Consider the following 55,491-nt stretch of genomic DNA (forward strand, 5'->3'; position numbering starts at 1 on the left):
CAGGCCGGAAGAGACCCTGCTGGAGCGAGACGAAGGCGACCAGGGTGCCGATGGAGACGACGGCTCCGCCGCCCTGGAGGGCGAGCCCGGCGGCCCAGTAGATGACCGCGGGCATGGCGGCCATGACGATGCCGATCGTGGACATCCGCCACCGCCCGGCCATGCTGGAACGCACTTCGAGGTCGACGAGCTTCTCGGACTCCTCGGCGAAACCCCTGGTGAGGGAGTCCGCGCGGCCCATCGTCCGGCCGAGCAGGATGCCGCTGACGGAGAGCGACTCGGTGACCGTGGCCGCCATGGCGGCCATCTGCTTCTGGCGCCGGGTGGTGATCTTCTTGCGCTCGCGGCCGACCCGGCGGCTGATCCAGACGAAGACCGGCAGCAGCAGGAGCGAGACCAGGGTGAGCCGCCAGTCGAGCGCCACCATGGCGACGACCGTGGCGACCACGGCGGTGAGGTTGGAGACCAGGGAGGTCGCGGTGGAGGTGACGGTCGACTGCATGCCGCCGATGTCGTTGGCGATGCGGGACTGCACCTCGCCGGTGCGCGTCCGGGTGAAGAAGGCGAGCGGCATCCGCTGGAGCTGGGCGTAGACCGCCGTGCGCAGGTCGTGCATGACGCGCTGGCCGACCGTCGTGGAGATCAGCGTCTGCAGGACGCCGAAGACACTGGTGGTCACGGCGGTGAGGATCATGCCGAGGGCGAGCAGCGACAGCAGCCCCGTGCGCCCCTGGGGGATGGCGGTGTCCAGGGTCTCGCGGAGCAGGAAGGGCGAGGCGACCGACACCAGCGAGGAGGCGCCGACCAGCAGGCCTACCAGGGCGAGACGGCCCCGGTAGGGATGGAAGAGGCGCAGGATGCGGCGCACCTCGGCGGGCGGACGGTCGGCGTCCTTCGGCGGAGGTGTCCAGTCGATCCGATCGGGTTTCATGAGCTCCTTCGTGGGGTGCGACCGCGGCGGCCCGGGACCGGGCGCACGCGGGGCCGGGCAGGGCCTGCCGGTGGTTTTGGAGAGCCTAGCTCATTGTTACCTATACTCACAATGAACAAGGTCCTGATATTGTTCCCTCCATGGAATCCTCCGACGCCGACGGCGTGCTCGCCGAGCAGCTGCTGCGGGTGACCCGCAGACTTCAGCGCATCCAGGGCCGCCAGCTGGAGCCGATGGGCATCACGCCCGCGCAGTTCCGGCTGCTGCGCACCGTCGCCCATTACGACGGCCCGCCCCGGATGGCCGATCTCGCGCAGCGCCTGGATGTCGTCCCCCGTGCCGTGACCACTCTGGTCGACGGGCTGGAGGCGAGCGGCCGGGTACGGCGTGCCCGCGATCCGGACAACCGCCGGGTGGTCCGGATCGAGATCACCGAGGAGGGAATCGCCACCCTCCGGTCGCTGCGCGACGCGCGCCGGGCCGCCGCGGAGGAGATCCTGGCCCCACTGACCGTCGCTCAGCGCGAGGTGCTCGGCGATCTTCTGACCGCCCTGGTCAACGGGATGCCGGAGCGTCGCTGCTAGCGTCCGCCCGGGTGGCACGTGTCCGCCCGTACGCCTGACCGAACAGCCGAGGAGACCTCGCCATGCCCCTGCTGGAGCCGAAGCCGGAAGCCCTCCGCCCCGGAGCGGCGCGTACCCCCTCCGTGGACCGGGTGTCCGCCCGGCAGGCTCCGGGTACGCCGGAGCCGCTGCGCGGCGACCTCGTCGCCCTGCTCGGGCCGGAGAAGGTGCTGTGGAAGGTCTCCGACCTGGTGAAGTACGCCTCGGACGCCAGCCCGTACCGCTTCGTCCCCCAGGTCGTCGTGGTCCCGGAGGACATCGACGACATCTCGGCGATCCTCTCGTACGCGCACGGAAAGGGCCGGGAGGTCGTCTTCCGGGCGGCGGGCACCAGCCTGAACGGCCAGGCCCAGGGCGAGGACATCCTGGTCGACGTCCGCCACCACTGGGCGGGCATCGAGGTCCTGGACGACGGCGCGCGGGCCCGCATCAAGCCGGGTACGACGGTCGTGCGGGCCAACGCCGCCCTCGCCCGGCACGGCCGGCTGCTGGGTCCCGACCCGGCCAGCGCCATCGCCTGCACGATCGGCGGGGTCGTCGCCAACAACGCCTCGGGGATGACGGCGGGCACCACGCGCAACTCGTACCGCACGGTCTCCTCCCTCACCTTCGTCCTGCCGAGCGGCACCGTCGTCGACACCGCCGCTCCGAACGCGGACGAGGAACTGGCGCACGCCGAGCCGCGGCTGTGCGAAGCGCTGATGGCGCTCAAGGCGGAGATCGAGGCGGACGCCGGGCTGACCGCCCGGATCCGCGCCAAGTACGAGATCAAGAACACCAACGGCTACCGCCTCGACGCCTTCCTGGACGGCTCGACGCCGGTGCAGATCCTGCGCGGTCTGATGGTGGGCTCCGAGGGCACGTTCGGCTTCATCTCCGAGGTCGTCTTCGACACCCTGCCGCTGGACCGCCGGGTCTCCACCGCCCTGCTCTTCTTCCCCTCGCTGACCGCAGCGGCCGCGGCGGTGCCCCTTTTCAACGAGGCGGGGGCGATCGCCGTCGAGCTGATGGACGGCAACACGCTGCGCGCCTCGGTGAGCGTCCAGGGCGTCCCGGCGGACTGGGCGGAGCTGCCCAAGGAGACGACGGCGCTGCTGGTGGAGTTCCGGGCCCCCGACGAGTCCGGCCAGGAGACGTACGAGGAGGCGGCGGCCGCCGTCGTCGAGGGGCTCGACCTGGTCGCGCCCGTCGCCTCCGTGACCAACGCGTTCACCCGCGACGCCAAGGTGATCTCCGGCTACTGGAAGGCCCGCAAGGCGTTCGTCACGGCGGTCGGCGGCTCCCGCCCCTCGGGGACGACGCTGATCACGGAGGACTTCGCGGTACCGCCCTCCCGGCTGGCCGAGGCGTGCGAGGCCCTGCTCGGGCTCCAGGCGCGGCACGGCTTCGACGCCGCCGTCGCCGGCCACGCGGCCCACGGAAACCTGCACTTCCTGCTCGCCTTCGACGCGGCGACGCCGTCCGACGTCGACCGCTACGCCGCGTTCATGGACGACTTCTGCCGGCTGACGGTGGAACGCTTCGACGGCTCCCTGAAGGCCGAGCACGCCACCGGCCGCAACATCGCTCCCTTCCTGGAGCTGGAATGGGGGCCCAGGGCTACCGAGCTGATGTGGCGCACCAAGCAGGCCATCGATCCGGACGGGGTGCTGGCCCCCCGGATCGTCCTGGACCGCGACCCGAAGGCCCATCTGCGCGGGCTGAAGACGATCCCCGAGGTCGAGGCGGTCGCCGATCCCTGCATCGAGTGCGGGTTCTGCGAACCCACCTGCCCCAGCCACGACCTGACGACGTCCCCGCGCCAGCGCATCGTGCTGCGCCGCGAGATGATGCGCCAGCCGGACGGCTCACCGGTGGAGACGCAGCTGCTCGACGCGTACGGGTACGACGCCGTGGACACCTGCGCGGGCGACTCGACGTGCAAGCTCGCCTGCCCGGTGGGGATCGACACCGGGGCGCTGATGAAGGACTTCCGCCACCGGCGGCACTCGCCGCGCGAGGAGCGGATCGCGGCGCTCACCGCGAAGAACTTCAAGGCGGTGGAGGCGGCGGCCCGGCTGGCGGTGGCCGCCGCCGGCCGGATCGGCGCGCGGATCGGCGACGGTCCGCTGGAGGCCGTGACCGGGCTCGCCCGCAAGGCGGTCCGGCCCGACCTGGTGCCCGAGTGGCTGCCGGAGATCCCCGGTGCAGCCGCCCGGAAGCTCCCCCGTACCTCCCGCGTCGGGGCGAGCGCCGTCTACTACCCGGCGTGTGTGAACCGCATCTTCGGCGGCCCCGAGGGCCACCGGGGCCCCTCGCTGCCGCAGGCCGTGGTCGCCGTCTCCGCCCGGGCCGGAAAGCCGGTCTGGATCCCCGACGACGTCGCCGGGACCTGCTGCGCGACGATCTGGCACTCCAAGGGCTACGACGAGGGCAACAGGGTCATGGCCAACCGCATCGTGGAGGCGGCCTGGGGCTGGACGGCCGGCGGCAGGCTGCCGCTGGTCGTCGACGCCTCGTCGTGCACCCTGGGCATCGCCCACGAGGTGGTGCCGTATCTCACCGAGGACAACCTGGAGCTGCACCAGGAACTGACCATTGTCGACTCGCTGGTCTGGGCGGCCGACGAACTGCTGCCGGAGCTGACGGTGCTCCGGAAGACCGGCTCGGCGGTCCTGCACCCGACGTGCTCCATGGAGCATCTGGGCGACGTGGAGCACTTGCGTACGGTCGCGGAGGCCGTCGCCGAGGAGGTCGTCGTCCCCGACGACGCCGGGTGCTGCGCCTTCGCGGGCGACCGGGGCATGCTGCACAAGGAGCTGACCGCTTCGGCGACGGCCAAGGAGGCCGCCGAGGTGAACGAGCGCGCGTACGACGTGTACCTCTCGGCCAACCGCATGTGCGAGGTCGGTATGGACCGGGCCACGGGCCATTCGTACTACTCGGTGCTGATGGAGCTGGAGCGGGCGACCCGGCCGGGGGCCGCGCCGCGCTGACCGCCGGGGTCCTCGGCCCCGTACGCTCCCCCGCCCCGCATGGAAGCCGGGCGGGCCCGCAGTCCCCGGGCCCGCCCGGCTTCCGTATGCCCGCAGGCCGGCCGAGGTCACGAAAGTCCATGGTTTCGGCACGGGAGTCCAATCGCTCCCCTTGCGCAGCACCTGCACCAACTACCAAGGTCGTCAACGAAGTTCATGAGCAAGCCGCGCACGTCAGACCCCCCTTACGGAGGATCGATGAACGACGCAGCACATCGGAACGACGGCACGGAGCACGGCGGCGAGGGCGCGATGAGCCGCCGCTCGGTGCTCCGGACGACCGCCGGAGTGGCCGGTGCCGGCCTGGGGCTCGGCGCCGTCGGCAACCCCGCCGCGAACGCGGCCTCCCCCACGGACGCACCGGCCGCCGGGACACCTGAGCGCCGGGGCAGGACCATGGTGGGGGTGCCCTTCGAACCGCGCTCCACCGTCCGGGTCGGCATCGTCGGCCTCGGCAACCGCGGCGGCAGCATGATCGACCTCTTCCTCGCCGTCGGCGGCGTACGGGTCGTCGCCGTCTGCGACCCGGTGAAGGAGAAGGCGCAGCGGGCCGCCGCCAAGGTGACGGCCGCGGGCCGGCCCGCACCCGCCGTCTACACCAACGGCGAGGACGACTACGAGAAGCTCTGCGAGCGCGGGGACATCGACTTCGTCTATGTGGCGACGCCCTGGGACTTCCACTTCCGGATGGCGAAGACCGCGCTGCTGAACGGCAAGCACGTGGGTGTGGAGTGTCCGATCGCGCTCCAGCTCGACCAGCTCTGGGAGCTGGTCGACCTGTCCGAGCGCACCAGGCGTCACTGCATGCAGCTGGAGAACTGCTGCTACGGGCAGAACGAGATGCGGGTGCTGCGCATGGCGCACGCCGGTCTCTTCGGCGATCTGCTGCACGGGGCGGGCGCGTACAACCACGACCTGCGCGGCCTGATGTTCGATCCGGACTACTACGAAGGCCCCTGGCGCAGGCTCTGGCACACCCGGCTGCGCGGCGACCTCTACCCCAACCACGGCTTCGGCCCGGTCGCCAACTACATGGACATCAATCGCGGCGACCGCGCGGTGAGCATCACCAGTGTGGGGTCCCCGGCCCTCGGTCTCGCCGAGTACCGCGAGAAGCACATGCCGGCCGGTGACCCCAGCTGGAAGGAGACGTACATCGAGTCCGACCGGACGATCAGCCTGGTCCAGACGGCCAAGGGCCGGGTCATCCGGCTGGAGCACGACGTCTCCACCCCGCACCCCTATTCACGGATCAACAGCCTCGGCGGTACGAGGGGGGTCTTCGAGGACTACCCCGCGCGGATCTACATAGAGCCCGACCACACCGACGACAACTGGGGCGACTTCGCGAAGTACCGGGAGTGGGACCACTGGCTGTGGAAGGAGCACGCCAATCCGCCGGGCGGTCACGGCGGGATGGACTACATGCTGGTGTTCCGGCTGATGCAGTGCATGCGGCTGGGGCTGGTCCCGGACTTCGACGTGTACGACGCGGCGACCTGGACGGCGCCGGTGCCGCTGAGCCATCTGTCCATCAGGGCGAAGGGCGCCCCGCAGCAGATCCCGGACTTCACCCGGGGTGAGTGGAAGAAAGCCCGCCCCGGCATGGATTCGGAGAACCCGGAGCAGGCCTGACCGGCCGGTACACGCCGACGGGCGGGCCGGGGGTGCGTACCCCCGGCCCGCCCGTCGCGGACCTTCCCGGCCTTCAGAAGACGTTCAGCGCGGCCGCCCCGCCCACTCCCCCGAGCACCATGAACACCGGCATCAGCACCTTCAGCTCCACCCAGCTGCCGGCCTTGAACCGCATGGCCTTCGGCGGGCCGATCGGGTACCAGCGCTTGCGGCCGATCGGGATGGGCCACAGGATCGGGCAGCCGGAGACGGTCAGCGCGTCCCCGATGTCGTGGACCAGGGCGCCGAGCACGATGGGCAGCCCGAGCCACATGTACTCCTGGCCGGGGCCGGTGAACAGCCAGTCTGAGCCGTTGCCCGGCTCGTCCAGCACACCGGCCAGTATCCAGGCGCTGGTCGCGCCGAGCATCCACACCAGGACGTCGCTGGACATCCGGGCGGCCCGCCACAGCAGCCCTTCGACCGCGAGCACCAGATGGACGAAGAGGATCCCGAGGACCGCCCACCGGCCGCCGGTGATCGCCGCGGCGGAGGCTCCGGCTCCGATCAGGACGGCCCAGGCCCAGGTGTGTGTCAGGGTGCGGTGCCCGCCGTTGCGGTTGGAGTCGCCGCGCATCTTGGTCGCCTTGTAGACGGCGTGCGAGAGCTTGTCGACGATCTCGCAGAGCCCCCGGGACACCGGACCGAAGGCGCGCGAGATGGTCGCGGACTTGTGGTCGAGGTCCGGGGCGAGCGCCGCTCCGGCGGTGATGAGCGCGCCCACGACCAGGACGGGCCAGGGCATCGGATGGCCCGCGGCGGAAGCCGCGGCACCCACCCCCAGCCAGGCCGCCGCCCCGGACAGAGAGTGTGCCGGTCCCATCATGGTTCTTCCCGCCCCCAAGAGTCTTTTCGCTTCGCCGCCATGGCCGCCCGGGCATGGCCGAGTTGAGTGCGAAGCGTATCGCTCATGATCTTCATACGGTCGTCCGGTTCCCTCATCCGGGCGGAAGGAAGGCAAGATGGGGGCGTGACCCTTATCGATCAGCTGCCCCCGACCGACGACCCCGACGCCCTTTTCGAGGCTTTCTCGTCATGGACCGAGAGCCGGGGCATCACCCTCTATCCGGCCCAGGAGGAGGCGCTGATCGAGGTGGTCTCCGGCGCGAACGTGATCCTCTCCACCCCGACCGGCTCCGGGAAGAGCCTGGTCGCGGCGGGTGCGCACTTCACCGCGCTGGCCCAGGACAAGGTCACGTTCTACACCGCGCCGATCAAGGCACTGGTCTCGGAGAAGTTCTTCGACCTGTGCAAGCTGTTCGGTACGGAGAACGTCGGCATGCTCACCGGCGACGCCTCGGTCAACGCCGACGCCCCGGTGATCTGCTGCACCGCCGAGGTGCTGGCCTCCATCGCGCTCCGTGACGGCAAGTACGCCGACATCGGCCAGGTCGTGATGGACGAGTTCCACTTCTACGCGGAGCCGGACCGCGGCTGGGCCTGGCAGATCCCGCTGCTGGAGCTCCCGCAGGCCCAGTTCGTCCTGATGTCGGCCACGCTCGGCGACGTCCGGATGTTCGAGGAGGACCTGACGCGCCGCACCGGCCGCCCCACCTCCGTGGTGCGCTCGGCGACCCGGCCGGTGCCGCTCAGCTACGAGTACCGGCTGACCCCGATCACCGAGACGCTGACCGAGCTGCTGGACACCCGGCAGTCGCCGGTCTACATCGTGCACTTCACGCAGGCCGCGGCGGTCGAGCGGGCGCAGTCGCTGATGAGCATCAACATGTGCACCAAGGAGGAGAAGGAGAAGATCGCCGATCTGATCGGCAACTTCCGCTTCACCACCAAGTTCGGCAAGAACCTCTCCCGCTACGTCCGGCACGGCATCGGGGTGCACCACGCGGGCATGCTGCCGAAGTACCGGCGGCTGGTGGAGAAGCTGGCCCAGGCCGGTCTGCTGAAGGTGATCTGCGGTACGGACACCCTCGGTGTCGGGGTCAACGTCCCCATCCGCACCGTGCTCTTCACCGCGCTCACCAAGTACGACGGGACGCGGGTCCGTACGCTGCGGGCCCGGGAGTTCCACCAGATCGCCGGCCGGGCGGGCCGGGCCGGGTTCGACACGGCGGGCTTCGTGGTGGCCCAGGCGCCCGAGCACGTCATCGAGAACGAGAAGGCCGTCAAGAAGGCGGGCGACGACCCGAAGAAGAAGCGCAAGGTGGTCCGCAAGAAGGCCCCCGAGGGCTTCGTCGCCTGGTCCGAGACCACCTTCGACAAGCTGATCCAGTCCGATCCGGAGCCGCTGACCTCCCGTTTCCGGGTCACGCACACCATGCTGCTGTCCGTGATCGCCCGCCCCGGCAACGCCTTCGAGGCGATGCGGCGGCTGCTGGAGGACAACCACGAGCCGCGCCGGGCGCAGCTGCGGCACATCCGGCGGGCCATCGCGATCTACCGTTCGCTGCTGGACGGCGGTGTGGTGGAGCAGCTCGACAAGCCGGACGCGGAGGGCCGCATCGTCCGGCTCACGGTCGATCTCCAGCAGGACTTCGCGCTCAACCAGCCGCTGTCCACCTTCGCGCTGGCCGCGTTCGACCTGCTGGACCCGGACTCCCCCTCGTACGCGCTGGACATGGTCTCCGTGGTGGAGTCGACGCTGGACGACCCCCGGCAGATCCTGGCCGCGCAGCAGAACAAGGCGCGCGGCGAGGCCGTGGGGCGGATGAAGGCGGACGGGGTCGAGTACGAGGAGCGGATGGAGCTGCTCCAGGAGGTCACGTACCCGAAGCCGCTGAGCGAGCTGCTGTGGCACGCGTACGACGTGTACCGCAGGAGCCACCCGTGGGTGGGCGACCACCCGGTGTCGCCGAAGTCCGTCATCCGCGACATGTACGAACGCGCCATGACCTTCACCGAGTTCACCTCGCACTACGAGCTGGCGCGTACCGAGGGCATCGTGCTGCGGTATCTGGCGAGCGCGTACAAGGCGCTGGAGCACACCATTCCGGACGACCTCAAGTCCGAGGACCTGGAGGATCTGATCGCCTGGCTGGGCGAGATGGTCCGCCAGGTGGACTCCAGTCTGCTCGACGAGTGGGAGCAGCTGGCCAACCCGGAGGTCGAGACCGCGGAGGAGGCCCAGGAGAAGGCCGACGAGGTGAAGCCGGTGACGGCGAACGCCCGCGCCTTCCGGGTGCTGGTGCGCAACGCGATGTTCCGCCGGGTGGAGCTGGCCGCGCTGGACAAGGTGGACGAGCTGGGCGAGCTGGACGGCGAGGCGGGCTGGGACGCGGACGCCTGGGGCGAGGCGATGGACGCCTACTGGGACGAGTACGAGGATCTGGGCACCGGCCCGGACGCCCGGGGCCCGAAGCTGCTGCGGATCGAGGAGGACCCGGCGCACGGGCTGTGGCGGGTGCGGCAGAGCTTCGCCGACCCGAACGGCGACCACGACTGGGGCATCAGCGCGGAGATCGACCTGGCCGCCTCCGACGAGGAGGGCCGGGCCGTCGTCAGAGTCACCGCCGTGGGGCAGCTGTGATCCGTAGGGCAGCTGTGAGACGGGAGCGGAAGTGGAGGGGAACCGTATGACGAATCCCGCCGAGCGTCTGGTCGACCTGCTCGACCTGGAGCGCATCGAGGTGGACATCTTCCGGGGGCGCAGCCCCCACGAGTCGCTCCAGCGGGTCTTCGGTGGCCAGGTCGCCGGGCAGGCGCTGGTCGCGGCGGGCCGGACCACCGACGGGGACCGGCCGGTCCATTCGCTGCACGCGTACTTCCTGCGGCCGGGGCGGCCGGGGGTGCCGATCGTGTACCAGGTGGAGCGCGTCCGGGACGGCCGGTCGTTCACCACCCGCCGGGTCACGGCGATCCAGCAGGGCCGGACGATCTTCAACCTGACCGCGTCCTTCCACCGTCCGGAGGAGGCGGGCTTCGAGCACCAGCTGCCGCCGTCCCGCGAGGTCCCGGATCCCGAGGGGCTGCCGACCGTCGCCGAGGAGGTCCGGGAGCACCTGGGCGCGCTGCCGGAGGCGCTGGAGCGGATGGCCCGCCGCCAGCCCTTCGACATCCGGTACGTCGACCGGCTGCGGTGGACGAAGGAGGAGATCAAGGACGCCGACCCGCGCAGCGCGGTGTGGATGCGGGCGGTCGGCCCGCTGGGCGACGACCCGCTGGTGCACACCTGCGCGCTGACGTACGCGAGCGACATGACGCTGCTGGACGCCGTCCGCATCCCGGTGGAACCGCTGTGGGGTCCGCGCGGCTTCGACATGGCCTCCCTGGACCACGCCATGTGGTTCCACCGGCCGTTCCGGGCCGACGAGTGGTTCCTGTACGACCAGGAGTCGCCGGTCGCCACCGGTGGCCGGGGGCTGGCACGCGGGCGGATCTACGACCGCGACGGCAATCTGCTGGTGTCCGTGGTGCAGGAGGGGCTGTTCCGGCGGCTGGGGTCGTAGTCGGGTCCCCGGTCAGATGCCGGGCAGCGGGTCCTGTTCGACCTCGTGACGGCGGGTGCGGATGTCCGGGGGCGCCGGGTGGAGCTTGGCGTCGCAGGCGGGGCCGAGGCCGGTGCGGCGTGATGCCGTACCGGTGAGCGGGCGGCCGCACAGGCGGCAGCGCACCACCCTGCGCCGGGCGGCGGGTTCGTCCGGCGCGTCCCCGGTCGGAGCGCCGGGGCCGGGGAGGGGCTCGGGGAAGAGCTCGGCGGATTCCACGAATCGATCTTCTCAGGCCGTCCGTCTACTGTGCGACGTCGGAGCGGAGTGGACGGAGGAACGGCGAGTGAGCAGGGTGGTGACGCTGCGGCGGGCCAGGGCGGCGGAGGGGGAGGTCGGCCATGTCGTCGAGCTGGCCCACTCGGCCGGCGGCGGGCCCCGGGTCGTGGCCCATGTGGAGCGCGAGCTCCCGGAGGGCGGGATACCCGCGTACCTCGCGGCCCGCAGGACGGGGGCGCGGTCCTTCGTGCTCTGGGCCGACCCCGAACGCCGGACCCGGCTGGCCACCGTGGTCACCGCCTCCGCGGCCGACGGCGTCGCGACGTACCGGGTGCTGGACAATCGCGGCGGGCTCATCGGCACCGTGGTCCGCGAGAAGGCCCTCCACGGGAAGGGACTGCGGACGCGCTGGACGGTCGCGCAGACGGGCTGCCCGGAAGCGGTCGGCCACAAGGGCCGGGTCTTCTGGTGGTACGTGTGGTGGCTGCTGTTCGGCGTCCAGGTGACGATCACGGTGGCGAGCCGGCTGGGCGACTGGTGGGAGCCGGCGCGCGGGCCCCGGCGCATCATCTGGCGGGCCGGTGGCGAGGTGCCGCTGGAGTTCCGCTCGGACGACGACGAGATCCTGGTGCGCGCGCACTGGGTCGACCAGCGGCTCGCGGCGGCGCTGAGCGCGCTGGTCCGCTCCTTCGACAGCTGGCTGGGCTCGCCCTGGGACGACGAGAAGGAAGAGCGGAAGAGGACCGGGAGGACGAAGAAGTAGCCGGGTGCCGGTCAGGTGGCGAGGATGCGGGCCTTCTGGGCCTCGAACTCGCTCTGGGTCAGTACGCCCTGGCTCCTGAGGTCGCCGAGCTCCTTGAGCTGGGCGATCTTGTTGGTCATCTCGTCCTCCGGCGCGACGGTGGTGGGTGCCGGGGGCGGTGGTGGTGCCTGATAGCCCGCTTCCTGGCCGCGCAGGGCGTCCTGTTCGGCCCAGCGGCCCGCCTGGCGCCGGGAGACCCGGTTGGAGACGGAGGTGGCGGTTCCGGCGATCACCGCGGTGCGGGCGACGCCGCGAAGCAGTCCTGGCATGGTGCGTTCTCCTCTGGCTGGCTCTGCGGGGCGGTTCAGGACCTGGCCGCGGCCTCGGCGGCCTCCAGCGAGGCGAGGACCTCCTGGAGCGGGATGCGCCCGCCCGCCACGATGCGTCCGCCGGAGCGGCGCAGGGCGGCGGCGAACGGTCCGGCCCAGGTGTTCTCGTAGACGACGATCCCGGCGGCGCTGCCCGGTTCGAGGACGGCGCCCACCTCGTCGATGTCGTCCCGGCCCACCAGCCCTGAGGAGACCCCCTCGAAGACGGCCAGTTTGTCGTGGCCGTCCTCGGTCAGCTCGGCGAGCTCCACCCCCGTGACCGTGCCGTCCCGGTCCTTCCTGACGAAGACCAGGTCCAGGATGCGGATGATGCCCCGGTCGACCAGATCGACCAGGAGGGGCAGCCCCTCGCCCGTCATCCGGTTTCCCGGGAACTCGACCACCAGGTAGTCGACCGGCCCCGTCTCGTCGGTCTCGCTGCTCACACCGGCTCCTTGGCGTCTTGACCGCCCCGGGTCGGGCCCGGGGCCTGTGCCCTGGCCATTGGAACAGGGGGCGGGCCGGTGCGCATCCCGGCCGTGGCCGGGGCCCGGTGCGGGCCGGTTGCTCCGTCGGAGGGACGACGGGTCCTCCCGATGGCGGAGCGATGCGAGCCGCGTCCGGCGCCGGTGCCGGGGTGCGGCGATGATCGCGCCTGCGCTGCTGAGGAGGGACGGGCATGACGGCCGATCAGGTCATGGTGGGGGCGGGTCTGATCGTGGTACTCGCGGTCGGCTCGCAGGTGCTGGCCGGCCTGCTGCGGGTGCCACCGCTGCTGGTCCTGCTGCCGGTGGGGTTCGCCGCCGGTGCGCTGACGGACACCGTCCATCCGGACAAGCTGCTCGGCGGGGCCTTCTCCCCGCTGGTCTCGCTCGCGGTGGCGGTGATCCTCTACGAGGCGGGGCTCGGCCTGGAGCCGGCCCGGCTGCGGGGTGACACCCGGCGTGTGGTGGTGCGGCTGCTCTGGCTGGGGACGCTGGTCACCTGGGTCTCCGCCGCGCTGTTCGCGGCACCGGTGCTGGGCATGTCCAAGGGCGCGGCGGTGATGCTGGGGGCGATCCTGGTGGTGTCCGGGCCGACGGTCGTCGGGCCGCTGCTCAATTTCGTACGGCCCCGTGAGCGGGTGCGGCGGGTGCTCCTCTGGGAGGGTGCGCTGATCGATCCGGTCGGCGGCATCCTGGGGGCGCTGGTCTTCCACGCGGTGGCCGCCGACGAGGTCGGGGGTTTCGGGGGCCAGGTGGAGCAGTTCTCGGCCAGTGCGGCGGTCGGGGTGCTGGGCGGGGTGGTCGGGGCCGGTCTGCTGTGGCTGCTGCTGCGCCGTGTCCGGCTCACCGAGGAGCTGGCGGCGTCGGCGCAGATCGCCGCGGTGGTCGGGGTCGCGGCCGTGTGCGACGCGGTCCGGGAGGACACCGGGCTCATCTCCGCGATCGTGATGGGCGTGGCCATGGCCAATCTGCCGGGGCTGGACCTCCCGGCCCGGCGGCCGTTCCTCGACACCCTGGTCTCGCTGATCATCGGCCTGCTGTTCATCTCTATCTCGGCCACGGTCACCCCTGCCTCGCTGCGCCATGTGGTGCTGCCCTCGCTCGCGCTGGCCGCCTTCCTGGTGCTGGTCGTGCGTCCGCTGGTGGCGCTGCTGTCGACGGCCGGCACCGGGGTGCGGGGCGGGGAGCGGTGGTTCATCGGGTGGATGGCCCCGCGCGGCATCGTCGCCGCCGCGACCGCCGCCACGTTCTCGCAGACCCTGGTGGCGCGGGGCGTCGGCGGTGCCGAACGGATCCTGCCCGCGACGTTCGTGGTGATCGTCGCGACCGTCACGCTGTACGGGCTGACGGCGTTTCCGGTCGCCCGGTGGCTGGGGGTGCTGCGCCCCTCGCGCTCCCGGCCGCTGCTGGTCGGCGGTGAGCCGTGGGCGGTCGATCTGGGGCTGGCGCTGCGCTCGGCGGGGCTGGACGTGCTGATGTGGGCGGGTGCCGGGCGGCAGCGGGCGCGGATCGAGGCGGCCGGGCTGCGGCTGGCCCCGGGCGAGCTGCTCGCGGCGGCCTCCGGCGCGGGGGCGGAGCTGGAGGGGATCACGGGGGTGCTGCTGCTCACCGGGGAGGACGACTTCAACGCGCTCGCCGCGATGACGCTCCGGGAGAGCGTCGAGGGCCGGGTGCACCGGCTCGCCCCCGCCGCGGGCGACCAGGGCGTGGTGGCGCCGTACACCGGGGGCGAGCCGCTGTTCCGTCCCGGGCTGACCGGACCGGAGCTGGCCCGCCGGTACGAGGCCGGGGCCCGGGTGCTGGCGCGGCGGGCCGACGGGACCGTCCCGGCCGGCCACGAGGTGCTGTTCGTGGTCCGCGCGGACGGCGGCCTCGACCCGGTCACCCGGACCGGTGTCCCCGAACCCCGGCCGGGCGACACCGCCGTGCTCCTCGCTCCCCCGCCCATGCCGGGTGGTGCCGCGTGAGGGCCGGGGCGCGGCGATGATGGTTCCCGACGACGAACGCGACCACCGCGAAAGGACTCCGCGCATGACCGAGATCGCTCCGGTGAGCGGCCCCGAACTGATCACCTACGCCGACGAGTTGGCCGCGCTCCTGATGGACGCCGTGGCGGACGGGGCGTCGGTGGGCTTCCTCGCACCGCTGGACCGGACGGCGGCCGCCGCCTGGTGGCGGGAGCGGGCCGGGAGCGTCGAGGGCGGACCGCTGCGGATCTGGATCGCCCGGGACGGCGAACGGATCGCCGGGACCATCAGCCTGGCGCGGGCCACCCTGCCCAACGCCCGCCACCGCGCGGAGGTCGCCAAGCTGATGGTGCGCGGCTCGGCCCGCGGCCGGGGGCTGGGCCGCACGCTGCTGGACACCGTGGAGCGGTCGGCCGCCGACGCGGGCATCTCCCTGCTGGTCCTGGACACCGAGAGCGGAAGCCCGGCCGAGCGGCTCTACCGCGCCGCGGGCTGGACGGAGTCCGGCTCGATCCCGAACTACGCGGCGGACCCGGCCGGGGCGCTGCGCCCGACGACGCTCTACTACAAGGAGATCGATCCGGTTTCCCTCTGAGGCCCCGAACTCCAGTACGTGGAACGGTAGTTCGTTGCACCTGCCCGATCGCCCGCCGGGGGCGCCCCCGGGCCGGGAACGCGCAGGCAGGAGGCGTACCGGCACCCCGGCGGCCGGGTGACCGGCTTCCGACGGGTCGTCCGGGACGGGACAATGATCCCGGTAGCCATACCTATGAGGAGACCCACATGACGCTGCACGACATTCCCCTGCGCACCCTCACCGGCGAGCCCACTTCCCTGGCCGACTACCGCGACAAGGCGGTCCTCCTGGTGAACGTCGCGTCCCAGTGCGGGCTCACTCCGCAGTACGCGGGCCTGGAAAGGCTCCAGAAGACCTACGGCGGGCGCGGATTCACCGTGCTCGGCGTGCCCTGCAACCAGTTCGCGGGCCAGGAGCCGGGGACGGCGGAGGAGATCGGCACCTTCTGCTCGACGACGTACGGCGTCACCTTCCCGCTGCTGGAGAAGACCGAGGTGAACGGGGAGGACCGGCACCCGCTCTACGCGGAGCTGACGCAGCTGGCCGACGCGGACGGCGAGGCCGGCGACGTCCAGTGGAACTTCGAGAAGTTCCTCATCTCCCCGGCCGGGCTGCCGGTCGCACGGCTGCGCCCGGGTACGGACCCGGAGGCTCCGGAACTCGTCGCGGCCATCGAGGCGCAGCTGCCCTCCTGACCCGTCGCGCGCCCGGCCGCCGGGCGGGTGCGGAAGTCCGGTCCCGCCCGGCGGCCGGGTCGGTTCGCGCGGGGTGGCGTGCCGTCAGCGGATCGGCATGCCCGAGAGGGTGCGGGCGATGACCAGGCGCTGGATCTCGCTGGTGCCCTCGAAGATCGTGTAGATCGCCGCGTCCCGGTGCATCCGCTCCACCGGGTACTCGCGGGTGAAGCCGTTGCCGCCGAGGATCTGGATGGCCTGGGCGGTGACCTTCTTGGCCGTCTCGCTCGCGTACAGCTTGGACATGGAGCCCTCGGCCGAGGTGAACGGCTTGCCGGTGGTCGCCATCCAGGAGGCGCGCCAGACCAGCAGCCGGGCCGCGTCGATCTGCGTGCGCATGTCGGCGAGCTGGAAGGCGACGCCCTGGTTGTCGATGATCGGGCGGCCGAACTGGGTGCGGGTCTTCGCGTAGTCCAGCGCCACCTCGTACGCGGCGCGGGCGGTGCCGACCGCCATCGCGCCGACCGCCGGGCGGGACGCCTCGAAGGTGGCCATCGCGGCGTTCTTCACCCGCTCGCCGCCACCGGCCCTGGCGCGCTCGCGGGCCCGTGCCAGGCGCTCGTCGAGCTTCCCCTTGCCGCCGAGCAGGCAGTGGCCGGGCACCCGTACGTCCTCCAGGACGACCTCGGCGGTGTGCGAGGCGCGGATGCCGTGCTTCTTGAACTTCTGGCCCTGGGACAGGCCGGGGGTGTCCGGCGGCACGATGAAGGAGGCGTGGCCCTTGGAACCCAGCTCCGGGTCGACCACGGCGACGACCACGTGGACGTTGGCGATGCCGCCGTTGGTCGCCCAGGTCTTGGTGCCGTTCAGCACCCATTCGTCCTTGGCCTCGTCGTAGACCGCGCGGGTGCGCATCGAGGCGACGTCGGAGCCCGCGTCCGGCTCGGAGGAGCAGAAGGCGGCGACCTTCACGTCCTCGGCGTCGCCGTACATCTGCGGTATCCAGGTGCCGATCTGCTCCTCGGTGCCGTTGGCGAGGACGCCGACGGCCGCCAGGCCGGTACCGACGATGGAGAGGGCGATGCCCGCGTCCCCCCAGAAGAGCTCCTCCATCGCCATCGGGATGCCGAGTCCCGTCGGGTCGAAGAACTGCTGGGCGTAGAAGTCGAGGGAGTAGATGCCGACCTTGGCGGCCTCCTGGATGACCGGCCAGGGCGTTTCCTCGCGCTCGTCCCACTCCGAGGCCGCCGGACGGATCACGTCCGCGGCGAAGCCGTGAAGCCAGTCACGGACCTGCTTCTGGTCGTCGTTGAGTTCGAGCGTGAACTCCGCCATCTTCCCCTCCACGTACTGCGGTGAAAAACCACTCGTTACTTGCGGTAACCGCAGTCTGTTACCGACAAGTAGCCTCTGTCAACCGCCCTGGTCCGGATCCGCGCCGAGCTGGGCGGAGTGTTACGTTGCGCAGGCAGGACGCAGGCGCACGGCCAGGGGCGGGGAGAGACGACATGGAGAGCACACGACAGGCGGAGCGCCAGCGGACGGCGGCCGAGAACCGCCGCCGCGAGTTGCTCGAAGCCGCCGACCGCGTGGTGCTCAGGGACGGCCCCGGGGCCTCGATGAACGCCATCGCGGCGGAGGCGGGCATCACCAAGCCCATCCTCTACCGTCACTTCGGGGACAAGGGCGGGCTCTACCGCGCCCTCGCCAAGCGCCACACCGACGCCCTGCTGATCGCCCTGCGCGCCGCGCTCGACGCCCCCTCCGACCGCCGTCGGCGCGTCGAGTCGACGCTCGACACCTACCTCGCGGCCATCGAGGCCCGCCCGCAGGTCTACCGCTTCCTGATGCACCCGTCCGACGACGCGGCCCCCTCGGCGGAGCACGGTTTCGACGTCGGGCGGCACTCGGCCCCGCTGCTGCGCCGGCTCGGCGAGGAGCTCGCCCAGGTGATCGCCGAGCGGGTGGACCTGGGGCCGGACAGCGCGGCCATGGCACGCATCTGGGGCCATGGCATCGTCGGCATGATGCACGCCGCGGGCGACTGGTGGCTGGGGGAACGGCCGTGCTCCCGCGAGCAGTTGGTCCGCAGTCTGGCCGACCTGCTGTGGGGCGGGGTGGCCGCGGCTGCCGACCGGCCGGGCGGCCCCGGCTTCTGAGACCGCGGTGCGCCGGAGGCCGTCAGCCCTCGCGCGCCCAGGGCGCCCGGCCGGCGGCGCGCAGCGCCCTGCGACGGCGCAGTCCGGTCAACCGGTCGGTGTAGACGGTGCCTTCGAGGTGGTCGCACTCGTGCTGGAGGCAGCGCGCGAAGAAACCGGTGCCGGTGACCCGGACCGGCTCACCGGTCACCGTGACGCCCTCGACGACGGCCCGGTCGAAGCGCTCGGTGCCCGCCTCGATGCCCGGCAGCGAGAGGCAGCCCTCCGGGCCGCGCACGGCGATGCCGTCGGCCTCGACGAGCCTCGGGTTGACCAGGTGGCCGAGATGGCGCACCTCGTCGTCGTCCGGACAGTCGTAGACGAACACCCGCAGCGGGACACCGATCTGGTTGGCCGCGAGGCCCACGCCCTCGGCCGCGTACATGGTGGCGTACATGTCCTCGACGAGCCGGGCGAGCGGGGGGCCGAACTCCGTGACGGGTTCACAGGCCTGGTGGAGCACCGGATCGCCGAGCAGACTCATGGCACGAATCAGTCCGGAACTGCCGGGGATCGGGCGGTTTCGCATGCCCGCAATCGTACGTTCCGCAGGTCCCCGGCCCTCGCGGCGGTGCCAGGGTGCGGCCTTCGCTCCGGACATCGATAGGCTGGGCGGCGGACCGATGCAAGGAGGATCTAGGACGATGGCAGGCAACACGGAGCCGCTGTCGCCACGGGCCAAGCTGGCCGTGACGGCGGGCAAAGCCGCGGCGGCGGTCTCACGCGCCGCGGGGCGCGGCAGCGGATCGGTGATCGGCGGCCGGGTGGCGCTCAAGCTCGACCCCGACCTGCTGGGGCGGCTGGCGCAGCACCTGGACGTGATCCTCGTGTCGGCGACGAACGGCAAGACGACGACGACCCGGCTGATCGCCGAAGCCCTGCGGGCCGCCGGCCCGGTCGTGTCGAACGCTCTCGGGGCGAACATGCCCGCGGGCATCACCTCGGCGCTGGCGGGCGGCTCGGACGCGCAGTACGGCGTGATCGAGGTCGACGAGAAGTACCTCGCCGGGGTCGCCCGCGACACCACGCCCAAGGTGATCGCGCTGCTCAACCTCTCCCGCGACCAGCTGGACCGCGCGGCGGAGACCCGGATGCTGGCGGAGAAGTGGCGCGAGGGGCTGTCCGGCTCGAAGGCCGTGATCGTGGCCAACGCCGACGACCCGCTGATCGTCTGGGCCGCCTCCTCCTCCCCCAACGTGGTGTGGGTGGCGGCCGGCCAGGCGTGGAAGGACGACGCCTGGTCCTGCCCCTCCTGCGGCGGTGTGATGCAGCGCCCGGGCGACGACTGGTTCTGCGGCGAGTGCGGATTCCGCCGCCCCGCCCCGAGCTGGGTGCTGCACGGCGACTACGTCCTGGACCCGCACGGTTCGGCCTGGCCGATCCACCTCCAGCTCCCCGGCCGCGCCAACAAGGCCAACGCCACCAGCTCCGCCGCCGTGGCCGCCGTCTTCGGGGTGCCGCCGCAGGTCGCGCTGGAGCGCATGTACCAGGTGCAGGCGGTGGCCGGCCGGTACGACGTGGTGTCCTTCCTCGGCCGTGAGCTGCGGCTGCTGCTGGCGAAGAACCCGGCGGGCTGGCTGGAGACGTTCTCGCTGATCGACCCGCCGCCCACGCCGGTGATCCTCTCCGTCAACGCGCGCGGCGCCGACGGCACGGACACCTCCTGGCTGTGGGACGTGGACTACACCCAGCTGGCCGGGCACCCGATCTTCGTGCTCGGCGACCGCAAGCTGGACCTGGCGGTCCGCCTCGAAGTGGCCGGGCTCGACTTCCGGGTCTGCGAGACCCTGGACGAGGCCGTGCAGCAGGCCCCGCCCGGCCGTATCGAGGTCATCGCCAACTACACCGCTTTCCAGGATCTGCGCCGTCGTGTCGGCAACTGACCCCGGGCCCGGGCAACTCCGGAGAGGACGAAGCATGAGCAACAACGGTCTGCGCCTGGTCTGGGTCTACCCCGACCTGCTCAGCACCTACGGCGACCAGGGCAACGCCCTGGTGGTGGAGCGCCGGGCCCGGCAGCGCGGGCTCGACGTGCAGCGCGTCGACGTCCGCAGCGACCAGCCGGTTCCGACGTCCGGTGACATCTATCTGATCGGCGGTGGCGAGGACCGGCCGCAGCGGCTGGCCGCGGAGCGGCTGCGGCGGGACGGCGGGCTCAGCCGGGCCGCGTCCAACGGCGCGATCATCTTCTCGGTCTGCGCGGGCTACCAGATCCTCGGCCACGAGTTCATCAACGACCTCGGCGAGCGCGAGCCCGGCCTCGGCCTGCTCGACGTGGTCTCCACCCGCGGCGAGGGCTCCCGGTGCGTCGGCGACGTACTGGCCGACATCGACCCGCAGCTCGGGCTGCCGCCGCTGACCGGCTTCGAGAACCACCAGGGCGTCACCCACCTCGGCCCGACGGCCCGGCCGTTCGCCCGGGTGAAGCTCGGCCGGGGCAACGGCACAGGCGACGGCACCGAGGGCGCGTACAACGACACCGTCTTCGGTACGTACATGCACGGCCCCGTGATGGCGCGCAACCCGCAGATCGCGGACCTGCTGCTGAAGCTGGCCCTCGATGTCAACGCGCTGCCGCCGACGGACGACCGCTGGTACGAGGCGCTGCGCTCCGAGCGCATCGCGTCCGCGACCCAGCCCGCCTGATGAGGCCCAATTCGCTCTTCTGAGCGGATTCCAGCAGGTGGACGCCTGGTTCGGTCCCGCCACCCCACGCCGGTAGGGTGGCGGGGAACCAGCCGGACGACGGGGTCCGGTCGTCGGCCCACGTTGCAAAGGTTTCCCGGGCAATGCGAATTGGTGTGCTCACCTCCGGCGGCGACTGCCCCGGCCTGAACGCCGTCATCCGTTCCGTCGTGCACCGCGCGGTGGTCGACCACGGCGACGAGGTCATCGGCTTCCACGACGGGTGGAAGGGGCTGCTGGAGTGCGACTACCGCAAGCTGGATCTCGACGCGGTGGGCGGCATCCTCGCCCGCGGCGGCACGATCCTCGGCTCCTCCCGGGTCCAGCCCGCCCATCTGCGCGGCGGCGTCGAGCAGGCCCGGGGCCATGTCACCGACCTCGGTCTCGACGCGATCATCCCGATCGGCGGCGAGGGCACGCTGAAGGCGGCCAGTCTGCTCTCCGAAGCGGGCCTGCCCATCGTCGGCGTCCCGAAGACCATCGACAACGACATCGCCTCCACCGATGTGACCTTCGGTTTCGACACCGCCGTCGGGGTCGCGACGGAGGCGCTCGACCGGCTCAAGACGACCGCCGAATCGCACCAGCGGGTGCTGATCGTCGAGGTCATGGGCCGCCACACCGGCTGGATCGCGCTGCACTCGGGCATGGCGGCCGGTGCGCACGCCATCGTCGTGCCGGAGCGCCCCTTCGACATAGACGAGCTGACCGAGGTGGTCGGCAGGCGGTTCTCGGCCGGTAAGAAGTTCGCGATCGTGGTGGTCGCGGAGGGCGCCAAGCCGCGCCCGGGCTCGGCGATGGAGGTCGAGCAGGGCACCAAGGACATCTACGGGCACGAGCGGTTCGCCGGCATGGCGACCCGGCTCTCCTCCGAGCTGGAGCAGCGGCTCGGCAAGGAGGCCCGTCCGGTGATACTCGGCCACGTCCAGCGCGGCGGCACGCCGACCGCGTACGACCGGGTGCTCGCCACCCGCTTCGGCTGGCACGCCGTGGAGGCCGCGCACCGGGGCGAGTTCGGGATGATGACGGCGCTGCGCGGCACGGACATCGTGATGGCGCCGCTGAGCGGGGCCGTGGAGACGCTGAAGACCGTCCCGGCCGAGCGGTACGCCGAGGCGGAGTGCGTGCTCTGAGCGACACCCGCTTCCCTGGACTGCCCCCGGCCGCGAACGCGACCGGGGGCAGTTCTACTCTGGTCGGGACAACCGGCACGAAACGGGGAAGCCCCCGGCGGGAGTGAACAGATGGATCACAGCGGGCACGGCATGAACATGGACCTGCCGCCGTTCACGCTGGGACGAGGGCTCCAGTTCTCCGCGGACCCCTTCTTCCTCATCGGCTGCGTCCTCGCCATCGGCCTGTACGTGTACGCCGTACTGCGGCTGCGCGCACGCGGCGACGGCTGGCCGATCGGCCGGACGGTGTTCTTCGTCGTCGGCGTGCTGAGCATCGCCCTGGTGATGTGCACCAAGCTCAACGCCTACGGCATGGTCATGTTCAGCGTGCACATGGTGCAGCACATGGTGATCAGCATGCTGTCGCCGATCCTGCTGCTGCTGGGCGCTCCGGTGACCCTGGCGCTGCGCGCGCTGCCGGTCGCGGGCCGCGGCCGGACCGGTCCGCGCGAGCTGCTGCTGAAGCTGCTGCACAGCCGGTACATGCGGGTGATCACGCATCCGGCCTTCACGATCCCTATGTTCATCGCGAGCCTGTACGCGCTGTACTTCACCCCGCTCTTCGACTTCCTGATGGGGTCGACGACCGGGCACATCGCGATGATGGTGCACTTCCTCGCGGTCGGCCTGGTCTTCTTCTGGCCGATCATGGGCATCGACCCGGGACCGCACCGGCCCGGCTACGTGATGCGGATGCTGGAGCTGTTCGCCGGGATGCCGTTCCACGCCTTCTTCGGGATCGCGCTGATGATGGCGTCGACCCCGATGGTGGGGACGTACCAGCACCCGCCCGCCTCGCTGGGCATCGACGCACTGAGCGATCAGAGCTGGGCCGGCGGGATCGCCTGGGCCTTCAGCGAGATCCCGTCGGTGCTGGTGCTGATCGCGCTCGTCTACCAGTGGTACCACTCCGAGCAGCGGATGGCGAAGCGCTCCGACCGGGCGGCCGACCGGGACGGCGACCAGGAGCTGGAGGCGTACAACGCGTATCTCGCCTCTTTGCAGGCGCGCGGGCAGTAGCGCCGGGGACGCCTCAGGGGTGACGATGGCCTCCACGGCCACCCGGCCGACGAGGAGGGTGCGGGCATGTCCGGATCCACGAAGGCCATGGGAGCGATCACCCTGGCGGCCCTGGTCGTGGTCACCGCCTACACGGTGGCCCTGGGCAGCAGCGGCTGGCTCTGGTTCGGGTGGGTGGTGCTCGGCCTCATCACCCTGGGGATGGCGGCGACGCGCGAATCCTGAGGCCGCCCCCCTTCACTCGTAAAGCCCCCTTCATCCGTCGATGGAGGGGGCTTCGGGCATCCCGAGGGCCCCTGCCGCACGCCGGGTACCGAACGTTCTTCTCCGGTTCCGCGCCCACCTGCCGCGACCTGCGGTCCTTCCCCGCGCACCGGCCCCCGCCCGGTCCCCGGCGCGGAAGGCGTTGCGCTTCAACTCTTGACAGGTGCGTGACACCACGTCACCTTGGGAGCGCTCCCACAATCAAGACTCGCACACGGCGACGGCCGGACGACCGTCCCGGGAGCACTCCTGAACGCCGGGTTCCACCCTCCCCGGGACCCGGTGCGGGCGGCGCTCCCCGAGCCGCCGCCCCGGTACGGCACCATCCCCGAGGCCCGTGGGCCGACCTCCCGCGGGCACCCGAGAGACATACGGAGCCGCAATGAGAAGGACAGGTACCACCTCGCACCGCGCACGCCGAAGGTCCGCCGCGCTCTGCGCCCTCGCACTGGGCGCGGCGCTGACGGTCGCCCTCCCCGCACCGGCCTCGGCCGCGGCCCGGGTGGACAACCCCTACGTGGGCGCCACCCCGTACGTGAATCCCGACTGGTCGGCCAGGGCCGCCGCCGAACCGGGCGGCGGCGCCATCGCCGACGAGCCCTCGTTCGTCTGGATGGACCGCATCGCCGCCATCACCGGGACCAGTGGGGCGCGTGGGCTGCGCGCACACCTCGACACGGCACTGGCACAGGGCGCCGACCTCTTCCAGGTGGTCATCTACGACCTGCCGGGGCGGGACTGCGCCGCCCTGGCCTCCAACGGCGAGCTCGGCGCCACGGAGATCGACCGGTACAAGAACGAGTACATCGACCCCATCGCCGCCATCCTCGCCGACCCGGCCTACGCGGGCCTGCGCATCGTCGCCCTCATCGAGCCGGACTCGCTGCCGAACCTGGTGACCAACGCCGGCGGCTCGGACGGCTCCACCGAGGCCTGCGCGACCATGAAGGCGAACGGCAACTACGAGAAGGGGGTCGGCTACGCCCTGCACACCCTGGGCGCGATCCCCAACGTCTACAACTACGTCGACGCCGCCCACCACGGCTGGCTGGGCTGGGACTCCAACTTCACGCCGGCCGCGCAGGAGTTCAAGCGGGCCGCGACCACGGAGGGGGCATCGGTCTCCGACGTGCACGGCTTCATCGTCAACACGGCCAACTACTCGGCCCTGAAGGAGCCCTATTTCAAGATCACCGACTCGGTGAACGGGACGACGGTGCGCCAGTCGAAGTGGGTGGACTGGAACTACTACGTGGACGAGCTGTCGTTCGCCCAGGCATTCCGCTCCGAGCTGGTGAACCAGGGCTTCGCCCCGGGCATCGGGATGCTGATCGACACGGCCCGCAACGGCTGGGGCGGCTCCGCCCGGCCCACCGCGGCGGGGCCGCAGACCAGTGTGGACACCTATGTCAACGGCGGCCGGGTGGACCGGCGCATCCACGCCGGGAACTGGTGCAACCAGAGCGGCGCCGGCGTCGGCGAGCGGCCGACCGCCGCCCCCGAACCCGGCATCGACGCGTACGTCTGGGCGAAGCCGCCGGGCGAGTCGGACGGCAACAGCCAGCCCGTCGACAACGACGAGGGCAAGGGCTTCGACCGGATGTGCGACCCGACGTACACCGGGAACGGGCGCAACGGCTACAACCCGTCGGGGGCCCTGCCGGGCGCCCCGCTGGCGGGCCACTGGTTCTCCGCGCAGTTCCAGGAGCTGCTGCGCAACGCCTACCCGCCGCTGGCCTGACCACCGGCGCGTCCCGCGTCCGGGCAGTGGTGGGGGCCCGCCCGGACACGGCCGCCCCCTGTCGCTCCGGCGGCAGGGGGCGGCCGCGCTTCCTCAGGCCTGCTGGAGCCCCGGGTGGCCGGACTCGGTCACGTAGGAGGTCCGGGTCGAGACCGGGGCGCCGGGGGTGGTGACGTACGGGAGGACCCGGAAGTCGGCTCGGCACCGCTCCCGGGTCAGTGAGCAGCGTACGTAACCGCGCTGGAAGTTGGTGAACTCGATGTGCTCGTTGGCCGCGAGCAGCTTGACGCCGGAGGGGTCCAGGTCCATTCCGTCCTTGGTGGTGGAGATGGACGAGCCGACGAATTCGACACCGAGCGTGCGCGACCCCGGGTCGTCGAAGTCCTGCTTGAGGTTGGCGGCCAGATGGCGGTGCATGTCGCCGGTGAGGACGACGGGGTTGCTCACATCGCGGTCGACGAGCTCCTTGAAGAGGCGTCGGCGGGCGTCCACGTAACCGTCCCAGAAGTCCATCACGAAGGACTGGCCGGGGCCGGGGTCGGTGTCGACCTGGGTCACCGGGATCTGCTGCGAGATCATGTTCCACGTGGTGTCGGAGCGGCCGAGGCCTCGGTAGAGCCACTGCTCCTGCTCGGGGCCGAGGATGGTGCGGCCGGGGGTCAGCCGTTCGTCGCAGCCGCTCTTGGTGCCGTCGCCGCAGGGCTGGTCGTCGCGGAAGAGCCGGGTGTCGAGGATGTGGAAGGTGGCCATCCGGCCGTAGCGGAGCCGTCGGTACATCCGGGCCCGGAAGCCGTGCGGCTTGTTCGGGAGCCGCAGCGGCAGGTGTTCGTAGTACGCCTGGAAGGCGTCCGCGGCGCGGCGGCGGAAGACGGCCGGGTCCTGGTCGGGTTCGTCGTCGGCCTTGGACTTGTCGCCCGCCCAGTTGTCCTCGACCTCGTGGTCGTCCCAGACCAGGGCGAAGGGGTGGTTCTGGTGGGCGGCGATCAGGTCGGGGTCGAAGCGGTGCAGGGCGTGGCGGTTGCGGTACTGGACGAGGTTCATCGGCTCGGGGCGCAGTGCCGCGTCGACCGGGACCTTGCGGACGCCGCCCATGGCGTCGATGGGGTTCTCGTAGATGTAGTCGCCGAGGTGGAGGATGAGGTCGACGTCCTCCTCGGCGAGGTGCCGGTAGGCGGTGTAGAAACCCTCGAACCAGGCCTGGCAGGAGACGAAGGCGAAGTCGACCTTCCGGGGCAGGCTGTTGGGCGGGGGCGCGGTGCGGGTGCGGCCGACGGGGCTGAGCACGCCGCCCGCCCGGAAGCGGTAGTAGTAGTGCCGGTCCGGCTGGAGTCCGGAGACCTCCACATGGACGGAGTGGGCGAGTTCGGGCACCGCCCGGGTCCTGCCGTGGCGGACCACATGGCGGAAGCGGTCGTCCTGGGCGACCTCCCACTGCACGTCGACGGCGTACGGCGGCATGCCCCCGCTGCTGTCGGGGGTGAGGGGGTGGGGGGCCAGCCGGGTCCACAGCACGACGCCGTCCGGCCACGGGTCGCCGGACGCCACCCCCAGAGCGAACGGGTTCTCGCGGAAGCGGCTGTCGCCCCAGGCCCGGCTCGCCGACATTCCGGCGGCGGCGAGGGCCATTCCGACGGTTCCGCCGAGCATCAATCGTCTTCCGAACACTCCAGTACCACCTGACCCACTGTTCATTTGCATGAAACTCGTCCCTTCGTCGAACGGAATTCCGTCCGGTACGAGGTGGGATCGGCGCGTGATTTCACGCCCGTCCATGTGGTAATCACAGCGTGAATATCACAGGGGAATCATGCGCCACAAGACTACTCGCGCATGGTCATTTTGCCGTTCGCGGGCGGTTAGTTGGGGATACATCGACCATTTCCGGAGTGGTCGGCAACAGCGCGGCGACACTCTTGACACCCTTTGAGCGTGCTCCTAGTCTCCACGCCACAGAATTAACGTTAGATTTCACATCGGAAAATTCGGTACGACGAAAGGACGTGCTCGTGTCCGGTGTCCGGAGGCTGCGGCCGTACGCGCTGCGCTGCGAGCACCGCACCACCCCGCTGGGGATCGACGAGCCCGCCCCCCGCCTCTCCTGGCGGCTGGCCTCCGATCTCCGGGGCGACGACCCGGTGGCGTACCGGGTCCGGGTCGCCGGGTGCGCCGAGGATCTGGACAACGGCGGTCAACTCCTCTGGGACACCGGCCGGGTGGCCGATCCCGGTGCGGCGGCGGTCGACTACGCGGGACCGGTGCTGGCGGGCCTCACGCGCTTCCACTGGCGGGTGTCGGTATGGTCGGCCGGATCCGGCACGCCCGGCGAGGCCGACTCGTGGTTCGAGACCGGATTCACCCGGGCGGATCAGTGGCGCGCCGTGTGGATCGCCCAGGGGCCGCGCCCCGTCGACGTCATGGACGCGCCCACCGAGGGCGAGTTCGCGCTCGACGACCACGGGCTCGCCCCCTGCCCCCTGTTACGCCGGTCCTTCACCGCCCCGGCGGGCGCCCGCGGCCGCGTCCACGTCAGCGCGCGCGGCCTGTACGAGCTGCGGCTCAACGGGGAGCGGGTGGGCGACGCCGAGCTGGCCCCAGGCTGGACGGACTACCGCCACCGCGTCCAGTACCAGACGTACGACGTCACCGCGTTGCTCCGGGAGGGCGAGAACGTCCTCGCGGCCACCGTGGCCGACGGCTGGTGGAGCGGGTTCGTGGGGTTCGAGCCGCGCCGGTCCGGCGCCCACTACGGCTCGTTCCCGCAGTTCCTGGCCGAGCTCCGGCTGACCGGGCCGGACGGCGCGGAGGCCGTGGTCGCCACCGACGCGAGCTGGCGCACCGCCACAGGAACGATCCGCCACGCCGATCTGCTGATGGGCGAGTGCCACGATCTGCGCCACGCCGCCGAGGGCTGGGAGCTGCCCGGCTTCGACGACTCCGGCTGGCCGTCCGCCGTGGTCACCGACACCGGTCACGGATCCCTCGTGGCCTCCCCCGACGAGCCGGTCCGGGCGATGGCCGAGCTGCGCCCCCGTTCGGTGAAACGTCACTCCTCCGGCGTCCACGTCGTCGACTTCGGCCAGAATCTCGCCGGGCGCTTACGACTGACCGTCCGTCACCTCCCGTCCGGAGCACGGGTGGTGATCCGGCACGCCGAGGTGCTGGACGGAACGGGGCAGCTGTACACGGCCAACCTGCGCACCGCCGCCGCGACCGACGTGCTCGTCGGGGACGGCCGTGAGCACCTGGTGTTCGAGCCGCGTTTCACGTACCACGGGTTCCGGTACGCGGAGATCAGCGGCCTCGCCGAGCTGGCCGAGGCGGACGTGGTGGCCGTGGTCCTGCACAGCGACACCCCGTGGGCCGGGGAGTTCGACTGCTCGGACGCGGGGCTGCGGCGGCTGTACGACTGCGTGGCCTGGGGGCAGCGCTCGAACTTCGTCAGCGTGCCCACCGACTGCCCGCAGCGCGACGAGCGGCTCGGCTGGCTGGCCGACGCCCAGGTCTTCCTCCCGACCGCCGCGCTCAACGCGGACGTGGCCGCCTTCTTCACCAAGTGGCTGCGCGACATCGGGGACGCCCGCACCCCGGACGGCGGCTTCACCAACGTGGCCCCGCGCCTCGTGGGCGTGGCCGACGAGGGCGCGCCCGGCTGGGCCGACGCGGGGGTGATCGTCCCCTGGCACCTGTACCGCAGCTACGACGACCCCCGGTTCCTCGCCCGGTCGCTGGACGCCATGTGCGCCTGGGTCGACCTGGTGCACCGTCACAATCCGGATTTGGTCTGGCGTCACCGGGTGGGCCCGCACTTCGCGGACTGGCTCGCCCCCGGCACCCCCACCCCGCGCGAGGTCGTCGCCACCGCGTACTTCGCGCACAGCGCCCGGCTGACCGCCGAGGCCGCCCGGGTGCTGGGCCGGCCGGAGCCGGAGCGCCGCTACCGCCGGCTGTCCGAGGAGATCCGCCGCACGTTCGCCGAACGCTTCGTCACCGCCGACGGAACGGGCGACGGGGCGGCCGTGCGGATCGCGGGCGACACCCAGACCGGCTACCTCCTCGCGCTCGCCTTCGAGCTGCTGCCCGACGGGCAGGCCGCCGGTGCAGCCCGCCGGCTCGCCGAGCTCGTGGAGTCGGCCGGGCCCGCGCTGCGGACCGGCTTCCTCGGGGTAGCGCTCGCCGCCCCCGTCCTCGACGCCCACGGCCGGGCCGACCTCGCCCACGCACTGCTGCTGCGCGAGGAGGTGCCGTCGTGGCGGTTCCCGCTGCGGCACGGCGCCACCACGATCTGGGAGCGGTGGGACGGCTGGACTCCCGACGCCGGGTTCCGGGCGCCGTCGATGAACTCCTTCAACCACTACGCGCTCGGCTCGATCGGCGAGTGGCTGTACCGGGGCGTCGCGGGCCTGGACCAGGCACCGGACTCCACCGGGTTCCGGAAGCTGCGGATCAGGCCGCGCCCCGGCGGTCTGCGCCATGCGAGCGCCCGCCACGAATCGGTGCGCGGCACCGTCACGGTGACCTGGGAGCGGCGCGGCGGACTGATCGCCCTGCGCCTCACGGTGCCGCCCGGGGCCACCGCCGAGGTGCACCTGCCGACCACGGACCCCGGCTCGGTCCGTGAATCGGGGCTGGTACCGGACCCCGGCGACCCGCACCTCACCCGGATCCGGGTCGCCCCCGACCACGTGCTCTACCAGGTGGCATCGGGCTCCTACCGCTTCACCGCCGCCCATCCCCCGGCCGAGGGCCGCTCCGGAACTCCCGGGGCCCGCCGGCCGTCCGCGCCGCCCGCACCCGGCCGACGCGCTTCAGGCTCGCACGAGGAGGAAACACCATGACCACGGGTTCTCACTCTTGGCCGGAACACCGCGCGGTCGGCCGCCGGGGATTCCTCCGGATCGGCGGCGGGGCCGCGGCGATCGCCGCCCTGCCGCCCGTACTGACCGCCTGCTCGACCTCCGGCGGCGGTTCCGGAAAGGTCCGCGTCGTCGGCGTCGCCGACCAGCAGAAGCCGGTCGAGGAACTGATCGCCCGCTACCGCGAGGCCCACCCCGACTCCGCGTTCACCACTTCCTTCGCCCCCACCGACCAGGTCCAGACGGTGGTGCGCACCCAGCTCGCCGGTGGCAACGCCCCCGATGTGCACGTGCTCTACCCCGGCAGCGGCAGCGCCATGTCCATGGTCGAGCTGGCCCGGGCCGGGCTGCTGGCCGACCTGAGCGACCAGCCCTGGACGAAGGAGGTGCCGGCCAACTTCCACCCGGCGTACCGGTACCGGGGCAAGACGTATCTCTACTCGGCGGGCAGCAGCGTCATCGGCGCCATCCACAACAAGAAGGCCTTCGCCAGGGCCGGGGTCGAGCCGCCGAGGACCTGGGACGAACTCCTCGACGTCTGCGCGAAACTCAAGGCCAAGGGCATCGTCCCGATCGCGCTCGGCACCCAGACCCCCTGGGTCACCCAGCTGATCACGTACGCCCTCGTCCCCAACGCCGTCTACGCGAAGAACCCCGGCTTCGACGCGGACATGGCCTCGGGCAAGGCGCACTTCCGCGGCTCAGGGTGGGCCGACGCGCTGGGCAGGTACCAGGAGCTCCAGCGCCGCGGCTTCTTCAACGAGAACCCCAACGGCACGACGTACGAGCAGCAGACCTCGATGGTCGCGAGCGGCCGGGCCGCGATGGCCGTGCAGGTCTCCGCCGTACTGGCCAGTTTCCGCCAGGCGGCGCGCGACCCGCAAGACCTGGGGATGTTCCCCTTCCCCGGCGGGGACGACCCCGGGAAGCTGTGGATCCCGGCGGGCATCGTCGTGGGGCTCGGGGTCTCCGCGCGGTCCCGCAAGGACGGGGCGAAGGAGTTCGTGGAGTTCCTCGGGAAGCAGGAGAACATCGACCGCTGGGCGCAGTCCGTGGCGGCGATCCCCTTCAAACGCGGCGCCACCACGAGGACCGATCCCGCCCTCGACGGCTTCCTGCCCGTCATCGACGCCGGGCGGGCGGTGCCGTTCATGGACCAGAGCTGGCCCAACGCCGAGGTGCAGCCCGCCCACTTCGCCGCCGTGCAGGACCTCCTCGCGGGCAAGACGGACGTCGACGGGGCACTCGGCCAGATGGACGAGGCGTACGGGAAGAAGTCGTGACCAGCACCTTCGAACAGACCACCCCGGACGCGACGGGGCGGGACGCGTCCGGTCCGCGTACCGGCGGCCGGGCCCGCCGCCGCGACCACACCGTGCCGCCGTGGCTCTTCGTCGCCCCCGCGCTCGTCGTCTACGCCGTCGTCGTGCTCTATCCGAGCCTCGCCGGGGTGATGTACGCCTTCACCGACTGGTCCGGGATCGGCGGCTTCTCCTTCACCGGCCTGGACAACTTCCGCGAGCTGCTCGCCGACGACCGGGCCCTGGAGTCGGTCGCCAACACCCTGCTCCTCACCGTCGCCGTGGTCGTCGTCCAGAACGGCATCGGACTGCTGCTCGCGCTCGGCGTCCACGCCAACATCAGGTCCCGGGCCCTACTGCGGCTGATCTTCTTCGCACCGGCCGTGGTCAGCCCCGTCATGGTCGCGATCCTCTGGAAGTACATCTACAACCCGGACAACGGCGCCGGTCTCAACGGCCTCCTCGGCGCCGTCGGGCTGGGCTCGCTGCGCCAGGACTGGCTGGGCGATCCCTCGCTCGCCCTGTGGTCCGTCGCGGCGATGGTGGTGTGGCAGTACGCGGGCTACTCGATGGTGGTCTTCCTCGCCGGGCTCCAGGGGGTGCCCGCCGAACTCCACGAGGCCGCGCGGATCGACGGCGCGGGCTCCTGGCAGCGCTTCCGCTACGTCACCTGGCCGCTGCTGGCCCCGGCGCTGACCATCAATCTGATGCTGTCGACCATCGGCGGCCTCAAGCTCTTCGACCAGGTCTACGCCGCCACCAACGGCGGCCCCGGCACCTCCAGCGAGACCCTGTCGACCGTCCTGTACAAGGAGGCGTTCGTCTACGGGAAGTTCGGCTACAGCACCGCCGTCGCCCTGGTCCTCGCGCTGTTCGTCGCCGCGGTCTCCCTGGTCCAGCTCCGCTATCTGCGCGCGCGGGAGGTCACCGCATGAGCACCCCCACGGCCGCCGGACGCCGGCGCCCCGCACTGCCCGTCGGGCGGTACGCCCTGGAACTGCTGATGGCCGCCGTCGCCGTCGTCTTCCTGTTCCCGGTGTACGCCCTGGTCACCCTGGCCATGAAGGACCCCCGGCAGATCTCCGAGTCCCCGCTGTCGCTGCCCTCGCCGCCCACCCTCGGCAACTTCGGCGACGCCTGGTCCTCCGCCTCGCTGGGGCCCGCCCTGGTCAACAGCACCGTCATCACCGCCGTCAGCCTGCTGCTCCTGGTCGTCCTCGGCTCCACCGGGGCGTACTACCTCGCCCGCTGCGCCCGGGGGCTGGGCTACGGGCTGTACGTCCTGTTCCTGCTGGGCATCGTGCTGCCCTTCCAGCTCGGCATGATCCCGCTGTACAAGCTGGTCGACGGGCTCGGCTGGCTCGGCACGTACCAGGGCATGGTCCTCTTCTACACCGGCATCCAGCTGCCCTTCACCGTCTTCCTGTACACCGGGTTCGTCCGCGCCCTGCCGCAGGACTACGCGCAGGCCGCGCTGATCGACGGCTGCAACCACCGGCAGGCGTTCACCCGGATCGTGTTCCCCCTGCTGCGCCCGATCACCGGCACCGTGATCATCCTGAACGCGGTGTTCGTGTGGAACGACTTCTTCACCCCGCTGCTGTACCTGGGAGGCTCCGCCCGGGAGACCGTGCCGGTCGGTGTCTTCGCCTTCGTCGGGCAGTACGTCTCGGACTACGGGCTCGTCTTCGCCGGGCTGGTGCTGGCCGCGCTGCCGGTCCTGATCGTCTTCGTGGTGCTCCAGCGCTATGTGATCAAGGGCTTCGCGGGCGGTCTCAAGGGCTGAGGGCGTTCGTGGGCCGGGTGGTACGGGGGCGCGGTGGCCGGCCCCCGTACCTCCCGGCTCCTACCGGTCCCGGGTGAGCATCGGCAGCAGCAAGGCCGCGGACCAGCTGAAGTTGGGCGCGTTGAGCGGGGCCCCGGTGGTCGGGTCGTAGTTCTCCATGATCGGCCCGTCGCCCGCGAGCCCGGAGGCCCGGTCCAGGAGGCGGTCCGTCAGGGCGTCCGCGTCCTTCCCGTACCCGTAGCGGCGCAGCCCGCCCTGGGCGAAGTACGCCTGGTCGAGCCAGACGGGGCCGCGCCAGTAGCGGGTGGGCGCGAAGTACGGGGAGCTCTTCGCCACGGTCGGGAAGGGGACGGCGGTGGCGAACTCGGCCGGGTCGGTCAGCTTCGCGCGTACGGCGCGGGCCTGGGCGGCGGAGGCGGTGCCCGTCCAGAGCGGGACGGCGCCCTCGATGCCGCGGCCCCGGTCGGTGAGCGGGGCGCCGGTGCCGAGCGCGGTGTCGTGGAACCAGCCGTCGGCGGGGTCGTACATCCGGGTGCGTACGGCGGTGGCGGTGGCGTCCGCGCGGCGCTTCCAGTGCCGGGCGTCGGCGGTCCGGCCGAGGGCGCCCGCGATCGACGCCAGGTACTCCTGGTCGGCGGCGAGGTAGGCGTTCAGATCGACCGACTCCTGGTCGAGGGAGTGGCCGAGGAGCGTTCCGTCGGCGGCCCGGTTGGCGACGACCCCGGTGCCGAGGGCCGCGTCGAAACGGGGCGCGTTGTCCATGCCGCTCTCCCAGGCGGCGGCCAGGCGCTGGTCGGCGGCGGACCCGTTGGCCGGATCGACGGTGGCACCGTACTCGGCGAGGCCGTTGCCGTCGTGGTCCCGGTTGCGGTACCACCACGCCTGGTAGGCGGCGAGCTTCGGGTACATCTCGCGCAGGAAGCCCTTGTCCCGGCTCTTCCCGTACACCTCCCAGACCGCCCAGGCGGCCAGCGGGGGCTTGGAGTTGCGTTCGTTCCAGTTGCCGCCGCCGCGCGAGGGGTCGTTGTAGAAGACGGCGTCGGGGATCATTCCGGCGTCCTGCGGGCGGGTGGCGGAGTCCGGGGTGATCTGCCAGTCGAACATGGAGCGGATCTGCGACTGGGCGAGCCGGGGGTCGAAGCGCGCGGTGCCGACGGCCTGCTTCCAGGTGTCCCAGGCCCAGATCCCGCCGGTGAACCACTTGTAGGAGATCGACGGGGTGATGCCGTCGTGCTTGATCTGCCCGGCGGCGCTGCGCCAGTTGGTGACGAGCGTCTCCAGCGACTTCACGGCGGTGCGCCGCCGCTCGGCGGGGACACCCCGGGTGACTCCGGCGACATAGCCCCGCCAACGCCGGTCGGCGGCGGCGCCGACGGCTTCGGGGCGGGCCAGTACGGAGCGGACCCCGGCCCGTTCGGCGGCGCGTTCGGCGGTGGTGAAGGTGTAGGACTCGGTCCAGTCGAAGCGGTGCGAGCGGCCGGGGGCCAGGGTGACCGGCTTCTCGGCCTCGGTGCGGTAGGTGTCGCCGTGGACGGTGGTGCGGACGCGGCCCTTGTGGGTGACCTCGAAGCGTTCCGTGCCGTCGGTGAGGTAGTCCCAGGTCTCGCGGACCTTCGCGAAGTCGACGCCGACGCCGGAGGGGGTGGCGGTCAGCGAGGGTGCGTCGCGCATGGGCCGGTCGGCGGGGCGCAGCAGGCTGCCCGTCCACGCGGCGTCCAGGGTGCGCGGGGTGCGGCCGGTGTTGCGGAGTTCGGCGCCGACCAGGGCGGTGCGGTCGGTGGCGAAGCGGAGTTCGAGGGTGAGGCGCAGGCCGCCGCCGAGGTCGTAGGACTGGACGAGGCGGCCCGGCAGCGAGGTGAAGCGGGGGGCGGAGCCGGCGGCCAGGTCGACGGGGCGGCCTTGCTCGGTGAGCCGGATGCGGCTGAAGGAGCTGCTGAGCCACCAGGGGTATTCCTGGGCGATGTAGAGGGGGCCGGTGAAGCCGCCGTAGCTGTCGGTGTCGCCGGTCTTCGGCAGGGCGTAGGCGTGCCAGGCGCCCCGGTCGGCGAAGACGTTGACCGGGTTGTTGTCCTCGCCGTCGCCGGGCTCGGCGGCGGTGGGGGTGCCGCGCAGGTCGAGGACGTCGGCGTAGGCGGGCGGGGGCGCGGGCCGGTCGTGGGCGGCGGCGCTCTGCGGGACGGCGAGGGCGCAGCCGGCGAGGAGGAGCGCGGTGAGGGCGCTCACCGGGCGGTGCGCTGACGGGTGCCGGTCTCTCCAGCGGGTCATTTTCCGGTCTCTCCTGGGTGGGTGGCGAGGCGCAGGACGGCGGCGCCGAGCGGGCCGAGGTCGAGGTGGCCGTGGACGGGGGCGCCGGTGAGCAGGTCGGTGGCGCCGGTGGCCCAGGGGCCGGTGAGCGGGGTGCGGGCCGGGTGGTCGCGGTGGTTGAGGACGAAGAGGTGGCTGCCGTGCTCGCCGGTGCGTACGGTCGCCTCGACGCCTTCGGGGACGTCGGGGAGCACGGGGCGTACGCCCGCCACGTCGAGCGCCGGGCCGAGCACGGTGGCGATGGAGTCGCCGAGGTGGGCGCCGGTGTACCAGGCGGTGCCGGCGCCGTGCCGGCGGCGGGTGACGGCGGGGCGGCCGGCCAGCTCACCGGCCGCGTAGGTGTCCAGGACCTCCGTGTCCGGGCCCTCGGGCTCGATCCACTCGCTCCACAGGGTGGCGCGGGCGCCGGAGGCGAGCGGCACCGACTCCCCGTCCGGGACGGGCCAGAACTCGTCGACGCAGACGCCGAGCAGGGCGCGCAGCGGGCCGGGCGCGCCGCCGTCGTGGATGTGGTCGTGGCCGTCGACGACGCCGCTGAAGGGGCCGCAGACGAAGTGGCCGCCGCCGTGGACGTAGGCGACGATCCGTGCGGCGTCCTCGGTCCGCAGCAGGTGGAGGTTGGGGGCGAGGACCGCCCGGTAGCCGGTCGGGTCGGCATGCGGGGGTACGAAGTCGACGGTGACGGCGCGGGTGTGGAGCGCGGTGTACCAGGGGCGCAGGAGGTCGCGCCAGCGCATCCGGGCGGAGGGGTGGTCGTCCGCCTCCAGCGCCCACCAGGAGTCCCAGTCGAGGAGGATCGCCACGTCGGCGGTGGTGGTGGCGCCCGCGACGGAGCCGAGACGGGCGAGTTCGGCGCCGAAGCGGACCGTCTCCCGCCAGCCCCGGGAGGCGGTGCCCCGGTGCGGGAGCATCGCGCTGTGGTACTTCTCCGCTCCGGCGCGGGAGGCCCGCCACTGGAAGTACATGACGCCGTCGGCGCCCCGGGCCAGGGCCTGGAGGGACCAGAGGCGTTGCAGGCCGGGCCGTTTGGGGACGTTGACGGGCCGCCAGCTGACGGCGGAGGGCGCCTGTTCGAGGAGGAGCCAGGGGCGGCCGCCCTTGAGGGAGCGCATCAGGTCGTAGTTGAGGGCGGCGTTGACATGGGCCTGCGGGTCGGCGGGGTCGGGGTAGGCGTCGTCGGAGACGAAGTCCTCGTGCCGGGCCCACTCCCAGTAGTCGAGCGCCTTGAACATCGACATGAAGTTGGTGGTGGCGGGGGTGGTGGGGCTGAGTTCCCGCAGGGCCTCGCGTTCGGCGCGGTGGCAGTCGAGCAGGGCGTCGGAGCAGAAGCGGCGCCAGTCCAGCAGCTGGGTCGGGTTGACCGGTCCGGGGGCGGTGCGGGGCGGTTCGATCTCCTCGTACGTGCCGTAGTGCTGGGACCAGAAGGCGGTGCCCCAGGCGTGGTTGAGCGCGTCGATCGTGCCGTAGCGCCCGGTGAGCCAACTGCGGAAGTGTGCGGCGGAGCGGGCGCAGAAGCATTCGGTGACGTGGTCGCCGTACTCGTTGTGGATGTGCCAGAGCGCGAGGGCCGGGTGGTGCGCGTAGCGTTCGGCGAGGGTGCGGGTCAGGCGGAGCGCGGCGGCGCGGTAGTCGGGCGAGGAGGGGCAGTAGTGCTGCCGGGAGCCGAATTCGAGGCGTACGCCGTCGGCGGTGACCGGCAGGATCTCCGGGTGGGCCCGGATCAGCCAGGCGGGCGGCGAGGCGGTCGCGGTGGCCAGGTCGACGGCGATGCCGTGGGTGTGCAGCAGGTCCAGGAGCCGGTCGAACCAGCCGAAGTCCCAGGTGTCCGGACCCGGTTGGAGCCGGGCCCAGGAGAAGACTCCGACGGTGATCACGGTGACGCCGGCCTCGCGCATCAGCCGGGCGTCCTCGGCCCATACCTCCTCCGGCCACTGCTCGGGGTTGTAGTCGCCGCCGTACAGGAGGCCGGGGACGCGGGTCAGGCCGTTCATCCCTTCACCGCCCCGCCGAGGAGTCCGGCGACGAACTGCCGCTGGAAGAGGAGGAAGAGGAGCATCAGCGGAAGGGTGGCGAGGAGCGATCCGAGCATCAGTCCGGAGTAGTCGACGTGGGTGAGTCCGGTGAGGGTGTTGAGTGCCACGGGCACGGTGTACTTCTCCTCGGAGTTCAGCATGAGCAGCGGCCAGATGAAGCTGTTCCACTGCGCCATGAACGTGAAGATGACCAGGGCGCCGAGCTGGGGGCGTACGCAGGGCAGTACCACCTGGTAGAAGGTACGCACCTCGCCGGAGCCGTCGATGCGGGCCGATTCGAGGAGCTCGTCGGGGAAGTCGACGAAGCCCTGCCGCATCAGCAGGATGCCGAAGGAGTTCACCAGGAACGGCAGGATCACCGCCTGGTAGGAGTCGATCCAGCCGACGCTCGCCATCATCTGGAACAGCGGTACGAGCAGGACCTGGAACGGGATCATCATCGTGGCGAGCACCGCGCCGAGCAGCAGGCCCCGGCCGCGGAAGCGGAACTTGGCGAGACCGTAGCCGCACATGGCGGAGATCAGCGTGCTGAGCACGGTGTGGACGACCGCGACGCCCGCGCTGTTGAGCAGGACCCGGCCGAAACCGATGGTGTCCTGGAGCCGGACGAGGTTGTCGAGCAGCCGGCCGCCGGGCAGGAGGGGCGGCGGCGAGTGGAAGAGCTCCGAGGTGGAGTGGGTCGAGGCGATCGCCATCCAGAGGAACGGCACCAGGCTGACGACGGCGCCGGCCGCGAGGAGCAGCCGGACGAGCAGGCGGCCCGCGCGACGGGCCGGGTGGACGCGCACGGGGCTCTGCGGGAGGGCGGTCACCGGCGGCGCTCCCTTCCGAAGGCGAGGTACTGGAGGGCGGAGACCGCGGCGATGAGGAGTACGACGACCCAGGCGATGGCGGCGGCGTAGCCGAAGTCGAACTGCTGGAAGCCGATCCGGTAGAGGTAGAGGACCGGGGTGAGGGTGGCGTCGTCGGGGCCGCCCTTGGTGAGGACGTAGTTCTCGTCGAAGAGCTGGAGCGTCCCGATGGTGGAGGTGATCACGCAGAACAGGACGATGGGGCGCAGTTGCGGCAGGATGACCCGGGCGTACGTGGACAGGGTGCCGGCTCCGTCGATCGCCGCGGCCTCGTACTGCTCCTTGCCGATGGCCTGGAGTCCGGCGAGCAGAATGACGGTGTTGTAGCCGGTCCAGCGCCAGGTCAGGGAGAGGATCAGGGAGATCCGGGCCCAGGTGGGGCTGTTGAGCCAGTCGATCTCGCCGATGCCGACGCCGCCGAGCATCTGGTTGACCAGTCCGCCGTCGGTCTTGAGGAGCACCTGGAAGACGACCGCGTAGGCGACGAGGGTGGTGACGGCGGGCAGGAAGTAGAGGGCGCGCCAGGTGCCCCGGAAGCGCAGCCAGGACTGGTTGAGGAGGACGGCGAGGACGAGCGCGAGCCCGATCATGACGGGGACCTGGACGATCAGGATGGCCCCGGTGTTGACCAGCGACTTCAGGAACACGGGGTCGTCGATCATCCGCCGGTACTGGTCGAGCCCGACCCAGCGGGTGGATCCGGCGTCCTCGGCGGTGAAGCTCTGCAGCAGGCTCGCGCCGAGCGGGTAGGCGAAGAAGAGCGCGAAGAGCGCGGCGGCGGGCCCGGCGAAGATCCACGCGGTGGGGCGGCGCCGGACGCGGTGGGCCGGGGCGCGGACGGGGGTGGCCGCCCGGTCGGGGGCGGTGGTGACGGCCATCGGGCTACTTCATCCTCTCCCGGCCGGTGGCCGCGGCGATCTGCCGGGCCGCCGATTCGAGGGAGGCGCGCGGGTCCTTGCCGCGGAGTGTCACCCCGGTGACGGCCGCGACCATGATGTCCACGGCCTTCGCGTCGTCCTTGGTGTACTCGACCGGCGGGATGGTGCGGGCCAGACCGGCGAACAGGTCGAGGACCCGCTGGCCGCCGAAGTACTCCTGCCCGGCGCCCACGTACGGGTCGTCGAGGGCGGGCAGATAGGCGGGGAAGAGGCCCTCCTGCTTGAGCATGGAGACCTGGTTGGCCCGGTCGGTGAGGACGAACTCGATGAACGCCCACGCCAGTTCGGGGTTCTTGCTCTGGGCGGGGACGCAGAGGGTGGAGCCGCCCTCGTTGGAGGTGCGGGGGCCGTCGGCGGTGAAGCCGGGCAGCGGCACCACGCCGAACCTGCCTTTCAGTTCCGGCATCTCGTCGGTGAGGGTGCCGGTCCACCAGGCGGCGGTGGGGTTGGTGGATGCCTTGCCCTCCTTGGTGCCGGTGACCAGTCCGCTCCAGCCCTTCTCGTAGTCGACGAGGCCCCGGTCGTGCAGGGTCTTCATCAGGGTGAGGGCCTTCACCGCCTCGGGGCTGTCGACCGCGACCCGGCCGTTCTTGAAGTAGGCCTGCCCCTGCTGCTGGAGGAGGGTGGGCAGGATCCCGGTGCTGGTGGTGTCCATGATGAGCAGCTTGTGGCCGGTCGCCTTCTTGATGCGGACACCCGCCTCCACGTAGTCGTCCCAGGTGAGCAGCTTCTGCGGGTCGACTCCGGCGGCGCGGAAGTGGTCCTTGCGGTAGTACAGCGCGCAGGGGCCGATGTCCCAGGGCAGGCCGAAGATCTCGTGGCCGGGGCCGGTGACGGTGCGCCAGGAGGCGCGGTCGAAGTCGCCTCCGTAGCGGCCGCCGAGGCTGCCGATGTCGTAGAAGCCCTGGGGGAAGTTGCCCGCGTAGCGGGGCAGTTGGCTGCCTCCGATGGTGAGCACGTCGGCGAGGCCGGAGCCGCCGCGCAGGCCCACGGTGATCTTGTCGACGGCGTTGTCGTAGCCGATGTCGGTGACGGCGACGGTGGTGCCGGGGTGGCGCTTCTCGAAAGTGCGGGCGAGGCGCTTGAGGGCGTTGGCGGCCACGTCCCACGACCAGACGGTGATCTTCCCGCTGACCTTGCCCCCTCCGTCCTTCTTCCCGCCGCCGAGGTCGCGGCTCGCGCCGCCGCCGGTGCCGCCCATGGCGCATCCGCCGGCCAGGGCGGCCGTGGCGGTGGCGATCCCGGTGGACAGAACGGCCCGTCGGGTGGGTCGTGTTGACACTCTTGCCTCCTGGAGCCTGAATGCCTAATGCTGTATTCAGAACACTGAATGACGGAGGCTGCCGTCAAGAGGTGTACACACAAAGACTTTTGCTGCTGTGTCCACGACCGACCCGCCCGAGTCGGCCCACGCGAAAGGCGCGGCATGACGCCACCCCAGGAACCCGTCCCCCCGTACACCCATCCGTACATCCCCAATGCCGTACCGGCCGTGCGGCAGGCGATGCTGGACGAGATCGGCGCCGCGAGCGTCGAGGACTTCTACGCCGACATCCCGGACTCCGTCCGGCTGCACCGCCCCCTCGACCTGCCCGAACCCCTGCGTTCGGAAGCCGAACTCACCCGGCACATGGAGGAACTGCTCGGCCGCAACACCTCGACGCGGCAGGTGCTGAGCTTCCTCGGATCGGGCTGCTACCAGCACCATGTCCCGGCCGTCGTGGACGAGGTGGTCAACCGCAGCGAGTTCCTCACCGCCTACGCGGGCGAGCCCTACGAGGACCACGGCCGCTTCCAGGCGCTGTGGGAGTACCAGTCGATGATGGCCGAGCTGCTCGACGTGGAGGTCGTCAACGTCCCGGTGTACGACGGCTTCCAGGCGGCCGGGACCGCCCTGCGGATGGCCGGCCGGATCACCGGCCGCCGCCGGCTGGTGGTCGCCACGGCGATCGACGCGGACAAGCTCTCCCGCATCCGGGACTACGTACGCCCCGACCACGACGTGACGGTGGTCCCGGTCGATCCGGCGACCGGCTGCGCCGACCTCGACGCGGTCCGCGAGGCGCTCGCCGCCGGTGACACGGCCGCGGTGTACGCGGACGCGCCCTCCGCCCTCGGCATCGTCGACGAGGCGCTGCCGCTGCTCGCCCGGCTCGCCCACGACGCCGGCGCGCTGTACGTGGTGGGCTGCGACCCGCTCACCCTCGGTGTCCTCGCCCCGCCCTCCGCGTACGGCGCGGACATCGCCTGCGGCGACATCCAGTCGCTCGGCCTGCACCAGAGCTTCGGCGGATCCAACGCGGGCTTCATCGCCACCCGGGACGAGGAGCGGCTCGTCGCGGAGTACCCCTCCCGGCTGTTCGGACTGGTCCCCACGGCGGTCGAGGGCGAGTACGGCTTCGGCGACGTGGCCTACGAACGGACCTCGTTCGCGCTGCGCGAGGAGGGCAAGGAGTGGGTCGGCACCGCCGCCGCGCTGCACGGCATCGGCGCCGGGGTGTACCTCGCGCTGATGGGCCCGCAGGGCATGCGGGAGATCGGCGACACGATCCTCGCGCTCACCGCGTACGCCCGGCGGCGCCTGGCCGAGGTCCCGGGCATCGAGGTCCCGTACGGCGACGCCCTGCACTTCGCCGACTTCACCGTCCGCTACACGGGGGGCCGTACGGCTGCCGAGATCAGTGCCGGGCTCAAGGAGCGGGGCATCTTCGGCGGCACCCCGACCGGCACCCGCGAGGCCGCGTACTGCGTCACCGAAGTCCACACCAAGGCCGACATCGACCGGCTCGCCGCGACCCTGGAGGAGATCGTCAAGTGACCGCCCACACACCGGTTTCCGTGGAGCCCGAGCAGGCGCGCATCGCGGCCAAGCCGCCGCTGCGCCGGTTCCGGCAGGCATCCTGGGACGAGGAGCTGATCTTCGAGCTGGGCTCCCCGGGCGAGCGCGGCGTGCTCGTCCCCGTCCCGGACCCGGCCGTCGAGCCGGTGACCGTCCCGACCGCGCTGCGCCGGGCCGCGCCACCCGCCCTGCCGGAGCTGTCCCAGCAGCAGGTCCTCCGCCACTATCTGCGCCTTTCGCAGGAGAACCTGGGCGCCGACCTCAACATCGATGTCGGCCAGGGCACCTGCACCATGAAATACAGCCCCAAGGTCAACGACCAGTTCGTCCGCGACCCCCGGATCGCCGCGCTCCACCCGCTCCAGGACGCCGACACCGTGCAGGGCGTCCTCGGGATCATCCACGGCCTGGAGGAGCTGCTGAAGGAGATCTCCGGGATGGACCGGGTCTCGCTCCAGCCGGGCGCCGGTTCCGCCGCGATCTACACCAACGTCGCGATGATCCGGGCCTACTTCGCCGCGCGCGGCGAGCTGGACCGGCGCGACGAGGTCATCACGACGATCTTCTCCCATCCGTCGAACGCGGCCTGCGCGAAGACGGCGGGCTTCAAGGTCATCACCCTCCACCCGGACGCGGACGGCTACCCGGACATCGAGGCGCTCAGGGCGGCGGTCGGCCCGCGCACGGCGGCGCTCCTCATCACCAACCCCGAGGACACCGGCATCTACAACCCGCGCATCGAGGAGTTCGTGCGCATCGTGCACGAGGCGGGCGGCCTGTGCTCGTACGACCAGGCCAACGCGAACGGCATCCTCGGCATCACCCGGGCCCGGGACGCGGGCTTCGACCTGTGCCACTTCAACCTGCACAAGACGTTCTCGACGCCGCACGCCTGCGGCGGCCCGGCGGCGGGGGCCTGCGCGGTCACCGAGGAGCTGGCCCCGTACCTGCCGCGTCCGACGGTCGAACGCGACCCGGACACCGGGCTGTTCCGGCTGGACGACGACCGGCCGGAGTCGGTCGGCAAGATGCGGCCGTTCTACGGAGTCGTGCCGAACCTGGTCCGCGCGTACGCCTGGATCATGTCGCTCGGCGCCGAGGGACTGCGGGCCGCCGCCGAGACGGCCGTCCTCAACAACAACTACCTGCTCCACAAGGTGCGGCAGATCCCCGGGGTGTCGGTGCCGTACGCGCAGGGCCGCCCCCGCGTGGAGCAGGTCCGCTACAGCTGGGAGCAGCTCCACCGGGACACCGGGCTGCACTCCGAGGACCTCGGCCTGCGGGCCGCCGACTTCGGCACGCACTACTGGACCAGCCACCACCCCTACGTGGTGCCCGAGCCCATGACGCTGGAGCCCACCGAGTCCTACACCCGCGCCGACCTCGACGAGTACGCGGCGATCCTCGCCGAGGTGGCCCGCGAGGCGTACGAGGACCCGGAGACGGTGCGCACCGCACCCCACCGCTCGGCGATCCACCGGGTCCGCCCGGAGGCGCTGGACTCCCCCGCGACCTGGGCGGTCTCCTGGCGCGCCTACCGCCGCAAGGTGCTCGGCGAAACGGACCGGGGGTGACCCGGATCGGCCTGGTGGTCAACCCGGTCGCCGGGCTCGGCGGCCGGGTGGGGCTGGGCGGCACCGACGGCCCGGACCGGGCGCGCGCCGCGCTCGCGCGGGGCGCGCGCCCGCTGGCGGGGGCCCGGGCCACCGCCGCCCTGGCCGAACTCGCGGCCCGTACCGGCCGGGCGCCCGTCGTCGTCACCGCGGCCGGGCCCCTGGGCGCCGGCCCGGTCGCCGCCGCCGGACTCACCGGGCGGGTGGTGTACGACGCGGGCACCGGGCGGGACACCTCGGCGGCGGACACCGCCGCCGCGGTGCGGGCCGTCGTCGCCGAGGGAGTGGAGCTGCTGCTCTTCGCGGGCGGCGACGGCACCGCGCGGGACGTGCTCGGCGCGCTGGACGGCGTGCGGTGCCCGGTCCTCGGCGTACCGACCGGGGTGAAGATGCACTCGGCGGTCTTCGCCGTCAACCCGCGCGCCGCGGGCGAGGTCGCCGCGGCGTGGCTGGAGCGCGCGGGCGCGGTCCGGCTGCGGGACGCCGAGGTGATGGATCGCGACGAGGAGGCCCTGGACCGGGGCCGGGTCGCCTCCCGGCTCTTCGGGTGGCTGGCGGTCCCCGACGTACCGGTCCGGGTGCAGCAGCGCAAGACCGGTTCCACCGCGGCCGCGCCGGAGGCGGTGCGCGGCATCGCGGCGGAGGTGGCCGAGCGGGTCGGGGCGGGGCTGCTGGTGCTCGGCCCCGGCTCCACCACCCGGGCGGTGGCGGCGGCGCTCGGCGCGGACACCTCGCTCACCGGCGTGGACGTCGTCGCGCTGCGGCCGGGCCGGCCGCCCCGGGTCGTGGTCCGCGAGGCCGCCGAGGCCGACCTCCTGACGCTCGGGCCCGCCTGGGTCGCCCTCTCCCCCATCGGCGGCCAGGGCTTCCTCCTGGGGCGGGGCAACCAGCAGATCTCACCGCGCGCCCTGCGGGCGGCGGGCGGGCGCGAGCGTCTGCTGATCCTGTGCACCGAGGCGAAACTGGCCGCGCTCGGGGGCCGCCCCCTTCTTCTCGACACCGGCGACGACGCGCTCGACGCGGAGCTGTCCGGCCACCGCCCGGTCATCACCGGCCGGCGGAGCTCCGCGCTGTACCGCCTGGCCGGCTGAACACCGCACGTACCCCTCGACACCGTGACCAAGGAGCCCAGCATGATTTCCCTCGACGGCAAGCGCGCGATCGTCACCGGCGGCGGAGCCGGGATCGGCCGCGCCACCGCACAGGTCCTCGCCGAACTCGGCGCCCGGGTGGTGGTCGCCGACATCGACACGGACGGCGGCGAGAGCGCCGCGAAGGACACCGGCGGCGTCTTCGTCCGCTGCGACGTGTCCCGGCGCGAGGACTGCGAGGCCGTGGTGCGCACGGCCGAGGAGCGGTTCGGCGGGGTGGACGTCCTCTTCAACAACGCGGGCATCATCCGCCGTTCCACGGTCTGCGAGATCACCGACGACGACTGGGACCTGGTGATGGCGGTGAACATCCGCTCGGTGATGCTGATGAGCCGGCTGGTGATACCGGGGATGGCGGCACGGGGCGGCGGCTCCATCGTCAACACCGGCTCCGGATGGGGCATCCGGGGCGGCGGCCGGGCCGTCTCGTACTGCGCGTCCAAGGGCGCCGTCGTCAACATGACCCGGGCCATGGCCATCGATCACGGCCCCGACAACATCCGGGTCAACTGCGTCTGCCCCGGCGACACCGCGACGGGAATGCTCGCCGACGAGGCCCGCCAGCTCGGCGAGAGCGCCGACGCCTTCTACGCCGACGCCGCCGACCGGCCGCTCGGCCGGATCGGGCAGCCCCGCGACATCGCGCAGACCGTGGCGTTCCTGGCCTCCGACGCCTCGGCGTTCCTGAGCGGGGCGGTCATCCCCGTCGACGGCGCCGGTACCGCGTGACTTCCCGGTAGCGGATAATCGACCGGACCGAAGGGGAGGGCAGCCGCACATGCCAATCGAGAACCGCCCGCTGCGCGAACAGGTCAAGGAGGAACTGATCAGGCGCCTCGGGCGCGGCACGATCGCGACCAACTCACCGATCAACGAGGGGCAGCTCGCCACCGAGCTCGGTGTCAGCCGCACGCCGCTGCGCGAGGCGCTGATCACGCTGGAGCGCGAGGGCGTCATCACCAGCGAGCGCGGCAAGGGCTTCCGCTTCACGCCACTCAGCGCGCAGGAGTTCCGCGACCTGTCCGCGATCGTCGCGACGCTGGAGGCCCTCGCCCTGGAGTCCAGCGATCCGGAGCATCTGGCGGCGGCGGCCCCCCGGCTGCTGGAGGAGGCCCGCGCCTTCTCGGCCCCGCAGGCCCCGCACGACGTCATAGAGCGGTACGACGACGCCTGGCACGACCTCCTCCTGTCCGGCTGCACCAACGACCGGCTGATGAAGCTGATCACCTCCCTGAAGGTGACGATGCACCGGTACGAGCGGGTGGCCCTGGGCGACCAGGACATCCTGGAGCGTTCCGCAGAGGAGCACGAGCGGATCGCGGAGTGCCTCCAGCGCGGCGACCTGGACGCAGCCGTCGCGGCGCTCAAGGAGAACTGGAACAGCGGGATGCACCGCATCCTGGAGCATCTGACGGACTGACCGGGGCGGCGTACCCGGCACCGCCCCGGAGTTCCCGGAACGGTGACGCCGAGAGCGGATCCGCGCCGGGTGAACACCGCCGCGATTCCCGGCGGATCCGCCCTACCGTCGCTCCCATGGGCCGAGGAAAAGCATGGGTGCTGGGAGCGACGGGACAGATCGGACGGGTGGCCGTACGGGCGCTCGTCGAGGACGGCTGGGAGGTGACGGCCGCCTCGCTCGGTGGCGGCCGGGACGAGCGGTGGGACGGCGCGGTGCGCACGGTCGCCCTGGACCGGGACGCGGACGGGGCGCTCGCCGGGGCGCTGGGCGAGGGGTGCGACCTCCTGGTCGACATGGTGGCGTTCCACGGGGGCCATGCCCGTCAGCTGACCGGTCTCGCCGACCGGATCGGCTCGGCGGTGGTCGTCTCCAGCGGCGCGGTCTACGAGGACGACCGGGGCCGCAGCTTCGACACGCACGGCCAGCCGGGCGGCGCGCCGCACTATCCGGTGCCGATGCCGGAGTCGCAGCGCACCCTGCCGCCGGGCGACGCGACGTACGGGAAGCGGAAGATCCAGCTGGAGCGCGAGTTGCTGGCGGCCGGCGAAGAGCTGCCGGTGACACTGTTGCGGGCCGGGGCGGTGCACGGCCCGCACTGCCGCTCCCCGCGTGAGCTGTACTTCGTGAAGCGGGTGCTGGACGGCCGGGAGCGGCGGGTGCTCGCCCTCGGCGGCAAGGCCCGTTTCCACCCGGTCCATGTCTCCAATCTGGCCGAGCTGATCCGGCTGGCGGCGCTGCGGCCCGGCTCGCGGGTGCTCAACGCCGGTGACCCGTACGCGCCGACGGTCGCCGAGATCGGCGAGGCCGTCGACGCGGTGCTGGGGCGCAGCACGGTGACGGTGCTGCGGGAGGGGATGCCGGAGGAGGGCTTCGTCGGCCTGACCCCGTGGAGCGGCGCGCACCCCATCGTGTACGACATGACGGCGGCCGGGCGCGAGCTGGGCTACCGGCCGGTCACGGACTATGCCGGCTCGCTCCCCGGGACGGTCGAGTGGCTCGCGGCGCGACTGGCCGACCGGGACTGGCGGGACGCCTTCCCCGCCCTGCTGCGGGCGTACGGGGAGAAGCTCTTCGACTACGCGGCGGAGGACGCCTGGCTGGCGGCGTACGACCGGGAGCACTGAGGGACCGCCGGGGTGGCACGCCCCGGGGTGGTGTCGGCGCGGGGCCGTTCAGCGGCCCGGCTCGTGCCGCTCCCCGGGCTCGCGGTGCTCCGCCGCGATGCCGAAGCGCTGGCGTTCGCCGGGAACGGACGGCGCCGACCCGACCGAGGAGATCGAGCTGATCACCTGCTCCCCGGCCGCCCCCGGCTCCTGCTCCCGCTCCAGTCGTTCCAGGTCGGCGGCCGAGACGAGCGCCACCAACGGCTTGCCGTGGCGGGTCACCACCACGCGCTCGCCGCCGTAGACGACTCGGTTGATCAGTTCGGCGAGCTCCGCCCGGGCTTGCGTCACCGGAATCTCGTAGGCCATGCCCTCCAGCTTATGTAATGCCCGCCCGGTCCGGCGTGGTCCCGTGGTGAGGGTGACCGGTCCTGGTCGGAGGTGCCGGCTGCCGCCCGGGCGCGGGGCGGAGTCGCACGGTGCGGTCCGGGCCGGGGCCGCTTCCCGGCGGTGCGGCCCGGCTCCGGACGTACGGAGCGCTCCTGCCGGTTGCGGTGGGTGAGAGGAGGCCGTTCGGTTCCGGTCACATTTGGCGGGTGGGCGGCCGTGCGGCCGGGGAGGGGTCCGGGATCCGTCACCGCGCGCGGCGCCCCGGTCGGCACCGGGCGGGTGGCCGCCCTGCCGCGGGCATGGGTGATGGCCGAAAGAGAACACAACAGCCGATCACCCTCAGTGATTTAGTTGCGTCAGGCTACTAATGCTGTGAGAAATGAGTCACGTGATTCCTCTTCCCCAAGGAGGTACGCATGACCGAGACCGCGGACACGACGGTCCGACTTCCCGAACACCCCAGCCCCCGGGCGACCGGCTGCCCCTTCGACCCGCCGCCCGCGCTGCGCTCGCTCCAGGCCGACAGCCCCGTCACCCGGGTCCGGATCTGGGACGGCAGCAGCCCCTGGCTGATCACCCGGCACGATCATCTGCGTACGCTGCTCGGCGATCCGCGTGTCAGCTCCGACCCGGCGCTCCCGGGCTTCCCGCACCGCAACGCCGGGATGAGGGAGCGGGACCAGCGGGACCCCACGTTCATCAACATGGACGATCCCGAACACGCCCGGCTGCGCCGCATGGTGACCGCCCCCTTCGCGGTCCGGCGGATGAACGCGCTGCGGCCGGCGATCCAGCGGATCGTCGACGGCCTGATCGACGAGATGCTCGCCGGGCCCAGACCCGTCGACCTGGTCGAGGCGTTCGCGCTCCCGGTCCCCAGCCTGGTCATCTGCGAGCTGCTGGGCGTCCCGTACGAGAAGCACGACTTCTTCCAGCGCTGCACCCGGGTCGTCGTCCGGCGTACGTCGACGCCCGATGAGGTGCGGGAGGCGACCGGGGAGCTCACCGACTACCTCGACGGCCTCCTGGCCGCCAAGGGCGCGGAGCCCGGCGACGACCTCCTGTCCGAACTCGCCGTCAAGCGCGTGGCCACCGGCGAGATGACACGGCGCGAGGCCGCGCGGACGGGCGTCCTGCTGCTGGGCGCGGGGCACGAGACGACGGCCAACATGATCGCGCTGGGTACCCTGGCCCTCCTGGAGAACCCGGACCAACTCGCCCTGCTGCGCGAGTCGGAGGACCCCGCGGTGGTCTCCGCGGCGGTCGAGGAGCTGCTGCGCTACCTGAACATCACCCACTCCGGCCGCCGCAGGGTGGCGCTGGCGGACATCGAGGTGGACGGCCTCACCATCCGCGCCGGCGAGGGCATCGTCTTCGCCAACGACATCGCCAACCGCGACCCCGACGCCTTCCCCGACCCGGACCGTCTCGACATCACCCGCGACGCCCGCCGCCACGTCGCCTTCGGGTTCGGCGTGCACCAGTGCCTGGGGCAGCCGCTGGCCCGCGTCGAGTTGCAGTGCGTGTACAGCACGCTCTACCGGCGCATTCCCACGCTCCGGGCGGCCACCGGCATCGACCGGCTGGACTTCAAGCACGACGGCATCGTCTACGGCGTCTACGCGCTGCCCGTCACCTGGTGAACCGTCACTCTCCCCCGAACGGAAACGAGAAGCCGATGCGTGTGGAAGTGGACCGGCCCAAGTGTGTCGCCTCCGGTCAGTGCGTCCTGCTGGCCCCCGATGTCTTCGACCAGGACGACGACGGCATCGTCGAACTGCTCACCGACACCCCCGACCCCGCCCACCACGACGACGTCAGGGAGTCGGCCGCCATCTGCCCGGCGGCGGCGATCCGCCTGGTCCGGGCGTGACCGTCGGCCCTCCGCGCCGGATCGTCTTCGTCGGCGCCTCGGCGGCCGGTCTGTCGGCCGCCGAGGCCCCGCGCCGGGAAGGCTTCGACGGGGCGCTCGCCCCGGTCGGCCGGGAGCACCACCTCCCCTGCGACCGACCGCCGCCGTCCAGTCAGATCCTCTCGCGTACCTGGTCCGCCGAACGGACGGCCCTGCGCCCGTCGCCGGCCTGGAGGCCCCCGGAACCCGCACGGTGGCACCGGACGACGGAACCACCTGCGGCCACGACGGCCTGATCGCCGCCACCGGCGTCCGGCCCCGCGCCGTCCTCCCGGCCGCCCGTACCGGGCGTCCATGCACTGCGCACCCTGGACGACGCCGTCGCCCTGCGCGAGCGCCTCGGCGCGGGCCGCCGGCTGGTCGTCGGCGCCGGGTTCCTGGGCTCCGAAGTGGCGTCCTCGGCCCGCGATCCGGGGGCCGCCGTCACCCTCGTCGAGGCGGCGCCCGTTCCGCTCGCCCACGTCCTCGGGCACCGGGCCGGTGAACACCTCGCCCACGTGCACCGCGCGCACGGGGTGGATCTGCGTTCCGGCACCGGTGTCGCCGGAATCGTGGCCCCGGGCGGCCGGCTCACCGCCGCCCGGCTGTGCGACGGGGCCCTGGTCCCGGCCGACGACGTGCTCGTCGCCATCGGCTCCGCACCCGACACCGGCTAGCTCGACGGCAGCGGCCTGCGCCTGGCCGACGGGGTGGTCTGCGACCAGCACCTCGCCGCCGTCCCCGGCATCCGGGCCGCCGGGGACGTGGCCCGCCGGCACAACCCCCTGTTCGGCGCCGACATGCGCGGCGAGCACCGGACCAACGCCGCCGAGCAGGGCATGGCCGCCGCCCGCAACCTGCTCCACCCCCAATCCGCCCGCCCCGTACTTCTGGTCCGACCAGCGCGGGGTCAGGATCCAGGCGTACGGCCGGCTCCCCGGCCACCACGAAGCACGCGTCGTCGAGGGCGACCCGGCCCAAGGGCGGCTCCTCGTCGCCCGTCGCACCGGCCACCGGCTCACCGGCGCCCTGTCCTTCGGCATGCCGCCCACGGCACTGCGCCTCTGGTGCACGGTCATCGCCGCCGGAAGCGACTGGCGGGCGGCCATAGCGACAGCCCCGGCAGCCCGACCGCACACCCCTTGAGGCACCAGGGGTGTTGACCAGCAGTCCCGGCCGGTCAACGCCCCTCGTCCGGGATTTCCGGCCAGGTCCGGAAGCCCACGCAACGGCCGGATCGCCCCTCCGCGCCTGCCCATTCGGCGGGTTCACGGCGTTCCCGCATGCCTCGGCCGCCTCGTGGAACCGGCCGACGGGCCAGGTCGATGGCCCGAAACACTTCCCTCTTTCTGTACGTCCTGTACATTTTCTACGGAAGCCCGCCCAGGGCTTGGCCCGTACCGTTCCGGAAGAGAGGCGTCGCCATGCCGTTCCGCCCCGCAGCCCGCCATGTACTGCCCGAGTTCACCGAGCGCACGGCCGACGGCGTCCGCACCTTCGATCCGTACTCCAAACTGCTCGCCGAGCGGATCGTCTTCCTCGGCACCCCGGTCGACGACGCCGCCGCCTCGGACCTGATCGCGCAGTTCATGTATCTGGAGCACGCGGCCCCCGACCAGCCCCTCTCGCTCTACATCAACTCCCCCGGCGGCTCGTTCGAGGCCATGTCCGCGATCTACGACACGATGCGGTACGTGAACTGCGAGGTGGAGACCTTCTGCCTCGGCCAGGCCGGCCCCTGCGCCTCCGTACTGCTCGCCGCCGGGACGCCCGGCCACCGGCACGCGCTGCCCGGCGCCCGGGTGCTCGTGCGCCAGCCCGAACTTCCCGAGCCGATGCGGGGCCAGCCGTCCGACCTGGCCATCGAGGCGCGGGAGATGGAACGGCTCCACGCGCTCCTCGTCGAACTGCTGGCCCGGCACACCGGGCAGGACGCCGGGCGCATCGCCGAGGACATCGAGCGCGATCTGATCCTCGACGCGGCCGGGGCCCGGGCGTACGGCCTGGTGGACCACGTCCTGGAGAACCGGAACGCCGTCCGTGCACCGCACGGCGCGCGGTGACCACCCGATGCGACCGCCGGAGCCCCAGCCGCTTCCCGCACTGACCCGGGCCGAGGGGGAGTTCATCGACCGCTACCTCGACGTCGTCGACCAGATCGGCCGGATCAACCCGGCCCGGGGCAACGACACCTACGGCGCACTGCGCGCCGCACAGGCACTGGCCTCGCACGCGGTCGCACTGCGGGACGCCCTGACACTGATGCACGAGCGCGGGGAGGCACACATCCACACCACGACGCTCGCCCGGGCGCTGCGCGTCCTGGACGGCGAGCGCCGCGCCGGGCGCGTCACCGTGCCACCGGCTCCCACCAGTTGACCGGAGCGTACGCTCCGCCGTGGGCGGCGCGGCCCGCCGCACCGCCCACGGCCCGCGCCCCGTCCAGGCGGGCGACACACCCGACACGGTGATCGGATTTCCTCGCCCGTTCGGCGTAGGAAGCCCCCTGCGCAAGAGACCGCTCGACTTGCGCGTTTCGCGCGGACCACAGCTGGAATCAGCGCTTCCGCCGCTGGTACCGCGCCGGCCCGGTCATCCGGCAACAGTCCGGAAGGGTTCATGTCCACCCGAATGGATCAGCCGTGAGGAGCCTCACATATCAGTTTTTCAGCTCGGAAATCCCCCGGCCCGTGGGTCAAGATCCCTGGGACGACAAGCCCCCGCCACCGCGGCGGGGCGGTCCGGGTGGACGCCGAGTCCTGCCGCCGTCCGGATGTCTGGTCGACGAAAGTGGATCGGCAGGAGTGGAGGACCCGAGCACAACGGGTCGGCCCGGGCACACCGGACGACCCTCGGGGTGAAGCCGCACCACGCGGCCGGGCGACTTCGCAGGCCCGAACCCGACAGGTCATCCTTCACAGGCGGCTGACGAAGGGTTGCGCATGTCTGCGCAGGTTCATGTCCCGTCCTTGCTCGCCCGGGCCGGAACGGCCTCGGTCCTCACTCTCGCCGCCGTCGGCGGCACCATGCTCGCGCCGGGCGCCCAGACGGAGGCCCAGGCCGCGACCGTCTCGATGAAGGCGCTCGACATCGCGGCGTCGAAGAAGGGCTCACCGTACCGCTGGGGCGCCGCGGGCCCCCACCGCTTCGACTGCTCGGGCCTGACGCTCTACGCGTTCAAGAAGGCGGGCAGGAAGCTCCCCCGCACGGCCCAGCAGCAGTACAACCGGGCCAAGCACGTCCCGGCCTCGGACCGGCGCCGCGGCGACCTGGTCTTCTTCCACTCCGGCCGCAGCGTCTACCACGTCGGGATCTACGCCGGGGAGAACCGGATCTGGCACTCCCCGAAGGCCGGTGCCGTGGTGAGGCTGGAGAAGATCTGGAGCAGGAGCGTCTACTACGGCCGGGTCGGCTGAGCCCGGCCGGCCCGCCCCGCGGCCGCGGCCGTGCATCACGTTCGGCGCCAGACCGTCCGACGCGGCCCCCTCCCTGATCGACACCGGCCCGTCCGGCCGGCGGAGGAGAGGGAGGGAGGCCGCGCGGTCCTCACCGGGCCGTGCGGCCCGCCGTCGCGGAGCGGCCGCCGGACACGTACGGGGGCGGGTGCGGTCAGCCCGCGGGCGCGGTGCGCAGGACGGTCGACACGGCGGTGGTGATCTCCTCCTCGGTCAGGTCGGCGCGCGCGGTCAGCCGGAGCCGGGACACCCCGTCCGGCACCGACGGGGGCCGGAAGCAGCCGACGGCGACCCCGGCGGCGCGGCAGTCGGCCGCCCAGCGCACCGCCGCGTCCGCGGAGGGGGCGCGCACCGACACCACGGCCGCGTCGGGGCGTGCGGCGGTCAGCCCGGCCCCGGTCAGCCGTTCGTGGAGCGTGGCGGCCACGGCGCGGGCCCGGCCGGCCCGTTCCGGGTCGCGGCGCAGCAACCGCAGGCTCGCCAGGGCGGCGCCCGCCGCGGCCGGGGCGAGACCGGTGTCGAAGATGAACGTCCGGCCCGTGTTGACGAGGTGTTCGATGACGCGGGCCGGTCCGAGGACGGCTCCGCCCTGGCTGCCCAGGGACTTGGAGAGGGTCAGGGTGGCGACGGTCCCGGCGGTGCCCGCGAGCGAGGCGGCGGCCGGCGCACCCCGGCCGCCCGGCCCGAGCACGCCCAGGCCGTGTGCGTCGTCGACGAGCAGCGCGGCGTCCTCCGCACGGCAGACCTCGGCCAGTTCGGACAGCGGGGCCGCGTCGCCGTCGACCGAGAAGACCGAGTCCGTGACGGCGAGCGCCCGCCCGTCCCGTGTCCGCAGGGCCTTGCGTACGGCCTCGGGGTCGGCGTGCGGGACGACGGCGGTCCGGGCGCGGGAGAGCCGGCAGCCGTCCACGATCGAGGCGTGGTTGCCCGCGTCGGAGACGATCAGCGAGCCGTGTCCGGTGAGCGCCGTGACGGCGGCGAGGTTGGCCGCGTAGCCGGACGACAGCACCAGGGCCGCCTCGAAGCCGCAGAACTCGGCCAGCTCCCGTTCGAGTTCGGCGTGGAGCGCGGTGGAGCCGGTGACCAGCCGTGAACCGGTCGCTCCCGCGCCCCATTCGTGTGCGGCGGCGGCCGCGGCCGCAGTGACGTCGGGGTGTCTGGCCAGCCCCAGGTAGTCGTTGCTCGCGAGGTCCAGGAGCCCGGAGTCGGCGGGCCGGGGGCGGAGGACACGGACGAGTCCGGCATCGGCACGACGGCGTGCCTCGGCGTCGATCCAGCCGAACGGGTCGAAGGGCATGAGCGGTCCCTTTTGTAGGCAGCTCACAGACCCTAACCGTGGAAACCGCCGGTCATGGTGTGGCAATACACACACCCTCGACAGGCACTGTTGTCCGGTTCCTCCTTGGCTGCGGGACGCCGGTAGGACAGGATCTTCGCCATGGACCTCCTGACCACACTGGTGGACAAGGGCCTGCGGCGCGAGCTGCCGACCCGTGAAGAAGCCCTCGCCGTACTGGCGACCCCGGACGACGATCTGCTCGAAGTGGTGGCCGCGGCCGGGAAGGTGCGCCGTCAGTGGTTCGGGCGGCGCGTGAAACTCAACTACCTGGTCAACCTCAAGTCGGGGCTGTGCCCCGAGGACTGCTCGTACTGCTCGCAGCGGCTCGGCTCCAAGGCCGGGATCCTCAAGTACACCTGGCTGAAGCCGGACGAGGCGTCGAAGGTCGCCGCGGCCGGAGTGGCGGGCGGGGCCAAGCGGGTGTGTCTGGTGGCGAGCGGCCGCGGCCCCACGGACCGCGACGTCGACCGGGTGTCGGAGACCATCGAGGCGATCAAGGAGCAGAACGAGGGCGTCGAGGTGTGCGCCTGCCTCGGTCTGCTCTCCGACGGCCAGGCCGATCGGCTGCGGTCGGCCGGCGCCGACGCGTACAACCACAACCTCAACACGTCCGAGGCGACGTACGGGGACATCACCACCACCCACACCTACGCGGACCGGGTGGCGACGGTGCGTCAGGCCCAGTCCGCCGGGCTCTCGGCGTGTTCGGGACTGATCGCGGGCATGGGCGAGAGCGACGCCGACCTGGTGGACGTCGTCTTCTCGCTACGCGAACTGGACCCGGACTCGGTGCCGGTGAACTTCCTGATCCCGTTCGAGGGAACTCCGCTGGCCAAGGAGTGGAACCTCACCCCGCAGCACTGCCTGCGCATCCTGGCCATGGTCCGGTTCGTCTGCCCGGACGTGGAGGTACGGCTCTCCGGCGGGCGCGAGGTGCATCTGCGCTCGATGCAGCCGCTGGCCCTGCACCTGGTGAACTCGATCTTCCTGGGCGACTACCTGACCAGCGAGGGCCAGGCGGGCCAGACGGATCTGGACATGATCGCGGACGCCGGTTTCGAGGTGGAGGGCGCGGGCACGACGACGCTGCCCGCGCACCGGTCTGAGCAGGGCGGATGCGGCTCGCACGACGGCGGATGCACGCCCTGCGAGGGGACGCCCGAGGCGGATCCGGCCGCTCCCGCCGAGGCGCCGGCCGCGCGCACCGACCTGGTGGCGGTCCGCCGCCGCGGCGCGGGGACGGATCTCGCCCCCAATGCCTGAGCCGCTCTCCACGGCCGAGCTGAGGTCCCTGGACCGGGCCCATGTCTGGCATCCGTACGGCCCGATGCCGGGGCGTCAGGATCCGCTGGTCGTGGCGTCCGCGTCCGGGGTACGGCTCAG

51 protein-coding genes and 1 riboswitch (2 of these 52 cut by a window edge) are annotated in these 55,491 nt (G+C 72.2%); of the genes, 36 read left to right on the forward strand and 15 right to left on the reverse strand.

What is annotated here, in order from left to right:
- Positions 1 to 931 carry the 5' portion of an ABC transporter ATP-binding protein gene (locus tag ACIQGQ_RS26610; protein ID WP_402399841.1) on the reverse strand. 875 nt of this gene lie to the left of the window's left edge, so only the first 931 of its 1,806 coding nucleotides appear in the window; its start codon is at positions 929 to 931; the stop codon falls past the left edge of the window.
- Positions 932 to 1,071: 140 nt separating this feature from the next.
- Between ACIQGQ_RS26610 and ACIQGQ_RS26615 the strand changes: the two genes are divergently transcribed.
- The 3 genes from ACIQGQ_RS26615 to ACIQGQ_RS26625 all read left to right on the forward strand — a co-directional run bounded on the left by ACIQGQ_RS26615 (position 1,072) and on the right by ACIQGQ_RS26625 (position 6,203).
- The gene (locus ACIQGQ_RS26615; RefSeq protein ID WP_402399843.1) at positions 1,072 to 1,515 is read left to right on the forward strand and encodes a MarR family winged helix-turn-helix transcriptional regulator; all 444 of its coding nucleotides are present in this window, start codon (positions 1,072 to 1,074) and stop codon (positions 1,513 to 1,515) included.
- A 62-nt stretch (positions 1,516 to 1,577) separates the two neighbouring features.
- Positions 1,578 to 4,529, forward strand: a complete 2,952-nt coding sequence (locus ACIQGQ_RS26620) for an FAD-binding and (Fe-S)-binding domain-containing protein (protein WP_402399846.1) — start codon at positions 1,578 to 1,580, stop codon at positions 4,527 to 4,529.
- A gap of 237 nt (positions 4,530 to 4,766) precedes the next feature.
- The gene (locus ACIQGQ_RS26625) at positions 4,767 to 6,203 is read left to right on the forward strand and encodes a Gfo/Idh/MocA family protein (protein WP_402399848.1); all 1,437 of its coding nucleotides are present in this window, start codon (positions 4,767 to 4,769) and stop codon (positions 6,201 to 6,203) included.
- 73 nt (positions 6,204 to 6,276) lie between these two features.
- Here the strand turns inward: ACIQGQ_RS26625 and ACIQGQ_RS26630 are convergent, their stop codons facing one another.
- Positions 6,277 to 7,068 (reverse strand): metal-dependent hydrolase, encoded by a 792-nt coding sequence (locus ACIQGQ_RS26630; RefSeq protein WP_366295609.1) that lies wholly within the window; start codon positions 7,066 to 7,068, stop codon positions 6,277 to 6,279.
- An 84-nt stretch (positions 7,069 to 7,152) separates the two neighbouring features.
- On the opposite strand from ACIQGQ_RS26630, the gene ACIQGQ_RS26635 reads away from it, so the two are divergent.
- Positions 7,153 to 9,726, forward strand: a complete 2,574-nt coding sequence (locus ACIQGQ_RS26635; protein WP_402399851.1) for a DEAD/DEAH box helicase — start codon at positions 7,153 to 7,155, stop codon at positions 9,724 to 9,726.
- Positions 9,727 to 9,772: 46 nt separating this feature from the next.
- Positions 9,773 to 10,645 carry an acyl-CoA thioesterase gene (locus ACIQGQ_RS26640; protein WP_402399853.1) on the forward strand — a complete coding sequence of 291 codons (873 nt, stop codon included), beginning with the start codon at positions 9,773 to 9,775 and terminating at the stop codon, positions 10,643 to 10,645.
- A 12-nt stretch (positions 10,646 to 10,657) separates the two neighbouring features.
- On the opposite strand, the gene ACIQGQ_RS26645 is transcribed toward ACIQGQ_RS26640, so the two are convergent.
- Positions 10,658 to 10,903 carry a DUF6011 domain-containing protein gene (locus ACIQGQ_RS26645; RefSeq protein ID WP_402399856.1) on the reverse strand — a complete coding sequence of 82 codons (246 nt, stop codon included), beginning with the start codon at positions 10,901 to 10,903 and terminating at the stop codon, positions 10,658 to 10,660.
- Between the two features lie 67 nt (positions 10,904 to 10,970).
- Between ACIQGQ_RS26645 and ACIQGQ_RS26650 the strand changes: the two genes are divergently transcribed.
- Complete coding sequence (locus ACIQGQ_RS26650; protein WP_402399859.1) at positions 10,971 to 11,666, forward strand: hypothetical protein; 696 nt, start codon at positions 10,971 to 10,973, stop codon at positions 11,664 to 11,666.
- An 11-nt stretch (positions 11,667 to 11,677) separates the two neighbouring features.
- On the opposite strand, the gene ACIQGQ_RS26655 is transcribed toward ACIQGQ_RS26650, so the two are convergent.
- Positions 11,678 to 11,974 (reverse strand): SHOCT domain-containing protein, encoded by a 297-nt coding sequence (locus tag ACIQGQ_RS26655; protein WP_402399862.1) that lies wholly within the window; start codon positions 11,972 to 11,974, stop codon positions 11,678 to 11,680.
- 35 nt (positions 11,975 to 12,009) lie between these two features.
- Positions 12,010 to 12,459 (reverse strand): DUF6325 family protein, encoded by a 450-nt coding sequence (locus ACIQGQ_RS26660; RefSeq protein ID WP_402399864.1) that lies wholly within the window; start codon positions 12,457 to 12,459, stop codon positions 12,010 to 12,012.
- A 233-nt stretch (positions 12,460 to 12,692) separates the two neighbouring features.
- Here ACIQGQ_RS26660 and ACIQGQ_RS26665 point away from each other — a divergent pair, with 233 nt between their 5' ends.
- The 3 genes from ACIQGQ_RS26665 to ACIQGQ_RS26675 all read left to right on the forward strand — a co-directional run bounded on the left by ACIQGQ_RS26665 (position 12,693) and on the right by ACIQGQ_RS26675 (position 15,737).
- A complete protein-coding gene (locus ACIQGQ_RS26665; protein ID WP_402399867.1) occupies positions 12,693 to 14,465 on the forward strand; it encodes a cation:proton antiporter in 1,773 nt (590 codons plus the stop codon).
- A gap of 64 nt (positions 14,466 to 14,529) precedes the next feature.
- Positions 14,530 to 15,060, forward strand: coding sequence for a GNAT family N-acetyltransferase (locus ACIQGQ_RS26670; RefSeq protein ID WP_402399870.1), 531 nt, complete (start codon positions 14,530 to 14,532; stop codon positions 15,058 to 15,060).
- A gap of 188 nt (positions 15,061 to 15,248) precedes the next feature.
- Positions 15,249 to 15,737 carry a glutathione peroxidase gene (locus tag ACIQGQ_RS26675; protein WP_402399873.1) on the forward strand — a complete coding sequence of 163 codons (489 nt, stop codon included), beginning with the start codon at positions 15,249 to 15,251 and terminating at the stop codon, positions 15,735 to 15,737.
- 84 nt (positions 15,738 to 15,821) lie between these two features.
- On the opposite strand, the gene ACIQGQ_RS26680 is transcribed toward ACIQGQ_RS26675, so the two are convergent.
- The gene (locus ACIQGQ_RS26680; RefSeq protein WP_402399876.1) at positions 15,822 to 17,051 is read right to left on the reverse strand and encodes an acyl-CoA dehydrogenase family protein; all 1,230 of its coding nucleotides are present in this window, start codon (positions 17,049 to 17,051) and stop codon (positions 15,822 to 15,824) included.
- 173 nt (positions 17,052 to 17,224) lie between these two features.
- Here ACIQGQ_RS26680 and ACIQGQ_RS26685 point away from each other — a divergent pair, with 173 nt between their 5' ends.
- On the forward strand, positions 17,225 to 17,875 hold the full coding sequence (locus ACIQGQ_RS26685) for a TetR family transcriptional regulator (RefSeq protein WP_366295590.1): 651 nt from the start codon (positions 17,225 to 17,227) through the stop codon (positions 17,873 to 17,875).
- 22 nt (positions 17,876 to 17,897) lie between these two features.
- On the opposite strand, the gene def is transcribed toward ACIQGQ_RS26685, so the two are convergent.
- Positions 17,898 to 18,443 (reverse strand): peptide deformylase, encoded by a 546-nt coding sequence (def, locus tag ACIQGQ_RS26690; protein WP_402399878.1) that lies wholly within the window; start codon positions 18,441 to 18,443, stop codon positions 17,898 to 17,900.
- A 115-nt stretch (positions 18,444 to 18,558) separates the two neighbouring features.
- Here def and ACIQGQ_RS26695 point away from each other — a divergent pair, with 115 nt between their 5' ends.
- The 6 genes from ACIQGQ_RS26695 (at position 18,559) to ACIQGQ_RS26720 (ending at position 24,799) form a co-directional block, all read left to right on the forward strand.
- Positions 18,559 to 19,797: a MurT ligase domain-containing protein gene (locus ACIQGQ_RS26695; protein WP_352274368.1), complete on the forward strand. Its 1,239-nt coding sequence runs from the start codon at positions 18,559 to 18,561 to the stop codon at positions 19,795 to 19,797.
- Positions 19,798 to 19,831: 34 nt separating this feature from the next.
- A complete protein-coding gene (locus tag ACIQGQ_RS26700) occupies positions 19,832 to 20,560 on the forward strand; it encodes a glutamine amidotransferase (RefSeq protein ID WP_366295585.1) in 729 nt (242 codons plus the stop codon).
- A 143-nt stretch (positions 20,561 to 20,703) separates the two neighbouring features.
- A complete protein-coding gene (locus ACIQGQ_RS26705; RefSeq protein ID WP_366295583.1) occupies positions 20,704 to 21,732 on the forward strand; it encodes a 6-phosphofructokinase in 1,029 nt (342 codons plus the stop codon).
- 111 nt (positions 21,733 to 21,843) lie between these two features.
- A complete protein-coding gene (locus tag ACIQGQ_RS26710) occupies positions 21,844 to 22,794 on the forward strand; it encodes a cytochrome c oxidase assembly protein (RefSeq protein ID WP_402399881.1) in 951 nt (316 codons plus the stop codon).
- A gap of 66 nt (positions 22,795 to 22,860) precedes the next feature.
- Positions 22,861 to 23,019: a hypothetical protein gene (locus ACIQGQ_RS26715; RefSeq protein WP_352274364.1), complete on the forward strand. Its 159-nt coding sequence runs from the start codon at positions 22,861 to 22,863 to the stop codon at positions 23,017 to 23,019.
- Positions 23,020 to 23,440: 421 nt separating this feature from the next.
- Positions 23,441 to 24,799, forward strand: a complete 1,359-nt coding sequence (locus ACIQGQ_RS26720; RefSeq protein ID WP_402399883.1) for a glycoside hydrolase family 6 protein — start codon at positions 23,441 to 23,443, stop codon at positions 24,797 to 24,799.
- A gap of 93 nt (positions 24,800 to 24,892) precedes the next feature.
- Here the strand turns inward: ACIQGQ_RS26720 and ACIQGQ_RS26725 are convergent, their stop codons facing one another.
- Positions 24,893 to 26,491 (reverse strand): alkaline phosphatase D family protein, encoded by a 1,599-nt coding sequence (locus ACIQGQ_RS26725; protein ID WP_402399886.1) that lies wholly within the window; start codon positions 26,489 to 26,491, stop codon positions 24,893 to 24,895.
- 314 nt (positions 26,492 to 26,805) lie between these two features.
- Here ACIQGQ_RS26725 and ACIQGQ_RS26730 point away from each other — a divergent pair, with 314 nt between their 5' ends.
- From ACIQGQ_RS26730 to ACIQGQ_RS26745, 4 genes are read left to right on the forward strand one after another with little or no spacing between them, the layout of a single operon-like run.
- Positions 26,806 to 29,634 carry a family 78 glycoside hydrolase catalytic domain gene (locus tag ACIQGQ_RS26730; RefSeq protein ID WP_402399889.1) on the forward strand — a complete coding sequence of 943 codons (2,829 nt, stop codon included), beginning with the start codon at positions 26,806 to 26,808 and terminating at the stop codon, positions 29,632 to 29,634.
- Positions 29,631 to 30,935 carry an extracellular solute-binding protein gene (locus ACIQGQ_RS26735; protein WP_402399892.1) on the forward strand — a complete coding sequence of 435 codons (1,305 nt, stop codon included), beginning with the start codon at positions 29,631 to 29,633 and terminating at the stop codon, positions 30,933 to 30,935. The genes ACIQGQ_RS26730 and ACIQGQ_RS26735 overlap by 4 nt, the downstream gene beginning before the upstream one ends.
- Entirely contained in the window at positions 30,932 to 31,888 is a 957-nt protein-coding gene (locus tag ACIQGQ_RS26740) for a carbohydrate ABC transporter permease (protein WP_402399895.1), read from the forward strand. Before ACIQGQ_RS26735 ends, ACIQGQ_RS26740 begins: the two co-directional genes overlap by 4 nt.
- On the forward strand, positions 31,885 to 32,739 hold the full coding sequence (locus ACIQGQ_RS26745; RefSeq protein WP_402399898.1) for a carbohydrate ABC transporter permease: 855 nt from the start codon (positions 31,885 to 31,887) through the stop codon (positions 32,737 to 32,739). The genes ACIQGQ_RS26740 and ACIQGQ_RS26745 overlap by 4 nt, the downstream gene beginning before the upstream one ends.
- A gap of 60 nt (positions 32,740 to 32,799) precedes the next feature.
- On the opposite strand, the gene ACIQGQ_RS26750 is transcribed toward ACIQGQ_RS26745, so the two are convergent.
- Genes ACIQGQ_RS26750 through ACIQGQ_RS26770 form a run of 5 tightly spaced genes read right to left on the reverse strand, consistent with a single transcriptional unit; the run spans position 32,800 to position 40,147 of the window.
- Entirely contained in the window at positions 32,800 to 35,004 is a 2,205-nt protein-coding gene (locus ACIQGQ_RS26750) for an MGH1-like glycoside hydrolase domain-containing protein (RefSeq protein ID WP_402399901.1), read from the reverse strand.
- Positions 35,001 to 37,034 carry a beta-galactosidase gene (locus tag ACIQGQ_RS26755; protein ID WP_402399904.1) on the reverse strand — a complete coding sequence of 678 codons (2,034 nt, stop codon included), beginning with the start codon at positions 37,032 to 37,034 and terminating at the stop codon, positions 35,001 to 35,003. Before ACIQGQ_RS26755 ends, ACIQGQ_RS26750 begins: the two co-directional genes overlap by 4 nt.
- Positions 37,031 to 37,888: a carbohydrate ABC transporter permease gene (locus ACIQGQ_RS26760; protein ID WP_402399907.1), complete on the reverse strand. Its 858-nt coding sequence runs from the start codon at positions 37,886 to 37,888 to the stop codon at positions 37,031 to 37,033. Before ACIQGQ_RS26760 ends, ACIQGQ_RS26755 begins: the two co-directional genes overlap by 4 nt.
- Positions 37,885 to 38,805, reverse strand: a complete 921-nt coding sequence (locus ACIQGQ_RS26765) for a carbohydrate ABC transporter permease (protein ID WP_402399910.1) — start codon at positions 38,803 to 38,805, stop codon at positions 37,885 to 37,887. The genes ACIQGQ_RS26760 and ACIQGQ_RS26765 overlap by 4 nt, the downstream gene beginning before the upstream one ends.
- 4 nt (positions 38,806 to 38,809) lie before the next feature.
- On the reverse strand, positions 38,810 to 40,147 hold the full coding sequence (locus tag ACIQGQ_RS26770; protein ID WP_402399913.1) for an ABC transporter substrate-binding protein: 1,338 nt from the start codon (positions 40,145 to 40,147) through the stop codon (positions 38,810 to 38,812).
- Positions 40,148 to 40,291: 144 nt separating this feature from the next.
- Between ACIQGQ_RS26770 and gcvPA the strand changes: the two genes are divergently transcribed.
- The 6 genes from gcvPA (at position 40,292) to ACIQGQ_RS26800 (ending at position 47,054) form a co-directional block, all read left to right on the forward strand.
- Positions 40,292 to 41,683, forward strand: coding sequence for an aminomethyl-transferring glycine dehydrogenase subunit GcvPA (gene gcvPA, locus ACIQGQ_RS26775; RefSeq protein WP_402399915.1), 1,392 nt, complete (start codon positions 40,292 to 40,294; stop codon positions 41,681 to 41,683).
- Positions 41,680 to 43,278: an aminomethyl-transferring glycine dehydrogenase subunit GcvPB gene (gene gcvPB, locus ACIQGQ_RS26780; protein WP_402399918.1), complete on the forward strand. Its 1,599-nt coding sequence runs from the start codon at positions 41,680 to 41,682 to the stop codon at positions 43,276 to 43,278. The genes gcvPA and gcvPB overlap by 4 nt, the downstream gene beginning before the upstream one ends.
- A complete protein-coding gene (locus tag ACIQGQ_RS26785) occupies positions 43,275 to 44,408 on the forward strand; it encodes an ATP-NAD kinase family protein (RefSeq protein ID WP_402399921.1) in 1,134 nt (377 codons plus the stop codon). The genes gcvPB and ACIQGQ_RS26785 overlap by 4 nt, the downstream gene beginning before the upstream one ends.
- A 42-nt stretch (positions 44,409 to 44,450) precedes the next feature.
- A complete protein-coding gene (locus ACIQGQ_RS26790) occupies positions 44,451 to 45,197 on the forward strand; it encodes an SDR family NAD(P)-dependent oxidoreductase (RefSeq protein ID WP_402399924.1) in 747 nt (248 codons plus the stop codon).
- 49 nt (positions 45,198 to 45,246) lie between these two features.
- Positions 45,247 to 45,888: a GntR family transcriptional regulator gene (locus tag ACIQGQ_RS26795; RefSeq protein WP_366295556.1), complete on the forward strand. Its 642-nt coding sequence runs from the start codon at positions 45,247 to 45,249 to the stop codon at positions 45,886 to 45,888.
- 116 nt (positions 45,889 to 46,004) lie between these two features.
- A complete protein-coding gene (locus ACIQGQ_RS26800; RefSeq protein WP_402399928.1) occupies positions 46,005 to 47,054 on the forward strand; it encodes an NAD-dependent epimerase/dehydratase family protein in 1,050 nt (349 codons plus the stop codon).
- A gap of 48 nt (positions 47,055 to 47,102) precedes the next feature.
- On the opposite strand, the gene ACIQGQ_RS26805 is transcribed toward ACIQGQ_RS26800, so the two are convergent.
- A complete protein-coding gene (locus ACIQGQ_RS26805) occupies positions 47,103 to 47,402 on the reverse strand; it encodes a type II toxin-antitoxin system Phd/YefM family antitoxin (RefSeq protein ID WP_402399931.1) in 300 nt (99 codons plus the stop codon).
- Between the two features lie 437 nt (positions 47,403 to 47,839).
- Between ACIQGQ_RS26805 and ACIQGQ_RS26810 the strand changes: the two genes are divergently transcribed.
- The 8 genes from ACIQGQ_RS26810 to ACIQGQ_RS26845 all read left to right on the forward strand — a co-directional run bounded on the left by ACIQGQ_RS26810 (position 47,840) and on the right by ACIQGQ_RS26845 (position 52,730).
- Positions 47,840 to 49,066 (forward strand): cytochrome P450, encoded by a 1,227-nt coding sequence (locus ACIQGQ_RS26810; RefSeq protein WP_402399933.1) that lies wholly within the window; start codon positions 47,840 to 47,842, stop codon positions 49,064 to 49,066.
- A gap of 35 nt (positions 49,067 to 49,101) precedes the next feature.
- On the forward strand, positions 49,102 to 49,296 hold the full coding sequence (locus tag ACIQGQ_RS26815; protein ID WP_402399936.1) for a ferredoxin: 195 nt from the start codon (positions 49,102 to 49,104) through the stop codon (positions 49,294 to 49,296).
- Positions 49,293 to 49,571, forward strand: a complete 279-nt coding sequence (locus ACIQGQ_RS26820) for a hypothetical protein (RefSeq protein WP_402399939.1) — start codon at positions 49,293 to 49,295, stop codon at positions 49,569 to 49,571. Before ACIQGQ_RS26815 ends, ACIQGQ_RS26820 begins: the two co-directional genes overlap by 4 nt.
- Before the next feature lie 72 nt (positions 49,572 to 49,643).
- Positions 49,644 to 49,991, forward strand: a complete 348-nt coding sequence (locus ACIQGQ_RS26825) for an FAD-dependent oxidoreductase (protein WP_402400194.1) — start codon at positions 49,644 to 49,646, stop codon at positions 49,989 to 49,991.
- Entirely contained in the window at positions 49,873 to 50,460 is a 588-nt protein-coding gene (locus ACIQGQ_RS26830) for an oxidoreductase C-terminal domain-containing protein (protein WP_402399942.1), read from the forward strand. Before ACIQGQ_RS26825 ends, ACIQGQ_RS26830 begins: the two co-directional genes overlap by 119 nt.
- Positions 50,461 to 50,738: 278 nt before the next feature.
- On the forward strand, positions 50,739 to 51,377 hold the full coding sequence (locus ACIQGQ_RS26835) for an ATP-dependent Clp protease proteolytic subunit (RefSeq protein WP_402399945.1): 639 nt from the start codon (positions 50,739 to 50,741) through the stop codon (positions 51,375 to 51,377).
- A 7-nt stretch (positions 51,378 to 51,384) separates the two neighbouring features.
- Positions 51,385 to 51,693, forward strand: a complete 309-nt coding sequence (locus tag ACIQGQ_RS26840) for a hypothetical protein (protein ID WP_402399947.1) — start codon at positions 51,385 to 51,387, stop codon at positions 51,691 to 51,693.
- A 393-nt stretch (positions 51,694 to 52,086) separates the two neighbouring features.
- A riboswitch (cyclic di-AMP (ydaO/yuaA leader) is annotated at positions 52,087 to 52,253 on the forward strand.
- Positions 52,254 to 52,256: 3 nt separating this feature from the next.
- Positions 52,257 to 52,730, forward strand: a complete 474-nt coding sequence (locus ACIQGQ_RS26845) for a C40 family peptidase (RefSeq protein WP_402399950.1) — start codon at positions 52,257 to 52,259, stop codon at positions 52,728 to 52,730.
- Between the two features lie 193 nt (positions 52,731 to 52,923).
- On the opposite strand, the gene ACIQGQ_RS26850 is transcribed toward ACIQGQ_RS26845, so the two are convergent.
- Positions 52,924 to 54,066, reverse strand: coding sequence for an 8-amino-7-oxononanoate synthase (locus ACIQGQ_RS26850; protein ID WP_402399953.1), 1,143 nt, complete (start codon positions 54,064 to 54,066; stop codon positions 52,924 to 52,926).
- Between the two features lie 141 nt (positions 54,067 to 54,207).
- Here ACIQGQ_RS26850 and bioB point away from each other — a divergent pair, with 141 nt between their 5' ends.
- A complete protein-coding gene (gene bioB, locus ACIQGQ_RS26855) occupies positions 54,208 to 55,371 on the forward strand; it encodes a biotin synthase BioB (RefSeq protein WP_402399956.1) in 1,164 nt (387 codons plus the stop codon).
- Positions 55,364 to 55,491: the start of an adenosylmethionine--8-amino-7-oxononanoate transaminase gene (locus ACIQGQ_RS26860; RefSeq protein ID WP_402399959.1), read on the forward strand. 1,177 nt of this gene lie beyond the right edge of the window; 128 of the gene's 1,305 nt are visible here — the first part of the coding sequence; it begins with the start codon at positions 55,364 to 55,366; the stop codon falls past the right edge of the window. Before bioB ends, ACIQGQ_RS26860 begins: the two co-directional genes overlap by 8 nt.

This window comes from Streptomyces sp. NPDC092952 (assembly GCF_044754785.1).
In the GTDB taxonomy this organism is placed as follows: domain Bacteria; phylum Actinomycetota; class Actinomycetes; order Streptomycetales; family Streptomycetaceae; genus Streptomyces.

What these genes read in the sequence shown, in the direction of transcription:
- ACIQGQ_RS26735 (WP_402399892.1), top strand. Translation starts at nt 29,631, where the DNA reads ATGACCACGGGTTCTCACTCTTGGCCGGAACACCGCGCGGTCGGCCGC.
- ACIQGQ_RS26635 (WP_402399851.1), top strand. Translation starts at nt 7,153, where the DNA reads ATGATCTTCATACGGTCGTCCGGTTCCCTCATCCGGGCGGAAGGAAGG.
- ACIQGQ_RS26710 (WP_402399881.1), top strand. Translation starts at nt 21,844, where the DNA reads ATGGATCACAGCGGGCACGGCATGAACATGGACCTGCCGCCGTTCACG.
- ACIQGQ_RS26755 (WP_402399904.1), bottom strand. Translation starts at nt 37,034, where the DNA reads ATGAACGGCCTGACCCGCGTCCCCGGCCTCCTGTACGGCGGCGACTAC.
- ACIQGQ_RS26620 (WP_402399846.1), top strand. Translation starts at nt 1,578, where the DNA reads ATGCCCCTGCTGGAGCCGAAGCCGGAAGCCCTCCGCCCCGGAGCGGCG.
- ACIQGQ_RS26675 (WP_402399873.1), top strand. Translation starts at nt 15,249, where the DNA reads ATGACGCTGCACGACATTCCCCTGCGCACCCTCACCGGCGAGCCCACT.
- ACIQGQ_RS26725 (WP_402399886.1), bottom strand. Translation starts at nt 26,491, where the DNA reads ATGAACAGTGGGTCAGGTGGTACTGGAGTGTTCGGAAGACGATTGATG.
- ACIQGQ_RS26795 (WP_366295556.1), top strand. Translation starts at nt 45,247, where the DNA reads ATGCCAATCGAGAACCGCCCGCTGCGCGAACAGGTCAAGGAGGAACTG.
- ACIQGQ_RS26750 (WP_402399901.1), bottom strand. Translation starts at nt 35,004, where the DNA reads ATGACCCGCTGGAGAGACCGGCACCCGTCAGCGCACCGCCCGGTGAGC.
- ACIQGQ_RS26695 (WP_352274368.1), top strand. Translation starts at nt 18,559, where the DNA reads ATGGCAGGCAACACGGAGCCGCTGTCGCCACGGGCCAAGCTGGCCGTG.
- ACIQGQ_RS26680 (WP_402399876.1), bottom strand. Translation starts at nt 17,051, where the DNA reads ATGGCGGAGTTCACGCTCGAACTCAACGACGACCAGAAGCAGGTCCGT.
- bioB (WP_402399956.1), top strand. Translation starts at nt 54,208, where the DNA reads ATGGACCTCCTGACCACACTGGTGGACAAGGGCCTGCGGCGCGAGCTG.
- ACIQGQ_RS26700 (WP_366295585.1), top strand. Translation starts at nt 19,832, where the DNA reads ATGAGCAACAACGGTCTGCGCCTGGTCTGGGTCTACCCCGACCTGCTC.
- gcvPA (WP_402399915.1), top strand. Translation starts at nt 40,292, where the DNA reads ATGACGCCACCCCAGGAACCCGTCCCCCCGTACACCCATCCGTACATC.
- ACIQGQ_RS26840 (WP_402399947.1), top strand. Translation starts at nt 51,385, where the DNA reads ATGCGACCGCCGGAGCCCCAGCCGCTTCCCGCACTGACCCGGGCCGAG.
- ACIQGQ_RS26765 (WP_402399910.1), bottom strand. Translation starts at nt 38,805, where the DNA reads ATGGCCGTCACCACCGCCCCCGACCGGGCGGCCACCCCCGTCCGCGCC.
- ACIQGQ_RS26835 (WP_402399945.1), top strand. Translation starts at nt 50,739, where the DNA reads ATGCCGTTCCGCCCCGCAGCCCGCCATGTACTGCCCGAGTTCACCGAG.
- ACIQGQ_RS26720 (WP_402399883.1), top strand. Translation starts at nt 23,441, where the DNA reads ATGAGAAGGACAGGTACCACCTCGCACCGCGCACGCCGAAGGTCCGCC.
- ACIQGQ_RS26845 (WP_402399950.1), top strand. Translation starts at nt 52,257, where the DNA reads ATGTCTGCGCAGGTTCATGTCCCGTCCTTGCTCGCCCGGGCCGGAACG.
- ACIQGQ_RS26715 (WP_352274364.1), top strand. Translation starts at nt 22,861, where the DNA reads ATGTCCGGATCCACGAAGGCCATGGGAGCGATCACCCTGGCGGCCCTG.
- ACIQGQ_RS26705 (WP_366295583.1), top strand. Translation starts at nt 20,704, where the DNA reads ATGCGAATTGGTGTGCTCACCTCCGGCGGCGACTGCCCCGGCCTGAAC.
- def (WP_402399878.1), bottom strand. Translation starts at nt 18,443, where the DNA reads ATGCGAAACCGCCCGATCCCCGGCAGTTCCGGACTGATTCGTGCCATG.
- ACIQGQ_RS26805 (WP_402399931.1), bottom strand. Translation starts at nt 47,402, where the DNA reads ATGGCCTACGAGATTCCGGTGACGCAAGCCCGGGCGGAGCTCGCCGAA.
- ACIQGQ_RS26810 (WP_402399933.1), top strand. Translation starts at nt 47,840, where the DNA reads ATGACCGAGACCGCGGACACGACGGTCCGACTTCCCGAACACCCCAGC.
- ACIQGQ_RS26665 (WP_402399867.1), top strand. Translation starts at nt 12,693, where the DNA reads ATGACGGCCGATCAGGTCATGGTGGGGGCGGGTCTGATCGTGGTACTC.
- ACIQGQ_RS26655 (WP_402399862.1), bottom strand. Translation starts at nt 11,974, where the DNA reads ATGCCAGGACTGCTTCGCGGCGTCGCCCGCACCGCGGTGATCGCCGGA.
- ACIQGQ_RS26670 (WP_402399870.1), top strand. Translation starts at nt 14,530, where the DNA reads ATGACCGAGATCGCTCCGGTGAGCGGCCCCGAACTGATCACCTACGCC.
- ACIQGQ_RS26790 (WP_402399924.1), top strand. Translation starts at nt 44,451, where the DNA reads ATGATTTCCCTCGACGGCAAGCGCGCGATCGTCACCGGCGGCGGAGCC.
- ACIQGQ_RS26640 (WP_402399853.1), top strand. Translation starts at nt 9,773, where the DNA reads ATGACGAATCCCGCCGAGCGTCTGGTCGACCTGCTCGACCTGGAGCGC.
- ACIQGQ_RS26615 (WP_402399843.1), top strand. Translation starts at nt 1,072, where the DNA reads ATGGAATCCTCCGACGCCGACGGCGTGCTCGCCGAGCAGCTGCTGCGG.
- ACIQGQ_RS26685 (WP_366295590.1), top strand. Translation starts at nt 17,225, where the DNA reads ATGGAGAGCACACGACAGGCGGAGCGCCAGCGGACGGCGGCCGAGAAC.
- ACIQGQ_RS26800 (WP_402399928.1), top strand. Translation starts at nt 46,005, where the DNA reads ATGGGCCGAGGAAAAGCATGGGTGCTGGGAGCGACGGGACAGATCGGA.
- ACIQGQ_RS26850 (WP_402399953.1), bottom strand. Translation starts at nt 54,066, where the DNA reads ATGCCCTTCGACCCGTTCGGCTGGATCGACGCCGAGGCACGCCGTCGT.
- ACIQGQ_RS26630 (WP_366295609.1), bottom strand. Translation starts at nt 7,068, where the DNA reads ATGATGGGACCGGCACACTCTCTGTCCGGGGCGGCGGCCTGGCTGGGG.
- ACIQGQ_RS26815 (WP_402399936.1), top strand. Translation starts at nt 49,102, where the DNA reads ATGCGTGTGGAAGTGGACCGGCCCAAGTGTGTCGCCTCCGGTCAGTGC.
- ACIQGQ_RS26625 (WP_402399848.1), top strand. Translation starts at nt 4,767, where the DNA reads ATGAACGACGCAGCACATCGGAACGACGGCACGGAGCACGGCGGCGAG.
- ACIQGQ_RS26745 (WP_402399898.1), top strand. Translation starts at nt 31,885, where the DNA reads ATGAGCACCCCCACGGCCGCCGGACGCCGGCGCCCCGCACTGCCCGTC.